We start from the raw sequence: 53,727 nt of genomic DNA, 5'->3' as shown, positions 1-53,727 counted from the left end.
TTTTCAAGACATAGAGGATGGCGTTCAACACTTGGCGAAGACCTAATTGCCGGGGTCTGCCTACCAGTGACTCAGGTAAATGCGGTTTTAAATACCGCCATGCCCCCTCACTCAAATTACTCGGGTATTGATACCTTATGGGCGAAAAGATGAATTTCCAAACAGCTTCTAAGAGGCGGGCGAACGATATGCACGGTAATCGGCAATTCCAGCATAGACCAAACTTGATCGGCGGTTTGCACGGGAGCATCAAGCCTTGTTGCCAACGCCAAACAAGCCCTGTCTCCCAACGACAGGCCGTATTGCCGGGTGGATTGCCAAAGTTGCGCCGCGATTTCGGCTTCTTCGGCAGTAAAAGGCAAAACTGTCAGCCCCAAGGCGGCCAAATCATCCCTCAGACCTTTCACATCGACATCCGCCGCCAGCGATTTTTGCATGACTTCCGCCCAGTTAACACTGGAGATGACGGCTTCCGGCAATACCGCATCAACCACATTGGCGCCGGGTTCGGATTGCAAAAAGCACAACAATGCCGAAGCATCGAGAACCGTTGTCATTCTTCCGCTTCCCGTTTGGCGGCTTCCCGCCGTTCGGCAAGCAATTCATCCGCCAAATGGGTAGTAGCAGGCAACTGGGCAAAGCGGCTTTTAAGCCGTTGCTTTATGGTTTCGGCTTTTTCCAGGATCAAGCGACCTTCTTCCATTCGGACGATAAGGTTATCCCCGGTCTCAAAACCTAGCGAACGCCTTAGCGGCGCAGGTATGACCAAGCGTCCTTGGGGACCTAGTTGAACTTCGGTTTGTATAGTTGTATTAGGCATGATATGAGTATTATGGCACGAATTAATATAATGTGACACTTTTTATTTTGAATTAAACCTTCCCTGTTAAGGAGGATACGATGGCAACTACAAGCGAAACCATAAAAATTGACCCAAAAATCGACTTTTTTAAATTCGATTTGCAAGCCGAGAAACAGAAAAAAGTGTTTGCGGTAATCTTTAGCAAGCATAACGGCAACTGGTCGGCCATTAAATCCGAACTAAGCGGCAAGGAAGGCTTTAATGATACGGTGATCAAAAAGCTGGAATTTACCCACAACCTTGCGGCGTGGAGTAATAACAATGCTGAATTAGTGTCACTTTTCCAGAAGGACGAGGATACGAATTCGTTACGCGATATTGCTATTTCGCTGGATAAAACTGCCTTCATTGATAAAATCAAGGCAACTGCGCATACGGGAACAGATGAAGAAAAACGGGCTTTCGCGCTTAACCTGCGCCGCGACCTTTTTAACATTGAGCCGACCGCGATGCTGGTCAATCTGGTCAAAGACCCTAAAGTACCGTTCCTGAATGATGCCACCGGTGCCAATATTGCTGCCGTCTTGACCAAGCAGCCTGAGTTCAATATCAAAACCACCTCCGTTTACGAACTCATCAAAAACGAAACAGCCTTCAAAGATATTTCTGCCGATGGGCAGGATGCCGTAAAAACCCAGTTAAAAATCTTGCAACGGATCGCCGCCGTCAGTCAGGATCCAGATGCCGTGCCGGTGCTGTTCAACGCCAAAGTGCAGTCAGCCATGCAAATATCCGCCCTGCCTAAAGCGCAGTTTATGGCCGCTTTTAGCGAAAGCGATCTGGACGAGGATACCATCGCGCAAATTCATCATAACGCCCAGCAAACCAAAGTCCGCAACGAACATTTCTTGATGTCGAGCAGAGAAGCCGCCCAGCCTACCGGCGTGGCAATGATCGATAAGAGCTTGAATTTAACAGGTCATCCGCAAGCAAAAATAATGAGGCCCGTGGGCAGCTCTGTGGTAGAACCGCTTTCTGTCGGCAAGTATCTCGATAAGAGTATAACCAAACATAATCTATCCTGGGATTTGCTGTTCGGCGACGCCGATTTCTGCGAGTGCGGCGAGTGCAATTCAGTTTACAGTCCGGCATCCTACTATGTGGAATTATTAAATTATCTGCGCAACAACAATCTCGATCCTGATCGTAAACCCGGCGATCCGTTAGCTAAGAAACTTGACCCCAAGGATATTTCCGGTACGCCTTTAGAAAAGCTGTTCAACCGCAGGCCGGATTTAGGATGCCTGGAACTCACTTGCCAGAATACCAATACGCTGATTCTTTATGTAGACCTGGTTAATGAGGTCATGGAAAACTATGTGGCGTTCAAGCGCCTCAAACCTTTCAATGTAGACGATGAAACCAGCAGCGAACTGTTAGCCGAGCCTCAGCATACCGAATATAAAGCCTATTGCATTTTAAAGAGCGAAGTCTATCCCTTCACCTTGCCTTACCATCAGCCGATTGACGCAGCCAGAAGTTATCTTAAGTTCCTGGATACCAGCCGTTATGAGTTGATCAACACCTTCAGGAAAAATAACGCAGGTGACGATGCCGAACTCACCAAGCTGAAAGACGAAGCCTTGGACAGAGCCGCCGATGCCGAATTTTTGGAAATCACCAAGGAAGAATATGTCATCTTAACCAAAGAATGCTTTGAAAGTATCGATTTGATGAGAAAGCTGAAGAATAACCCCGCGCTGACTCAACAAGAGTATTGGACAATCATCGACGGAAAACCGGTGCATGAATACTATGGCTATGATGACGAAGCCACAATGCTCAGCGACAACGGGTTGACGCTCATCAAAAAAGAGTTTCTGCGGCGTACCGGTATCGACTATTACAATTTGGTCAATCTGTTGCTTACTGAGACGATCAACCCTTGCATGCCTAAAGGAAGGGCAAAAACCATCATGGAAAGTCTACGGTTCAGCTACCGGTTTCTCCAGAACTACGCCAGGATTCATGGCGTCGATAAGATGGCGGAAGATTTGGTAAAAATGGAAAAATTTGCCGATCTTGTTCCTTTAATCAAAGAGCAAATCGAGTTATTAACCGGTAAAAAGGCATTGAGTTGTCCAAAAACCTGTGAATACCAAGTAGAGATTTGCGATAAAGACATCATTTGCTGGGCGAAATGCTATTTCGAAAAAATCCGCAAGATGATTGTGATCGAGAACGGAAGGGGGTGTGTTGATGGGAAAATTTTCCTTACACTTCGCGAATCAAACAATACTGTAGAAAATGCTGCCCGTGTAGTTGCCATTGTAAAAGAATGCAAAATTTATGGCCCAAATAACAAGGCACAGACTTTTGTGGACAAAAATTTAGTTGAAATCGCTAAGATTGATCAGCAGACTGGCAAAGTTACTTTTAATGATGCGAATGCACCAATTGACGTTAAAACGCTAGCCTCACTATTTTTCGTTGGCGAAAAAGGTGATAAAGGTATTTTCCTGGTCATCAATAACGAAGTCTATTTAGTTTTCACTGAACAAAAAGATAGTTGCAATCTCGATACCGCTCTATTGCAACATCTGGATGGTACGCCACTCACCGTACCTGAGTACGACAAAATTCATCGATTTCTCCGTTTGTGGCGGAAGCTTGGCTGGTCGATTGATGAGATTGATAAAGCGATCATCGGGTTAAGTGTCACCAAAGCTTCCCTTAATGGCAGTGTCAGCGAACCTGTCGAAATACTTTGTGATGCTAGCGCTTCTGATAATTGTGATGATGTGGGCAATGATTGCGGTGATTGTGTGTGCGACGAAGACATTTGCGTTGAGGTCTTCGATATCAATCCGAGACTCATACACCAGTTGGCGGCTGTCAAAAAACTCCTGGACTTAACCGGGCTTGATCTCATCAAACAGCTCTGCTTTTGGACGTCTATCAGCACTTCTGGTAAAAAATCGCTGTATCAACGCCTGCTCCTAACCCATAACATCCTGGGCATCCATAAAGTCTTCAAAGCAGATTCTAAGGGGAATTACCTGACAGGCGATGCCAAATTGCTTGAGCATTTACCAGCAGTGATGGCGGCGCTTAATCTTTCCGCTGATGATATCCAAGAGATTAAGCAAGACAGTGGCATGGACGATAAGTTATCGCTGGCTAATCTGTCGCTGTTGTACCGCTACCGGTTATTATCGAAAGTTTTAGGATTGCGGATACCTGCCTTTCTCAGCATATTGCCATTATTCGGCGATATTTTTAAAGATGCCGACACTTCGTTCGAATTTATGGAACGTTGGGCAAAAATGGAGGACGCAGGCTTTTCCTATCAATAACTTAATTACATTATTAGAAATTTCGATGATGAAAAGAAACCGTTCGCTCCTAGCCAAAAGACGGTTTTACTGTTGAGCAAGACCTTATATGACGGTTTAAACGCTATCGACGAGGCGCATAAAGATTTAGCGGCTGATCCTAAAATTTTGGATGCAGAAGCGAAAAAAATTAACATCCAAGAACAAGCCAGCAGCGACTTAGTACGGACTAAAGCCAGTTTGCTGTTTGATACGGGTATTGTCGAAAAAATGATCGGCGTATTGGAAGGGACGAATGTCTTTACGACCAATGCGCCTAAGAATTTGGACTTTACCATTCCCGATACCAAAACGCTTAAAACTAAACTGAAATATGACAAAGCCCTTGGCAGTATTCAGATTACAGGGGTTTTAACCGATTCAGAAATCAACGACTATAAAAATTTAAGTACAGAACTAGCATGGTCTGCGGCGCTTACCCGTATTCAAAAACAACAGTCAAAATTATTTAAAGAGATTTTGTCTGGAGTCTTCGCAGATGAAAAAACCAAAACTGCCGCCGAAAAAGCAGCTTTGGAAGTTATTATCAAATTTGGTGATATCACTCTGCCAATTGATAAAATCCCGGCAGGAGACCCCGACCCTAACGCTGCGCCCCAAAAACGTATCGCGTTTTTAGAAATTTTCTTACCTTATTTACGCCAGCAGTTAACGCATCGTTTTGTTATAGAAACCTTGGCTGCTTATGCGGAACTTGAGAGCAAAGTAACCGATGAGTTGGTCTCAAAAATACTAAAGCTGGGTACGCCAGCCGAACCGATTTATACCATTTTTGAAAAAATCAAAGACAGCGCAAAACCAACTGAAACGAATTGGAGCGGATATTTAATTCCTGCTGCCCACGCTAACTTTACTTTTATTATCAAAAACAGCGATGCCGCCCCTGTAATTAGCATTGATGGGGTAGCTTTACATTTTACCGTCCAGGAAGACCCTACCAATGAATGGTGGAGCGATACTGAAGAATTGCAGGCAGGCAAATTATATAAGCTAACGACGACGGGCGTAGAACTGAAAAATATTTTCTGGAAAACCCCCGCATCTGCGATTACTGCAATTCCTTCATCCGCCTTAATTCCTGATTTTGCTTCAAAGCAAGCTGAACCTGCCTTAATTGCCTTAAAAAAATCCGCCATGCTGGTATCGGGTTTTGAATTAAGCGCGGATGAAATTCGATTTTTAGATGAACACAAAGGAGAATTCGATGGACTCGATTTCAATGTACTGAAATCGATTGATAAATGGTTGCGCTTGGAAGCTTACGCACGGCTACGCAATTCATTACCGCAAGCGAAGATTAACATCTTGGATTTTTGGCATTGGGTGAATGACTCAACATCAGACGTTAGTAAGCTGAGCGATAAAATAGTTGAGCTAACGACCTGGAAGAAAGAGCGCATTGATAAATTAATCGCTGCTGATCATTTTAACATTGCAAAGTTAACTGATTACCGTAACGAAAAAAATCTGCTCAAGTTGCAAAAAGCCTTGAAAGTGGCCGATAAAATCGGTATGGACATCAACCTGCTTTTCGATTGGGCGATTCCTTCTTCCAATTTTAAAAAATGCCGGACAATTGCGGACAGCATAAAAAATGCCATTCGTGCTCGTTACAATCAAACCGATTGGGAACAAGTCGTCAAACCACTCAATGACCAACTCCGAAATCATCAACGCGATGCCTTGACGGCTTATTTATTGCAACAGCCGGAATTGATTGCCTGGAATGTCGTCGATGCCGAAGGCTTGTTTGAATATTTCCTGATTGATATACAAATGGATGCCTGCATGGAAACCTCGCGCATCAAGCAAGCACTTTCATCGGTGCAATTGTTTGTTCAGCGTTGTTTTCTTGGGTTGGAGGAAGAACATAACGGCATTACACCTGATGTATTGGACAGGTCGCGTTGGGAGTGGATGCAACGATATAGGGTGTGGGAAGCCAACCGTAAAGTCTTTTTGTATCCGGAAAACTGGATCGAAAGCAATCTGCGTGACGATAAAAGCCCTTTCTTCAAAGAGCTTGAAAGCGAACTTTTACAAAAAGACATCAATAAGTAAAATGTAACTGATGCGCTGAAATCTTATCTTTATAAAGTGGATGAAGTGGCGAATATGGAGGTTGTAGGGTTATACATAGACGGTACTAGGCCAACCACATCAACAGGTGGTATTCAATGGAGTAAGAATGCCAAGCTACATGTTTTTTCCCGCACCCGTAATGCTCCTTTCATTTTTTACTATCGCTATCTCGCCCTGGATGAAATGAATTGGTATCCCTGGGAAAAAATGCAGGTAGATATTCCAAGTTATGATGTGGAGAACGATAAAAAAGAAGTAATCAACAACGGTTGCTATTTGACGCCAGTTGCTTGGAATGGACGATTGCTTGTGTTTTTTCCACAAATCATGAAGAAAACAAAACCCAATGATTTATTAAATAATCAATCTATTGAAACTTCAGCAAAAAATAAACCTACGGAACTAAAACCAACTGAATACTACGAAATCAAAATGGCATGGAGTGAATAGAGGAATGGTAAATGGACGCAAAAGCAACTTTCAAATAATGTGCTAAATGCTGCCTTAACAGCTAATAGGAGAATAGACCAGTTTATCTTTATCCCAGAAACATCAAATACAAGCGTAACTATCCATATTGAAGACCAAGAAGACAATGATTTACATACTTTCCTAGGATTTACCTTTTCTGGCAGCTTTTTTAAAGATAATGATCAGGCCGCTAGTACGTACGATTTATCTTCAAGTGTAAAATCAGAATTTGATAATCTTGGAACTGGGGCAACTGTATTTCAAAAATTTTCAAAAAAAATACAATCATTGCAGTTAACTAGCAGCGGATGGGGTAATGATGATGCTGCTTTTACCGTAGAAAGTAATGAAGTTTCAATAAATTATTCAAATGCGAAGTTTAATTCACTGAGTTTTTATCATCCTTATACGCATGATCTGCTTGGCATAGTCAATTCAACTGGCGATTTGAAGAAGTTTTTTAAATACAACTTGGATACTACGAAGATTCCTGATGGGACTGCGACCGAAGACGCCTTTGGCCAATTTGACCCAGATAATGATAGTTCTACAGATAACAGTATTTATCATGAGCTCAAACGCCCCTATTCCCTTTACAATTGGGAACTGTTTTTTCATACCCCGATACTATTAGCCGACGCATTAAGCAAAGCGCAGCAATATGAGGAGGCGATGAAGTGGTTTCACTTTGTGTTCAACCCAATTGCAGACGGTACTGAAGATAACCGGTTTTGGCAATTCCGCCCATTTCAAAAAATTGATAGCAAAAAGATATTAGACAGCATCTTCAATAACCTTAAGCCAAATACAGCCGATAAAACCATTAACGAATGGAGAACCAAGCCGTTTATGCCCCATGTGGTAGCGCGCAGCAGGCCGGTCGCTTACATGAAGTGGGTGGTGATGAAATACATCGACAACCTTTTGGCTTGGGGAGATTACCTTTTCCGTCAAGATACGATTGAAACCATCAATCAAGCCACCCAGCTTTATGTGCTCGCCGGGCGTATTCTTGGGCCTCGTCCTATGATGATACCCAAACGAGGTAAAATCAAACCGCAAACTTATCTTGGCTTATTGGATAAATGGGACGCTTTTGGTAATGCGATGGTGGAGTTGGAATTAGCCGCGCCATTCAGTAATCAAACCTCTTTGCCTTTTGGCGTAGTCAATAATGAGATAGCTTTTGCCAATATCTTTGGCATAGCATCGTCTTTATATTTTTGCATTCCTAACAATCCCAAGCTAATGGCTTATTGGGATACCTTGGCGGATCGGTTATATAAAATCCGCCATTGTCTTAATATCGAAGGTGTTTTCCGCAAACTACCCTTATTCGAACCGCCAATTGATCCTGCTTTATTGGTTAAAGCCGCTGCGCAAGGATTAAGCATCGCCTCCGTATTGAATGACCTTAATACACCGATGCCGAATTATCGCTTTTATTACTTGCTGCAAAAAGCGCTGGAGTTGTGTAATGAATTGAAGTCATTAGGCGGTGCGATGCTTTCCGCAATCGAAAAAAAGGACAATGAAACCATTGCGCTAATCCGGGCGAAGCATGAAGGTGTGATGCAGAATCTGATGATGGAAATTAAGAAGAAACAACTGGAAGAAGCGCAAAAAAATATCGAAAGCTTGCAACAAAACCGTAAAACTCCAGAAGCAAGGATGAAATATTATTTAAAGCTAAGCGGTTTGGATGAAAGTTTAGTGCCAAATGATACAGCCGAATTTAACGGTTTACCTAATGAGATTGTGACAGTAGATGGAGAAAGCGGATTAAAGCTGATTCCGTTTGAAAAGGAAGATATGGATAAAGCAAGTGAAGCACAGGATTGGCAAAGGGGAATTGGTATTGTTGAAACCTTGGCGAGTATTCTTCATATGATTCCGGTTGCGAGTGCCGATGTAAAACCAATTGGTATTGGAGCGGGTGTAGCAATTCATGGGCAAATGTTTGGAAATGCTGCTCAAGCAGTAGCAAGAGGTCTTCAAGTCCACGCAAGTGATTTGTCTTTTGGTAGCTCAAATGCAGGCAAAAAAGGGGGCTTCACCCGCGCTTTACAAGAACGCGTATTCCAAGCAAATTCTGCCGGTTACGAGCTAAAACAAATCGACAAGCAAATTACTGCTCAGGAAATTCGCATTAATATTGCCAATCAGGAAATTACCAACCAACAAAAAGCGATAGACAACGCGACTGAAGTCGAAGAATTTTTAAAGAATAAATACACCAACGAAGAGCTATTCACCTGGATGCGCGGTACTTTAAAAACTTTGTACCACCAACTTTATAACTTGGCTTATGATCTGGCCAAAAAGGCAGAGAGAACTTATTGTTTTGAAAGAGGCTTAACCGGTGCTAATTTCATTCAGGCCGGTTATTTTGATGCTGGACGTGAAGGTTTGCTGGCCGGTGAACAGCTCTATGTCGGGCTAAAACAATTGGAAGCAGCATATCAAAACGAGCGTGGTTACGATTATGAAATCACCAAGCACTTATCGCTCTATCAGTTAGATCCTTTGGCGGTAATTCAGCTAAGAGAAACCGGCAAATGCGAGTTTGTGATACCCGAAGCGATCTTTGATCTGGATTACCCCGGGCATTACAAACGGCGGATTAAATCATTATCTCTATCAATACCTTGCGTTGTAGGGCCTTATACCGGCATCAACGCTACTTTGAATTTATTGGAAAATAAATTTCGAAATACAGCCATTGGCGGTAACGCTTATGAAGAGAATACTGAGGAAACAGACGAACGGTTTAGCACTTACATTATTCCGATTAAGGCAGTAGCTGTCAGCAGCGCTCAGAATGATAGCGGCATGTTTGAACTTAATTTTAAAGATAAACGTTATCTGCCTTTTGAAGGCGCTGGTGTTATCAGTAAATGGCACTTGGAGCTTCCATCCATCAGACAATACAATTATCAAACCATCTCTGATGCCATCATTCATTTAAAGTATACTGCTAATGAGGGGGGTGAAAGACTTAAATCGTTAGCAAATAAATCGATAACAAAACAATTAGAAAATATTTCCCAATCCCTCAACGAGACCGGCCTGCATATCGCCTTGAACATGAAACATGATCTACCGAATGAATGGCATATGCTGAAAAAGAATGGGGCTATTGATTTGAAAATTGATAAAACACGATTGCCTTATATGGTTCAAATCATCGATAAACCTGCGATTGAAGAAGTGATGTTTTTAGCTCAGGTTAAAGACGATCCTGGCTCATACACAATAAGCATCGATCAGTCTGCCATTGATTTGGCAAAGGTAAGCAGCGAAATAAATTTATGTCGCCGCAAAACTGAAGACATCAAGATTGATAAAACGTTTAATTTATCCATTGCCGCTGATCAAATAGAAAAGCTAGAGGAGCTAGTACTGGTTATCAAATATAAAGTGCCAAAACTTTAATCCGGCGATTTCAAGGTTGAAAGGCAATTAAAAATTAACGATATCAAAATGACAGTCGGCTATGTGCAAAATTACGTATTAAAGCTGGCTGTCCGAGAAGGGTCGAACGCAGTCTGCCGATGTCAGATGTCGTTGCTACGCAATATCAATAACAATCGTTCACAAATTTCAATCGTCGGCAATTCGTTTTATTTCGGCGATAACTGTTTGTGCGTAGATTTGATCGGACATACAACCGATTGCTTCAATTGCGGCTTCTACTGCACTCGCATCGTCATCAAAGCGTGATTTTCCTGAAAGCAATCTTTTAGCTTGCTCCATTAATATTTCAGCATGTTCTTTTGCTTCTTCAGTGCAAACATGTTTCATTGAATTAATGATCCCATCAGCAAGATTGGAAGCAATACGGTCAGCAGTCTGATAAGCTAATTGCTGGCGTATTTCAATGCGAAGGTTTTCTCGGGTTGCCGCACATAAAATACTTCGCACCCACGCGTCATCAACAGTCCCCCATAGCAGCGAAAGCAATTCTGAAATTAACTTGTCCGGCGCTGCATCAAAGCCTCTTATCATCTCTCTTGCAAGTTCATGCGCACACCATCGTCGCCATATTTTTCCTCGCTGTGACGTTAGCGATATGCAGTCAGAATGACGCCACTCTAAAAGGGAATTAAGACCAGTTTTAAAACCGGTTGTCGTCGATTGCACTGGATAAGGTAATGGCTCTTGAATATGCACATGCAATTTTTTCGCAGATTCCCTAACACTATTCACTTTTCCGGCAGTGACTATAGGCGGCTCTTTTGTTGTTGTGACCATTGAAAACACCTTTGCACAAGCAGCTCCAATGGTTCTTCTCGCTAAAAAACTACTATCCTGTTTTCCTATAAAAGATGTTGTCCATCTTCCAGAACAACAAAAGTCGTCCCATTTTTTCTTTTCTAATTTGCTTGTATTTTTATCTAAATATACCGACAGTAATTCGATGGTATTTTCATCAACGGTTTCATCTTTATTTTTGCTTTTCGCTATGTCCATCAATTTTTTTTCTTATTCAATATGAAAAAGTCAATCAGCTCGAAAAGAAAGTCCAGGTACTGCCATAGTATGTGGTAATCACTGCCTAGTAATGGCGCCAGTGTAAACCAGTTCTAACAAATGAAATATTAGGATTCCTAAGAGATATAAAGATAATAACACTATATGCGTTATATTAATAAAGCACATTTTGTTGACTTGTAGCTATTTGAATATGCTTATCCTACGGTCATGTATATTGTGACGTATTTAAGTTTTATAATTTTTGCTGCAACAAAGTCGATAAGTCATTGATGAGCTTTTAAATCATATAGCCCACTTTGGAAACGATTTAATCAAAAAATATAAATGGATTGATCACTTTTAATTGATTATCAAATACTTGTCCATGCTGCATATCCTCAGAAAATAGCGTATGGCAATCTGCGAGCAACGCAGAGGCAATAATCAGGCTATCCCAGTGCGACAGTGAATAACGCTTCGCCAAATCAATGGCTTTACGAATCGTTTGAGCATCAACCGCAACCACTTCGCATAAGTCCAGCAAGCTTCCCGCTATTTCATGAGCTTCTGATAATAAAAATCCATGTTTTCTGGTCAATACGCTGACTGTTTCATTGATAACTTGGGTACTTATTACCGGCGCGTCCTGAATAATTGCTATGGCGCGAGATGATTTATCCTGATCTTGCGATTCGGCATAGACAAACAGGTTTGTATCGGCAAAAACTCTAGCGGTCATAGCATTCTTCACGGTTGAATTTGCCAGCTTTGAAGCGACCACGATATTTCGCCAAAACAGCTAACGCATTTTCTCGGCGTGTACGCTCCTCTTCAGCTTGTTTGGCTTTTAAACCTTCTGCAAAATTTAGTACCTCAGCCGCGGTATTTTCGGGAAGAGTTTTGACGGTTTCATAAATGCGTTCTGCAATGTTCATTGAATTAACCTCTATTTTGCTTGAGTGGCAAGATTTCCGCCGCTGGTTTTAAGCCTGCCGCCGTCAGCATTGCGCCGGTAGCGCGTTCGACCGATGCACGAATAGGGTCTAAATCCAATCGGGCATAAATAGCAGTAGTGCTGGGCGATTTGTGGTTCAACGATTTACCAACGATTACCAATGATGCACCAGTTTTAGCCTGCCAGCTACCTAATGTTCGACGTAAGTCATGAATTCTTAAATCGGCAATTCCGGCTCTTTCCAGGACGCGTTTCCAGGCTTTTTTGGGTTCAACCAAATGCCCGGTAGCGCCAGTGCCGGGAAACACCCATATAGAATCACAGCTTTGCCTGGCGTTTAGTATTTCGATGACCTCCGGCGTGAGTGTCACCGTTTGGGGTTTGTTGTTCTTAGTGGTGGGTATACGCCATTCTGCGCGATCAAAGTGAATTTGCTTCCACTGCATTTCTTGGACATTGGAACGCCGCGCACCAGTCAGTAACGAAACAAGGAAATAGTCGCGCAAGGTGTCATTCGGTTCTTCGGCAAGTGACTTGAAGAATGCGGGTAATTCGTCGGACTGTAAAAAGCGGTCGCGTTTGGTCTCAGGAAACTTCTTGATACCGTGGGCCGGGTTCGCTCCTTTGAACAACTTACGCTCGGCGGCATATCCGAACAGACTAGAAGCCATTGCCATGACGCGGTTCGCTGTAGTGGGGTGCTCCTTGCCTATCTCGGTATGGAGCTTGCCAAAGTCAGTATCCTTAAAAATGGACAACTGACGATTACCCCATTTGGATAGATAAAGATCGAAATCATAGCGATAACTACGTTTAGTCTTTTCCGACAGATACGCACCACGCCGGTTACGCCGATGCTTCAGGAACTCGTCAAACAGTTCTTGCAGGGTGGTTTCTGTTTTTAGCGCCCGTACATCCGTGTTAGGGTTGATACCTTCAACTATCAGTGCATTAATTCGTGCTGCTTCTTTACGTGCCTGTTCAATCGACATATCAGGATAACGCCCCAAAGTAACACGCTCAGGATTACCAGCTTTGATACGTCGAAAAACGCAGAAAGTTTTTACCCCTGTGCTGGTGACGCGGATTTGAAGGCCATTAGTCTTTGCATCATGATAGGCTACGCGCTGACCACTAGCAGGCAAGGGTAAAGCGTCCAAAGCCCCTTTCGTGAAATTGATTTTGTTCTCCGCCATATCTAAGTCCTCTGAAGTTACGCAGCTGAATGGGGTTACACCGGGGTTACGAATTAGAGAAAATTTAGTAGTATTTAATGTAACCCTACTAAGGTTATAATAGGCTTGAGGGTGCGAATTGTAAAGGTTCGTTAAGGTTAATTAATCAGCAGGAAACACTAGGCCTCCAAATTTGTAATCAGCCGGTCGCGGGTTCGATTCCCATCACCAGCTCCAATAAAATCAAGGGAATCAATCATCTACATCGTTATCGATTCCCTTTTTATTTCTCTGTTTAAATCATTGCGTGACTTTTGCGTGTCCCATCCGCGCAGACCTTTTCCGCTGCCACTATCAAATTACTTAATTCCGCAGACGATTAATGCGTCGTAATCCGGCTCGATTTATAACCTAATAAATCCTGTCGGTCTTCAAATGTAAGACATTCACAGCCCCCAAACGCTTTCCGAAGATGTGCTTTAAGTCATGGACTCTGACTTGTGTCAGAGCTGCCCGTTTTCTGGCTTTCTGCCAGGCGGGGTTATTCATGAGCAGAGGGCTGTTTATATCGTTATCCCCATATGCTCGATATTTTACCCCAGCAAAGTGAGCGTCAAACCCAGCCGGGTAACGCTCCAGTAAACCACGAAGTTTTTAAAACGAGACCAGAGAATTGAATCAAGTTCTTTAAAAAGGCTACAAGCCGAACTTTAGACGTTCCCTCCGTGCCGGCAAGGGCTCTGTACTTTTTCCTCCCACCCCAGTCAAGCCGTATAAGTGACAAAATGGCATACGCCGGTTTTTATTTTGTTCTCCATCAGTTCTTATGCTATTCTTTTTTAAAAACCGATGGAGAACACTATGCTTGAATCCCTGACCCGCAAACAACACGAGCTGTTTCATTTCCTGCTGCAAAACCAGGATCGATTTACCCAGCCGCCCACCTTGGATGAGCTGTGTCTGGCACTGGGCCTTAAATCCCGCGGCTCGCTGCATGCCCATATTACTGCCCTGATTGCCGCTAACCTGCTCAAACCCTTGGCCGGCAAACAACGCGGCATCCAGTTGAGCGACCACGCGAAAACCCTGATCAACCATCAGGATGATCCCGGCCGTTTGCCTTATGTCGGCGTCATTGCCGCCGGCAAGCCTATTGAAGCCCTGGAAAACATCAGCTATATGGCAATTCCCGAGCCGCTCAAGACCGATAAGCCCTGCTATATTCTCTCCGTCAAAGGCGATTCCATGATCGAACAGGGCATCTTTGACGGCGACTGGGTCATTATCGAGCAGCGCGCCTATGCACGAAATGGCGAAATTGTCGTAGCCTTGGTTGAAAAGTCCGAAGCCACCTTGAAAGTCATCGAGCAATACCCGCACGAAACCTTGCTGATACCCGCTAATGCCAGCATGAAAGCCCTGCGCTATCGGCCTGAGCAAATAGAAATCCAGGGCGTGTTAGTCGGGCAAATGCGCAGTTATACCAAAAACCATTAGGAGCCTTATCATGAAACAGCCTGTTCATATGCACGATCAAATGACGAATAAAATTGACCTGATTATGCGCGGCGATAAACCGCCCCTGCTGGAGCGACTGGAAGAAGTGTCGGTAACGGTATTGCTGGTGCTGGTGTTTATTATTTCATCTCAAGTATAAGACGCCTTCCCCACGCCCTCGGCAACCTTAAGTCAAGACCGTCATGACTGTTTTTTTCCGCTATCGCGCGCCGCCTTTCAGTCAGGTGTTACGCCCGGCTCGCCAGCCCTGCCGTCTGGCGCTACCGCTGTTCAGCAGTAAAATAATGGCAGGCTTTGCCTCGCCTGCCGCCGATCATATTGAGGCGTCGCTGGATTTAAATGAACTGCTGGTACGGCGGCCTGCCGCTACCTTTTTTGTCAGGACGCAAGGCGACTCGATGCTCGGCGCCGGTATTCATCCCGATGATATTCTGGTCGTGGATCGCTCCCTGGAAGCGGTGCATGGAAAAATCATTATCTGCGCCCTCAATGGCGAGTTGACCGTCAAGCGCCTCAATCACATGCCCGGCAGGCTGGCCCTGACCGCTGAAAACCCGGCCTATGCCGATATCGTGATTGAGCCGGACATGGAGGTGGTGGTGTGGGGCGTGGTCACCAGCGTTATTCATTTTGTCTGATGAGCGCTGGGCCTCCTGCCTGCATCGGGCTGGTGGATTGCAATAATTTTTATGTCAGTTGCGAGCGCGTATTCCGGCCGGATTTATGGGCTAAACCGGTGGCTGTGCTCAGTAATAATGACGGCTGTATCGTGGCTCGCAGCCCGGAACTTAAAGCCTTGGGCGTTAAAATGGGGACGCCGGTCTTTCAGATAAAGGCGCTGATTCAACAACACCGCATTCAGGTATTGTCTTCCAACTACCCCTTATACGGGGATATATCAGCTCGCGTGATGGCCTTGTTAGGCGAGTTCTCGCCCAACCTCGAAGTGTATTCCATCGATGAAGCCTTTTTGGATTTAACCGGTATCTGTCCGAATGATCCCGTGGCCTACGGGCAACGCATCCGGCAAACGATTCAGCAGCAGACCGGCATTCCGGTCTGTGTGGGTCTGGGGCCGACGAAAACACTGGCGAAACTGGCCAACTTCGCTGCCAAAAAATGGCGCAAAACCGGCGGCGTCGTGGACTTAACCGATCCCGTGCGCCGGGACAAGCTGATGCGGATTGTGCCGGTCGGGGAAGTCTGGGGCATCGGCTCGCGCACTTCTGCCAAGCTCAACCAGCTCGGCATTCACAGCGTTTATGATCTGGCCTGTCAACCGGCCTCCAGAATCCAGGCGTTAGTGACTATTAACGCGGCGCGAACCGTTAGGGAGCTGAACGGCATCCCCTGTCTGGAGCTGGAAGAGATAGCCCCGGACAAACAACAGATTATCTGCTCGCGCAGCTTTACCCGTAAACTCGTTGACGTTCAGGAACTGGCCGAAGCCTTGGCGGCGTTTTGCAGCCGGGCCGCTGAAAAGCTCAGAAGTCAGGACTCTCTGGCCGGTACGATCACGGTCTTTATCCGCACCAGCCCGTTTAGCCAACCAGAGCCCTGTTATCAGCGCTCGGCCTCGATGCGCATGACGCCGACGAGCCAGGACACCCGGCGCCTCGTCCAGGCCGCTCACCGCTTGCTCGCGCCTATTTTTAAAGCCGGTTACCGCTACCAACAGGCCGGGGTGCAACTCAGCGATCTTCGTTCGGCTTCCCTGCCGGGCCAGCTGGACCTGTTTACCGTCTCCGGCCCCGAATCCCTTCACAGCGCGGCCTTAATGAAAACGCTGGACGCCATTAATCACCGCTTCCCTCACGCCCTTCAACTGGCCGCTACCGGTCTGGATCAACGCTGGCAGGTGAAAGTTGACAAGGTATCCAGTAAATATACGACGGATTGGGCAGAGCTGGTTCGGGTAACCTGCGGCTAAAGGCCGTAAACTCTATTCAGTAATATTATATAAAGTGGTATTTATACTTAGTAATGACTATAGAAATAAAGGAGAGAAGCGATGTGTGGACGATTTAATTTGATGGCCTTGGAACCCTCAATAAAACAGCATTTTAACGTGAGCGCGTAGTCGCCGCATCTTCCCCACGGCTGCGAATGATCATTTGGCTTCTATCCATACGAGAATGCCGGTAATAGTACCGCCCAGCGGCTATGCGGCATGGCTGGATAGTCAGTCATCCAAACCCGATATTCTAGCGTTCGATGCAGAGGGGTGTTACCGAAACCAGCAGCTGACTCCTATCAGCCAGCGGGTCAATAATCCCGCCCATGATGATAAGGCGTGTTTGTGGTGAGTTGAAAATCAACTGCATGACGCCTTTTCGTATTTTGGTGTCTGTGCCACAACGCCGAGTTTATGCTTAACCTTATAACCTCTGCTTTAATTAAGTGTTAAAGTACAAATTTGATCTTCTAATGTAATTTATATTGAAAAATAATAGGATAGTCATGTCTTTAACTTCAAAAGCAGTTGTTTTACTCAGTGGTGGGCTTGATTCTACAACGACCCTTGCAATTGCAAAGTCAGAGGGGTTTCAAGTTTATGCACTTTCATTTCGCTATGGACAGCGCCATCAGGTCGAACTTGACTACGCTAGCTATGTAGCTAAGGCGATGGGAATTACACAGCCTATTGTAGTTGATATTGATCTACGTCTTTTCGGTGGATCTGCCCTCAATACAGTCTGTTGACAATTAATAGGGGATAATTATGCCAACTGATTGAACAGGTGGGCTACTGGTAAGAAAAGTATGGCACGATGACCCGTGGAAAGGTATTGAACAGAGGGTGCCGGGCAACAAGAGCGACCGGGGCCAGACGGCAGCGGACAAGAGGCGGTTTGTGTAAGCCGTGCTGTGGAGAGCCAGGCCGGGTTCACCCTGGCGCGGCCTGCCCGACAAGTCGGGGGCTTGGAACAGCCCTTACAAAAGGTTAGCCCGCTGCCCGGATGCCGGAGTCTGGCAACGGCTAGCTGCTAAAGTTGTGCAAGGACGCTGATTTTGAAGAGATAGCCATTGACGGCACGATGGTGAGGCCCACCCATGACAAAGTGGTGCTTGACGGGTGGACAAACGCCTGATGTCATGCCAGCCATTGGCTTAGTGGATGGCATTCTGGCGGGTGCGCCAGGCGCCGACAAGGCCTGGGAGGCTGACAGTGTACTGGAGAAGCTCGAAGAAAGCCAGCCAAAGCCAAGTAGAGCAGGCGCCGCCTACCTTACAAAACTGCGCTTTTGCCGCCATTCTATAAATATGCCACGTTTTCACCTGAAACCAAACCGCGTATAAAAAAATTTAAAAGCCCCCTGGGGCAGGATGGATAAAACGTAACAGCTAAGGCCGCGGACATTCCGACAGCATGGACGAGACTCATAAAACGCTCTTGCGATTGGGGCCTGGAACTATCTGCCTTTGAGCCGGGAAACACAGTTGGGAACAATAGAAGCGTATAAACGTCTGGTTGACGCGGGGCTAACATCAAATGAGTATTTACGCCGGCGATATCACCGCTCAAAACCCGCTTTACGCTAAAAAAGCATCAAGAGGTGAGAGTAAAGCTCGCACTGTCCGTTTCACTTTTTGCAAAGCGTTTACAATCGGATAGATTTTAAAGTCGTTTAAAACTCTCATCCCGTCAACTTGAGTATTCTCGCGTTGGAATTTTTTATAATCTCACTAGGATTTAAGGCAACAGGAAGTTAAAAAAAACGCTCAGACACTTGTATTTGAACTGAACGGATTATCAACAACAACCGCTGCCAGGATTGCATTTATCCTGAGGCCGACCGCTTTTGCTTTCTGAAACGGAACGAATAGTCCCCGCCGGACTGCACCAGTGATTAGCTGATTTTTCTTCAGCGGGCACGATGCCGATAAAATCGTTCCCATAGGTTTCACTGGTCAGCAGTTTATAGCTGCGTTCACAAACCGCCATCCGTTTGCCGCGGTAATAAACATGGCCTTCGTCATCATAAACTTCAGAGTAAGGGCCTCGATAGATGACGGCATGGCCTTTATCCAGGCATGGTTCAGTCATCGGCTTGACCGCGATAATGGTTACCGAGCGGAATTCAATGCCTTCGACAACTTGCCAGGGTTGACTTTCCCATTTATCATAGCTGACGGCGATAAAACCTGCTTTGATAAAGGCTTGCAGAAATTCATGCTCCTGCAGGGCGCCGGAAATACAGCCGCTCCACAGATGCAAATCTTCTTTTAAATGTTCGGGTACAACTTCATCGCTGACAATATCCGAGATAGCCACGCGGCCGCCCGGCTTGACGACGCGGAAAATTTCCCGAATCAACTGTTCCTTGTCGCGGTCATGCACCAGATTCAGCACGCAATTGGAAACCACCAAATTCACACTGTTATCAGCGATCAAGGGCCGCTCCCTGCGTTGTTTTTCCTGCCAGGCGCGCAGAGCGATAAGGTCTTCGGCGCTTTTCACCGGGTTTTTCGCCAAATGTTGATCCATCGAAGCCAGATCCATCGCCAGATCCTGAATTTGCCCTTTAACGAACTCGACCCGGTTTGCACCGATTTTTTGCGCCATTTCGTCCTGGTATTTGCGGGCCAGCGTCAGCATATCATCATTCATGTCAACGCCGATAACCCTGCCCGACTCGCCCACTCGTTGCGCGGCCATATAGCAAATCTTGCCTGAACCCGAACCTAAATCCAGCACCACGTCGCCTTTTTTGACATAGCGCGACGGATCGCCGCAGCCGTAATCCTTTTCGATGATTTCCTGAGGCAGGGTAGCCAGCAACTCGCTATCGTAATCGACCGGACAGCATAGATTCGCCTGCCTGGATGCGGCGCCTTCTGAATAGCGCTCCAAAACACCTGTTTCAAGGCTCATTTCTCCTCCTTTTAAATTTGTAATTAACAAGATTTGGCGCCATCTTAAACTACCCCAAAAAAATTAGCCCAACGCGCCGCCGCAACTGCTGCCTTGTCCTGCCGTGCAGCCATAACAATGCTGGCGGACAGTGATCGGAGAACCGGTTAGGGAGCGGCCGGTTAAATCGCTTAAATGCATTTTACCGCTTGGGTTTGCGCCCAACGGCAGTTGCAGCATCTGGTTAAAGTCGCAATCATAGACAAGCCCTTGCCAATCGACGCTCAGGGTATTGCGGCACATGACGCCGGGCAAATTTTCCGGCCGGTAATGGTCCTTTAATAAGTGCAAATAGCCGTTAAATTGCCCTTTGCTGATCAGCATGCTGCCAAAGCGCTGTATCGGGAGATTGGTCATGGCATAGAGCCTGTTGAAGACGATTCCATAGCGCTCCTGCAAGTGTTCCTTATAGGCTTCTTCCAAGGCTTGCTGTTCCGGGGGCAGACTGGCGCCTTGCGGATTGAAAACCAGATTAAGCTGAAGCTCGCTGCCGGCTTCTCCGTAACCGAGGCCGTTTAACTTTTTCAGTGCCGACAGGCTGGCGCTAAACGTGCCCTTGCCGCGTTGTTTATCGACATTGTCTTCCAGATAACAAGGCAGGGAAGCCGTAATAACTGTCTTGTTAGCGGCAAGAAATTCAGCCAAATCCTCATAGCCGGGTTCCTCAAGAATAACCAGATTACAGCGATCAATAACGGTAACCTCCATTTTTCTGGCCCGCTCAACGAGGTATTTAAAATGCGGGTTCATTTCCGGCGCTCCGCCGGTTAAATCCAGCGTGTGAATAGCTTCTGACTGAACGAAGTCCAGAACCAGATCAACAGTGGCCTTATCCATTAGTTCGGTACGCTTGGGCCCGGCATTGACATGGCAATGCGTACAGCTCAGGTTGCACAAATAGCCCAGATTAACCTGCAATATTTCCAGCGCATTTCTGTTGATAGCCGGAAAATCCGTCTGTTTTTGTGCGAGATAGCGAAGGGCGTCATGCATAATGCCTATTTCATGCTGAAGTAAATGTCGCCGTAGTAGGCCGTGGCTTTACCGTGAGCATTATCAGTATCGGTCATGATAGCGATGGCGTCAATATAGCGGATGTCCATACCGAATTGCTGCTTCAGGTCGGTCAGAATATTGTGTTTTTCCGTATACCATGTACCTGTCTTATCCTTTGCTGCTTTCAGGGCGATCATCATTGCGTGATCTCCGGCAAAAGCATTAGGCCAGATTTTACCTTTAGGGGAGGTGCTTGCCCAGACATAATTGATAGCCCGGCTACGCCAGAAAGCCAAACCGCCGCTGACAATCACATAAACCCTGGCAGCATAGTCATCGCCGGATTTGGCCTGCTCATTGATATTGCCGAGCCGATTTTCTATGCGCCAGCTCCAGTTCAGGAACGGCGTCTTTTGTAAATCGATGCGCTGTTCCTTAAATAGGCCTGACGCACTATCGGCGCTTTCCGCCTTTAATACTGTGACGCCGGACAGGTTGGCCAGCTCATAGCCCGTCCTGTCTTTAAATTCCTTGCTCCCCCATTTATCAAGCGATCCTGCAGAAAAATCGCCTATTATCAGCTTCTCACTCGCTGCTTCAGCAGCGCTGGAATTGTTTGACCAGGTTAAAATCCAGCCAACATTCATCAGAACAAGCATTTTATAAACTGATATATGCATTGAGAGGTGGGCATTGATAATATTTCCATTTTTAAATCGCTGTGACTGGAGTGAAATATATACCGGCAAACCACAATATTTCCAGTTTAGAGGCCACTGATTCACTATTCATTAATAACTTTAGAAAAAACTTTACCGGATTTTTTCAAAAAATCTCGGCATCCTTTTATATACTCCTAAAATATAATCCTATTTTTCCTGGCTGTATCTGCAAGGCTTTCAATCTAGTCATCCTGTTCTATTTTTCTCCGGCTGAAGGCCATTTGCAGAATATTAATACATTGATGAGCGTACCTGTTTGCTTCTTTTGATTACTCACCTTATCCCTGCTCACCTTATAAATATGCCTTAATCAGAATCGACAGCCTCCTCTACAGATCTTTATAGAAAAAGGACTTATCCTGAGGCTGAAAACTTTGATAAAAGGGCATTTTCGCCAGTTTCCATTGGGCCTCGATCAAATTTTTGGCGTAATCTTTATCCAGCACACGCATGAGGTTCCCTTTGGCGTCCGGGTGCAGATCCCATAGTCCGCTGCGATGCCAATGCTTAGTCTCTTCCCAACCGTGCCTGTCCAGTACCGGATAAAGACAGATGCCTTGTATAACAATACCTTCGTGCCCGGCCGCTATAATTTCTTCGGTAATATCGGTAATCCATTCACCGCGGCCGGAGCCAACATGGCTTGTTTCTGCGATAATCAGCGGGCGGCCATGACCATAACGCTGATTGATTTCAGCCAGCATCTTGCTAAAAGGCCGGCGGCGCGGATCGTGTAAATGCCAAAACAAAGTCTTGTAAGTTTCGAGTTCCCACTGGTTGCTGTGATAATAGTTGACGCCAATAATATCAAGATACTTGGCCGCGCCTCCAAGCTCCGGTTCGATAGTGCCTGCCAGCATATCCCAAGCTTGAAATTGTGAAAGACGCATGACTTCTGCAGCCTCGGCAAGCTCAGGATGACCTTCGGGAGCAATGACATGAATAAGCGGGTCGACATGAAGAAAGCGTGCCCGTGGATCAACTTTCCATATGGCTTCCATGCCGGCAATCGCCGCACGTACGAGCTGACGTTTAAACTCCACGCTGCGATCGCGCAGATCAGGGCCATAAGGATACATTAATCCCATTTCGCAGGTGGCGTAAGCGAGAAAAGAAATCTCATTGATAAGCGTATATACAGGTTCCGTACTGCTGAACGGCGCGAGATATTCCGCTGCCGCGGCCGCATAACGGGCGAACCGCGTAACAAATTCGGAAGAAAAAATATCAATATCGAGCGGCCAGCCATAATGGCAAAGCGTCCACAGTATCTGTATGTCAAGCTCCTGCGCCGACTCAAGGGTCGGTTCCAGAAAACTGAAATCAAAATGATGTGGAACTCGCTCGGCCAGCCGCCAGCCTACGCTCTCCCGCACCGTACGGATGCCGAAAGGCTGCAAATGCAAATAATCATCGCGCACCCGCATCCTATGCTGGTTACTGACATTCATATCGAGCGGCAGTGCGGCGCTGTTGATATGATCTGCCCCCTCGAAGCCTCCCTGCCAAAGACTGTAGAATAGCCCGTTACTCGAATTCATAGCTTTACAACCTCATCCGAGCTATTTTCTTGTCGGCGGCTTATGCAGAATATATCAGGCGGCGCTGCTACTTTAAGCCCTGTTCCAATCGTGCGGAACTGTAACAGAGCAGCAGAAATTACCGAAGCTCCTGATGAAAAAAATAAAGTCATGCAGCAGCCCTGTCTATATTCAATACAATACATAATAATGCCTCCTCGAGGAGCTAAAAATCAGATCCTTGCGCGTCTGTTTATTTAACCGGTTTATTCCTGCTGGCAAAAAATTAAGCTGTATTACCGCTTAAGTCTGTTCGTTGCCGAACACATAATCCGAAGAGCACTGGCCTTTTCTGACTCGTCAGCGTCGGTAATGCCTCATACTCATCGCTGAAAATTCAAAATAGTGACTTTGGGAGCGCTGAGCCAAAGTATTTCCCAGCTATTTACCCCTAACTCCCAGCCTTTGCCATTGAAGATATCCATTCGGATAGTCCGATAACGGTTCAGATTACCTCAATCATAAAATTGCCAGAGTATTGCAAAAACTGCTTGAGTTCACTTTTTCGCGCCCCTATCCCCTTCTGATAAGGCCCTGGCTGAAAGTAGATAGGTTCCGTAATCAGAAAAAAGGGGTAGGTTACGCTCATATTCCACAACACGCCTGCTATTCCCCTAGATCCTTAGCGGTAAGGACCATGAAATGAACAAGGATATCTATCCGTATGGTATGAACATGAAAGGGGCTTGAAAAGCGGCTGAGTGAGAGGAATATTTTCTTCATAGTTTAAAAATGCTATTTATCCTCTTATTTTAAAACAGCTCCCTTAGTTGAATTAGAGTCGTTTAATTGCCTTAAACAGCTTTGGACTTTTTAAAAAGAAATTGTTATAGCCATAATAGCCGCAGCATGATAGAGTCAATTCATCCCAAAATTTATTTCCCGAGGACATCATGAAATCACCTGGTCTTGACTTCCTGAAATATATTATTGGCAGTAGTGCAATTACTATAAGCACCCTGTCTGCTTCAGCACAAGCAAATTTCCTGTATGAATACACAAGCAATGTTATTCCTGTTACTTCCCGCGCTAACGTTCCTAAACCAACTTCTGATGGAGGAAGTATCTGGTATGAGTTAGTTGAATCCCATGAGGTCGTCATCACTGCTCTTGTCAACTCTCCTGCACGGCTGACAAATGGCTCTGGATTAACGGATGATTTGATTTTTACCCTGACGCCACATCAAATTGATTATGGCTATTTTTTTTATAACTTCTTTCCCCAGCAGGATGGGCTAACGTATCCTTACCCTTTACCCCTATTTCCAGATTGCGAGTTTTGCCCCCATACAGATATTTCAGCAGTTTGGAATATTTTTGCCGTTGATGCCTTGGGCCTTCCTTCTGAGTGGGACATATCCATCAGTCAATGGGTCATGCAAAGAGGACGAGGGCATTTTGCCGAGATTGCCACTTCTACCAATCTGGATAGTTTCTCAGGCTACGATAACCTTCAAACCCCTTATGCTTCCTCTTATGAAGGTTCACTCGCCAATAACCCCGGCAGTTGGACAGTGACCCAAGTCCCAGAGCCTGAAAGCTGGGCTATGCTGTTGTCAGGGTTGGGAATTTTTGGGTTTGCAGGGCGCAAACGGCTACGTCAATAAATTCAGCAGCGTACAGGTTATCGGTGGTTTTGGGATCAAGCAATAAGGAAACATGCCTTAGGCAATGAAGCCAACAAGGGGGACAATATCTGCACTCCGCCCCGCCAGTTCCCACATGAAGGCAAGGAAGCTTTGTGTGCCCCATGAGTTCTATTGCCTTCAGGCCGAGGTCGGTAACCGGCCAGGCGATTGGATTAATGTATTTTTAAATAGTGGAAGTTAATAAACCTTTACTTGGCAATATTTAGCAATATAAGGGTTATTAATTAAATTATAACTTTTTGTCGATAACGACTGTCAGCTCATCCAGCTCTTCGGCAGAAAGATCAGCTTTCCTTAACCGGTAATTCGGTGCAATACTGATCAATAGCGTTACTAAAGTAGCGACATAAGGAACTACTTGTACTGATAATATGGCTATCCAAAGCCGCCCGCTTAAATTATCAAAATGATCCAGCGAATTCATTAACCAGATGCCTGTGCCTAGCAATATTAACAGCAGCAATTCCTGCCAGATGATCATTAAGCCAGCCAGTAAGGGACTTTGTTTTTCATATTTAGGCGTGCGCATAAAGGGCTTGCCCGTGGTAAACAAGCCTTGTATAGTCCCTTTGGCGACAGTATGCGTCAGCGATAATCCTGACAGCGCCGCACCCAGTGATTGCCAGAAAGAACACGGAACGCGTACCTGATAAAGCCATAAGCCGCGCAGGATTTTAAAAGTGAACAAGCCAATAGTCGGTAATAAAAATGCGTTGACAGGCAGTTCACTGTGTATTGGATCAGAAATGATTAAGGCCGTTAAGGCCAGGCTGGTCAGGGTAAATAACAAGGCCAATGCATCAGAAAACCAGGGCAGCCATCCTGCCAGAAAATAATAACGTTGCGCCGGTGTCAAAGGCGATTTTTTAGTCGGCAAGAAGCTGCGCCAATGTGCTTTGATAATTTGCATGGCTCCATAAACCCAGCGATAACGTTGGGTCATATAGCCGGACATCGTATCAGGCATCAACCCGCGGCCGAATGAATCCTTGACATAAACCGAATCATATCCCGCTTCATACAAACGCAAGCCCAGTTCACTGTCTTCACAAATACACCATTCGGCCCATTTACCCACTTCGAGTAAAGCTGATTTTCTGATCATGGTCATGGTGCCATGCTGAATAATGGCGTTGTATTCATTTCTTTGCATCATGCCGATGTTAAAAAATCCGGCGTACTCCCAATAGCAGAATGATTTAAAGAAACTCAGATGTAAATCGCGGTAATCCTGTGGCGATTGCACAAAACCGACATTTTCATTATCGAAATAAGGCACCAAGCACTTGAGCCAATCAGGAGAAAGCACATAATCGCTGTCAATGATAGCAATAATTTCCGCATCGCTGGCGGTTTGTTCAAGGGCGTGATTGATGGCGCCGGCTTTGAAACCGGGCCAGTTTTCCAGGTGGAAAAACCGGAACATGGGGCCAAGTCGTTCGCAGTCATCACGAACCGGCTCCCAGACGGCAGGATCCTTGGTATTGTTATCCATAACCAGAACTTCCAGATTGGGATAATCCACTTTCGCCAAGGCCTCAAGTGTCTTGCGCACCATGACCGGCGGTTCGTTATGAATAGGCAAATGCAGCGAGACTTTGGGATATTTAAAGTCAGCGGTAGGAGTCAGCGGTTTGAATGTTCTTGGGCTATTCTTATGCCATACTACTTCCACTATTTCCAGACTTTCAATTAATAATATAATACCTGCCAGTACTTGCATTAATATCAGGATAACCCAAAAAGCAATGGTAAATTTGGTTTGATATTGTTGGGCGCCAATCGATGCAGACCAGAAAATCGTTGATGCCGCAAGATTCGCAATCAGGCCGAAAAAGAGTATGCCGGGCAGTTTTAAACTTCTTCGGGTAAATAAAAATAAAGCCATCAATACCATGCTGCACACCGCAGCAGCAGTTGCCCAGTGTTTCCAGCCAGGCAGAGTCACAACGTCGTCATCCATAGGATATTTAGCCTGCCGATCGGCATTAAAAATACCCCAGTAAGCACCGGCTGATCCTTCTATGGACATTTTCCAGGGCTGATCAAAAGCTTCAACAATATAATAAGCAAGATGTTCCTGGGCAGCCCTGTTAAGAAATTCACGTAAAAACCTCGCCTGATTGGAAATAGATGCGGTGGCATGTTTGAAAGGTTGTCCATCCGAAGGCCAGCCTACTTCAGTAATAACAATTGGCTTTTTAGGATAGGCCTGTTGCAATTGATAATAACGCGAGAAAATATAATCAACGGCGTCCTCGGCGGCAATGCCTTCCCAAAAAGGCAGAATATGGACGCCAATGAAATCCACTTCATTGACGAGTTTGGGATGAGCAAGCCACATATCCCATGTTTCCGAAGTACTGACAGGCCGCCACGTGCGTTTTTTTACTTCGCGCAAGTATTCAATCAGCTGTTCTTCGGGAATATCCTTGCGCAGCATTACCTCATTGCCAACCATGAGCCTGACAATTTTCGGATTATTTTGCCGGCTGATCTGGATCAAGGCTTCGATTTCCTGTCGGTTCTTTTCCAGATCGCCGTCAATCCAGGCTCCGACGGTAATATTCAGGCCGTGTTTGGCGGCAAGCTCGGGGACCTTGTAGAGGCCTTTTAGCACACTGTAAGTGCGTATGGCATGAACTTTGTCAGAGAGCAGAATGATATCCTGTTCAATTTCAGCCTCGCTGGGAAATGAATTGTTTTTTTGTGTGTCATGCTTACGCATGGGGTTGAACGTAACCCCCATTGTGGTTTTGGTCCAGGGTTGTAATTGCAGGGGATTGTTAACATAGCTCCAAATGCTGAAATTAATAAACGCGAGCAGAGCCAGTGCAAGTACAATAACTATCTTTGTTTTCATTGAGGTATTTGGAAATTTGCGTTACAGCTAATAATACTCTATAAATTAAACAGGACGTATAACCTTGAGCTAACTAAATGAATTTATTAAAGAAGGATGATTAAACTTTTTTCACAGACTGTATTCCGACAAGAATTATTTAATCAGCTCAGGCTTTATACATTCTTAAATATTTAAACTGTTAAATTTAGACATTCAGATTAAAATCCAATTGTTACGAGGCAGTTAGACAGCCGCCTTATTAGCCCGCTTATAGGGAGTCCTTAAGGCTTGTCTTTCTTTACGTAAAGATCAGTAATCGTACCGGCAATCATTTCAGCCGCGAAACCTAACGTTTCTGACAATGTCGGATGCGGATGTATGGACAAGCCGATGTCTTCAGCATCGGCTCCCATTTCCAAAGCAACTACAGCCTCGGCAATTAATTCCCCGGCATTGGGACCGACTATACCCGCACCGAGAATTCTGCCTGTTCCTTTTTCACACAGTAATTTGGTCGCTCCTTCTTTACGTCCGATGCTTAATGACCGCCCGCTGGCAGCCCAGGGGAATGCGGCTTTATCATAGGCTATGCCTTGTTGTTTCGCCTGGTTTTCAGTGAGCCCCATCCACGCCACTTCAGGGTCGGTATAAGCAACCGAAGGGATGGTTAAAGCATCAAACGCAGTTTTTAATCCGGCCGCCACTTCAGCAGCCACTTTGCCTTCATGAGATGCTTTATGGGCGAGCATTGGATTGCCCACGATATCGCCAATAGCAAAGATATGGCTGACATTCGTGCGTTGCTGCTTATCAACAGGTATAAAACCTACTTCATCAACTTTAACTCCAGCACGTTCAGCATCGATAAACGGTCCATTTGGCCTGCGCCCTACGGCTACTAAAACCGCATCAAACAGTGCCGATTCCGGAGCATCCTTGCCTTCAAAAAAAACTTTCAGGCCCTGTTCATGCGGCTCAATGGAAGTGACACGGGTTTCCAGCCAGATGTTTTTATATTGTTTTTTAATGCGGCGGAACAAAGGTGTAATCAGATCCTGATCGCAGCCGGGAATAATTTGATTCATCAATTCAACGACGCTTATTTCCGAGCCGAAAGCATAGTAAACCGTTGCCATTTCCAGGCCGATGATGCCGCCGCCGACAATCAGCAGCTTCGGTGGAATTTGTTTTAATTCCAGCGCATCCGTTGAATCCAACAAGCGCGGATCATCATTAGGAAAAACCGGTATTTTGGCAGGATGCGATCCGGCAGCAATAATGGCCTGATCAAAGCGGATGGTTTTAATACCCGCATCTGTTTGCAAATCGATAGTATTAGGCGAGGTAAATTTACCTGTACCCTGAACCAGATTTACTTTGCGCTGCTTGACCAGACCGGAAAGACCTTGAGTTAAAGTGGCAGTAACACTTTCTTTCCAGGCCCGTATTTTATCAAAATCCAGCGCCGGTTTGCCGTAACTAAGGCCATGCTGCCCGAATTCTTCCGCTTCATGAATGATCTGCGCCATATGCAATAAGGCTTTGGAAGGAATACAGCCGACATTAAGGCAAACACCGCCCAGTACCGAATAGCGCTCGATTAAGGTTACCTTTTTGCCTAAATCGGCGGCCCGGAACGCCGCGCTGTAACCGCCGGGCCCGCCGCCCAATACTACAACTTCTGCATGCAGAACAGATTCACTGGTTTCTGAGTTAGGTTTCATATTATTCCTTTAGATTAAAGTAACAAACGACGAATATCGCTTAAATATTGCTTTATTGCCGCCATAAAACGCGCGCCCTCTGCACCATCTATCACCCGATGGTCGTAGGTCAGATCCAGAGGCAGCATCAAGCGCGGCACAAATTCACTGCCATTCCAGAGGGGCTGCATTTTCGCCCGGGTAACGCCCAGAATAGCCACTTCAGGCGCATTCACGATGGGAGTAAAGGCCGTGCCGCCGATACCGCCAAGGCTGGAAATTGTCAGGCAGCCGCCTTGCATGTCGGCGGGCATCAGTTTGCCTTGCCGGGCTTTTTCACTTTTTTCAGCTAATTCAGCTGCGATTTCATTGATGCCTTTAGTGTTAACATTGCGTAATACCGGCACGACCAAACCATTGGGCGTATCAACCGCTATACCGATATTGAAGTATTTTTTCATAATCAGCTTTTCGCCATCGCCGGCCAAAGAAGAATTAAAGCTCGGAAACTTTTGCATGGCGGCAATTAAGGCCTTGACGATAAATATCAGTCCGGTAATTTTTGTCTCATCCTTGGCTTTTTCGGCATTAAGCGCATTACGAAATTTTTCCATTTCGGTAATGTCCACTTCTTCATGATAAGTGACCATTGGCAAGTTCAGCCAGATTCGGCTCATATTCTGGCCGGTGAGGCGTTTAATCTTGCTGAGTTTTTGTTCCTCAATCTCGCCAAACTGGGAAAAATCCACTACAGGTATGGCTGGAATTCCGCCACCGCTTGGCGCCGTGCCTTCAGCCATAACCCGCTTGACAAAGTTTTTTACATCGTCTTTTAAAATACGACCCTTGCGGCCGCTGCCGGTGCTTATTTTGCTTATATCAACACCCAGTTCGCGGGCAAAAAGCCGTACAGCGGGGGTAGCGTGAGCTGTCCTGACAGGACCGGATGCTATCATGGCCGGCTCAGGCGCCGGCTTAATTGTTGAAGGCGCAGGTGCCGGTGCTTTATTGACCGAAGGTTCAGGCGGAGTTTCTGTCGGAGCCGCAGGCTGTGCGGCGGACTCTTCAGGTTTTGCAGCGCCGGCCTTTTCCGTACCTGCTTCGAGGCCTGGTTTCGCCTCTGCCAGCACCGTAGCAATCAGTGACCCTTCTGATACTTTATCGCCAGGTTTTATGAAAACTTCCTGCACCGCGCCTGCGGCGCTGGATGGCAAATCCATGCTGGCCTTGTCAGTTTCCAGTGTCGCTATGGTCTGCTCCAGAGCGATCACATCACCGGGATGAATCGCTACCTCAACTACATCGATATCAGTAATATTACCTACATCAGGAACTTTAATTTCAACTAAAGCAGTCATAATTTCATTCCTTCCGTCAGATTAACCAGGGAGCTTTTGCATCGGCAGAGAGGCCGTATTTTGCAATCGCCGCGTCCACTTTAGCCGGCTCAAATTTACCCAGATCTGCAAGACTTTTGAGAGCTGCCACAGTTACATGAAAGCGGTCAACTTCAAAAAACCGCCGCAAATTTTCGCGGGTATCCGAACGGCCGAAGCCGTCAGTCCCCAATACCGTATAAGGCGCAGAGATATAGGCTCGAATTTGTTCTGCGAAGGCGCGTATATAGTCGCTTGCAGCGATTACCGGGCCATCGGCGTTGGCAAGACAGTGAGCCACATGTGATTGTCTTGGTGATTCAGCAGGATGAAGCCGGTTCCAGCGCTCACACGCTTGTCCATCCCGGGCCAATTCAGTAAAGCTGGGGCAACTCCATAAGTCAGCTTCCACGCCCCAGTCATTCCGCAGTAATTCAGCGGCAAACTCGACTTCGCGGAAAATTGTTCCCGAGCCCAATAACTGTACCCGCGGCGCTTTCTTTTTAGAAGCCTGGCGAAAACAATACATACCTTTAAGTATATTCAGTTCCATGCCCTTTGGCATCGCAGGATGGGAATAATTTTCGTTCATTACGGTGATGTAATAGAAAATATCTTCCTGATCAACATACATACGCCGCAAGCCATCCTGAATAATAACCGCCAGTTCATAGGCGTAGGCGGGATCATAGGATACACAATTAGGCACGGTAGTTGCCATTATATGGCTGTGTCCGTCTTCATGCTGGAGCCCTTCACCATTCAGAGTGGTTCTTCCAGCCGTACCGCCCATGAGAAAGCCCCGCGTGCGTTGATCAGCAGCGGCCCAGACAAGATCGCCGACGCGCTGAAAACCAAACATGGAATAATAAATAAAAAACGGGATCATCGGCACATTATGAGTTGAGTATGAGGTTCCGGCCGCAATCCAGTCGCAGAGGCCGCCCGCCTCATTGATTCCCTCCTGCAGCACCTGCCCGTGCTTGTCTTCCTTATAAAAGGTCAGCTGATCGGCATCCTGAGGCGTGTACAATTGTCCAAGCTGCGACCAGATTCCCAGTTGCCTGAACATGCCCTCCATACCAAAGGTGCGTGATTCGTCCGGAACAATAGGCACAACCCGTTTGCCGATATTCTTGTCTTTGATCAGGATATTAAGCAAGCGCACGAATGCCATAGTGGTTGAAATCTCGCGCCCCTCGCCGCTGGCTTCCAGCAATGCCTTGAAATCGCTTAATACCGGCACATTGAGAGCGTAAGATTTAGCTCTTCTGGCGGGTAAATGGCCGCCCAGATCGGCCCGGCGCTGACGCATATAAGCCAGTTCTTTTGAGCCTTCTGCAAAAGTCAGATAGGGCAGCTCTTGAATTTGCTCATCGGTTATCGGCAGTTCATAGCGGTCACGAAAGTGAGTCAGCGAGCTTTCGCTCATTTTCTTCTGCTGGTGCGTAATATTCTGAGCTTGCCCCGATTCTCCCATGCCATACCCTTTAATGGTTTTAGCCAGAATCACCGTAGGCTGCCCTTTATGATTTACTGCCGCATGATAGGCTGCATACACTTTGGCGGGATCATGCCCGCCCCGGTTTAGTTCCCAGATATCGCGGTCCGACCAGTCCGAGACCATGGCTTTTAGCTCCGGCGTATTAAAGAAGTGTTCGCGCACATACGCACCGTCTTTAGCTTTAAAAGTCTGATAATCTCCGTCAACGCAAGCCATCATGCGGGCAGCCAGAAGCCCGTCTTTATCCCGGGCCAGCAAGGCGTCCCAGCGTTGCCCCCAAATCACTTTTATTACATTCCAGCCGGCGCCGCGAAACTCGCTTTCCAGTTCCTGTATGATCTTGCCGTTACCGCGCACGGGGCCGTCCAGCCGCTGCAAATTACAGTTAATAACAAAAATAAGATTGTCCAGCCGTTCCCGTCCGGCCAGACCGATGGCGCCGAGCGATTCGGGTTCATCGGTTTCACCGTCGCCGATAAAGCTCCATACCTTGCGTTCTGAGGTATCGGCCAAACCACGATCCTGCAAATAACGCATGAAACGCGCCTGATAAATGGACATAATCGGCCCTAATCCCATAGATACAGTCGGGAACTGCCAAAATTCCTGCATCAACCAGGGGTGCGGATAAGAACATAAACCATTGCCATTAACTTCCTGACGGAAGTTATCCAGTTGTTTCAGGGTCAATCGCCCCAGCAGGAAGGCGCGGGAATAATCGCCCGGTGTTGTATGGCCCTGACTAAAGATCAGATCGCCTTCATGCTGATCTGAGGCAGCATGCCAAAAATGGTTATAACCGACATCATGCAGGGTTGCAGCTGAGGCAAAACTGGCGATATGGCCGCCCACATTGGTATGTTTATTGGCTCTTAACACCATTATCATGGCGTTCCAGCGCACATAAGAACGGATTTTGAGCTCGATCGTGGGGTTCCCCGGAAACTGGGCCTGTTGGTCAACAGGAATGGTATTGAGATAGGCCGTATTGGCGCTAAAGGGAATGTCAAATCCTGAATGCCGGGTCACGGCTACCAACTGCTCAATCAGAAAATGCGCACGCTCGCTGCCGTCATTCTCTAACACGGCTTGCAGCGCTTCAATCCACTCCCTGGTTTCTGCCGGATCGATGTCATTCTGTCCGGTAATTTCTGAAATTAAATTATTATTCATGGGCGATCCTGTTAAGACGGGCTGGCATAGCTTCAATTTATTAATTTTAAAATACAATTCAGTAATTGTAGCCCGACATTTACGGGGGCTTTTAAGACGAGCCAAAAACCGCAATACCGAAAATAAGGCTGGAAGCGTTCTGATTGAGCTTCCTAGTATATACAAATCAAGGGCTCATTACACCGGTTTAAATAAACGTGCGTGCACCATGAAGGGCGGGATTAAATTCCTTAAAATCGATTTATTCCTGCTTTTGGCTAAAAATGACAGATTTCTGCTCTGTTAAGGTGAATTTCACTGCTATACATTAACCATTGTTTCTGCCGTAAAATCTGTTTTCCGATATAATTTATTTTAATTTAACTGAGGATATTAAAGCATCATGTCGGAAATCAACAAAGTGGTCCTGGCTTATTCGGGGGGACTTGATACGTCCGTTATTTTAAAATGGTTACAGGACGTTTACGCCTGTGAAGTTGTCACCTTTACCGCTGATTTAGGTCAGGGCGAAGAAGTCGAGCCGGCGCGCGCCAAGGCAAAATCCCTGGGCATTAAAGAAATCTATATTGATGATTTACGTGAAGAGTTTGCGCGCGATTTCGTTTTTCCGATGTTTCGCGCCAATACGGTTTATGAGGGCGAATACCTGCTCGGCACTTCAATCGCTCGTCCTTTAATCGCCAAGCGGCTCATTGAAATTGCCAACGAGACAGGCGCTGCGGCCATTGCGCATGGCGCTACCGGCAAGGGTAATGACCAGGTGCGTTTTGAATTGGGCGCTTATGCCTTGCGCCCCGATATCCGGATTATTGCGCCGTGGCGCGAGTGGGATTTAACCTCGCGGCAAACCCTGCTCGCTTATGCCGAGAAACACGGCATTCCGGTTGAAATGAAAAAAGGCAAAGCTTCGCCTTATTCGATGGATGCGAATTTGCTGCATATCTCTTATGAAGGCCGTATTCTGGAAGATCCCTGGGCAGAGCCTGAAGAAGACATGTGGCGCTGGACTGTTTCGCCTGAAGCTGCACCGGATCAGGCAAGCTATTTGGAACTGACTTACAGTCAAGGTGATATAGTTGCAATTAATGATGCGGCTTATACGCCCGCAGAAGTCCTGGAGAAATTAAATAAAATTGCCGGTGACAACGGTATCGGTCGCCTGGATATTGTTGAAAATCGCTATGTTGGCATGAAATCCCGGGGCTGCTATGAAACGCCTGCCGGTACGGTTATGCTGAAAGCCCATCGCGCCATTGAATCGTTGACATTGGACCGGGAAGTAGCGCATTTGAAAGATGAATTAATGCCGCGCTATGCGTCCTTGATTTATAACGGCTACTGGTGGAGTCCTGAGCGAAAAATGTTGCAGCACATGATTGATGCCTCCCAGGAAAACGTTAACGGCAAGGTCAGACTGAAGCTTTATAAAGGTAATGTAATAATTGTCGGACGTGCCTCTGATGCAGACAGTCTGTTTGATGCAAGTATTGCAACGTTTGAGGATGATGGCGGTTCCTACAACCAGAAAGATGCTGAGGGTTTTATTAAATTAAATGCCTTAAGAATGCGCATAGCCGCTGCCAAACAATTGCGAAAATAAGACCAATAAAACACAGGACAAATATCACTAAACTTGTATAATCAGCACGAATGCCAGTTAAAGTGAAATTTTAAAAATAATGCTATTTAGCCGGTCCGGTTGATTATCATGAGCGTCTGGCTATCGGGAAGTAGATAATGAGCGATATAAATAAAAACAATTCAAAGATTGTCGAAACTCAGGGGGGGTTGCAAAGAATACCTTCGAATCAGGGATTGATGAAAATAAACAAACTGTTACTGACCATAGTCTTTTCATTGATGACCCTGGTTTTTATACTGGGCTTTTTAATTTTCCCCAGTCATGACTTCGCGAATAATTATAAAAAAAGCCGGACTTCTGAAGCCTATGCTGCCGGCATGAATCCGGTACTATCTTCTGAAGTTAATAATTTAAAAGGCCAGTTTATCGGTTTGATCAGCGGCTCAATTGAAAGTAAATTAAGGATTCTTGAAGAGAGTATTCGATCAGGTGCTGTTAATAATTCTTTGGGAACTCTTGAAGATTTGAAAAATGAGGTTAAGGTTCTGCGTTCTTATTCAGAGCCTGCTAAAAATGAAACAGTAAACCCTGCGAATGAGCAGCTCATGCAGGAAATGTCGGAATTAAAAAATCTCATTTATGTAACCCTGGCTTCTTGCGGGCTAATGCTGGCTGCAATTGCCGGTATCTGGATAAAAAATAGCAATTTATTACCTTATAAAAAAGTCAAAACCGGTTATTTGGGCAAGCATTGAGATAAATTATCAGCCTTGCATTTTCAAGCATAAAAAAAGCCGCCTCAAAGGCGGCTTTTTTTATGCTTGCGGTGTACGTTTATTTATTGCTTATATATTTGTACAATGCATCAAGCGCCAATTCTTCGGTGTAACCCGCTTTTTGAACTGCTTTGTTCTTCATAATCTCATCAATTGCTTTGGGCATACCGCCTTTGCCTTCTCTGATAACTTGTTCGAATTTTGCCCTGTCCAGAGTGCCTGCTTTAATGTTAGCAGTTAACTGGGGATTTGAAGCGATATCGTGGCAAGTACCGCAACCGCGACCAAAAGCACGCTCATAAATTTTTTTACCGATTTCAGTCTGTTCGTCAGCTACTGCTGATACGCTTAAAGCGATTAAAACAATACCTGTTAATGTACCTAGTGTTTTTTTCATAGTGACCTCTCTTGGTGATTAAAAAAAACTGTGTTTATTTTTTATAGTAAATACAGTTTAATTAAAAATTAAACTTCCTAAGAATATTGAATTTAACCAAAAATTACAATTTTTTTATAGAAAAACGTTTTTATTTTATATAAATAACATTATTAATTATTTCTGTGAATATTGGCTGAATTAGGGGAGTTATTTCCTTTGTATAAAATATATTGCTAGAAATACAGTATCGATAGGCGTTTTTATTTCTGATCTTAATTTGATCCGGTTATTAAAAGGTTATTTTTGCTGATCCTTTTTAACTGTAAAAATTTATGGGCATCTTTGAAAATTTAGCCCTTTCTATGCTACAGATGGTGAGAAGTAAAGGCACTGAAACGAGATAATAACAACAAATCCCCTGAATAGAGAATGACCTATGAAGCGCCGCTAACCACGATTATTCAATGTCGAACAAAGAGCCGGGCAACTGACCCCACTGGGCGCTCTCCTCTAGTTGGATTGAAAGCCCGTATAGACTGGGAAGCGTTAAGCCCTGAGCTCAAACGTGTGCGTGAAAAAGAAAGAAAAAGGCAGGCGGGCGCCAAGCCGTTCGAGGAGGTGTTGATGTTCAGGAATTGGGCACTACAATAATTGCACTATTTATCGGATGAAGGCCGTATATCCCATCCGTGATCAGTTCAATTTCATGCGTTTTTCGGGTTTGCAGTTAGAAGATCAAGTGCCTGATTCGAAAGCGGTCTGGACGTTTCGTGACGCGATCAAGGGCACGAGCTTATGGCCTAGACGCAGTTCCTGAAGCTATGGACCAAGATTTTAGCAGGTTCCGCGGCGATGAGTATGCCATGCAATAAGCTCAAAATTACTGATAGCGCTTTCTGCTTTTGACGATTAAACACTTAACCGCTTTTTTGTTTTTGACTGCATCAATGCCGTCGGCAATTTGCTTTCTGGCTGCATCCGTTTCGATCTGGCCTGTTTCCGGGGTATAACCTTAAGCCAAGAGTTTTTTCTTTTCCTGCAAGCCGGTACTTAAGCCGGAATTATTTTGAGCCGTTGGGGTTGATTAAAAGAAATATGACTTTTTTATTGGCTAGCTTATCAGGTAAAGGTTTTGCATTTTTGCAGGGGTATTTAAAAGCATTTAGGTGGTAATTAAAAGCATTAGTGACTATCTCCTTTCAGTTAATGGCACTTACCCCACAACAGCTGATGTCAACGTACCCTATTGCACTTCACTGGACAATAAAAAAGCCGCTATCCCTTGTGGAATGCGGCTTTTGGGGACTTTGTTGAATCTGTTTGAATCGTTAATTGGTGGAGGCGGGGGGAATTGAACCCCCGTCCGCAAGTACTCCGCCATAAGGTCTACATGCTTATCCCGCTCTTTGATTTAGCTAATGACTACCCGTCGGGCCAAGAAAATCATCAGCGATTCCGTAAGGTTTTAGCGCATCCACACCGGACGGATTTCAGCGCGATCTTATGTAATATGACCTCTGAGCGTTCTTTCTACCCCGAGAGGTATAGGAACTCCACCCGCATAAGCACAGATGGTCAAAGGAATGGTGCTGTTTTTAAGCAGCTAAAGCCATTGAGTAGTTTTCGTCGTTTGCGAATACTTAAGTTTCAGTAGATTTTACGAGGTGTACTGTCCTCGGCATGCACTTAAGGTTTTGCTACCCACGTCGAAGCCATGTCGCCCCCTTAAGGTATATTTTACACGATAAGGCTATTTATTTCTATGAAAGTTCACACTCCTTTAAGAATTTTATAAAAAATGGCATGGCTAAGAGTGAATTCATTAGTTTAAATAAAGCCCCATTTGCAAGTATTTACTTATTTCCCTGTTATTTTTAATACATAACTAAATTGCGGTTTCTCGCGTTTGAGTAAGCTTAAATCTGTTATAATAATTTTTGAATCAAACAGGCAAACCCAGTGATGCCCACTCCCGCAGACCCTAGTCAACTCGCCATTAGCAAAACGCTCTAATAACTCCCAATCAATTAAAACTCAGTGAATTTAAAACATATCAGAAATTTTTCCATTATCGCGCATATCGATCATGGTAAATCGACGCTTGCTGACCGTTTTATTCAACTATGCGGCGGCCTGAGTGCAAGGGAAATGTCCGCGCAGGTGCTGGATTCCATGGATATTGAAAAAGAACGCGGCATTACCATTAAAGCACAAAGTGTTACGCTGGATTTTAAGGCTAAAGACGGTGAAACCTATCAGCTAAATTTCATCGATACGCCCGGACATGTTGATTTCTCTTATGAAGTATCCCGCTCATTAGCTGCCTGTGAAGGCGCACTGCTGGTCGTCGATGCAGCGCAGGGCGTGGAGGCGCAAAGTGTGGCAAACTGCTATACGGCAATAGAGCAAGGGCTGGAAGTGGTTCCGGTGCTGAATAAAATCGACTTGCCTTCCGCCGAGCCTGAACGCGTGCTCACTGAAATAGAAGATGTGATTGGCATTCCCGCTGATGAGGCGTTAATGATAAGCGCCAAAACCGGCCTGGGTGTAGCGGCTGTGCTGGAGCAATTGGTTATTAAAGTGCCGCCGCCTCAAGGCAATATTGCCGGGCCGCTGCAGGCGCTGATTATTGATTCCTGGTTTGACAGCTATCTGGGCGTGGTGTCGTTGGTCAGGATTGTTCATGGCAGCATTAGAAGAAAGCAGAAGATTACCATCATGTCGACCGGCAAATCGTTTATTGCCGAAACAGTGGGGGTATTTACTCCAAAGCGTCTGGAAAAAGAGCTTTTAAATACCGGCGAAGTCGGGTATGTCGTAGCCGGAATCAAGGATATTTTCGGCGCCCCGGTAGGCGATACCATTACCTGGACAGACAAGCCTGCAGCGGAACAGCTTAAAGGCTTCCAACGAGTGCAGCCGCGGGTTTTCGCCGGCTTGTATCCGGTCAGTTCCGATGATTATGAAGACTTGCGAAGTGCCCTGAACAAGTTAAATCTGAATGATGCGGCTTTGCAATTTGAGCCGGAAACCTCTCAAGCGCTGGGTTTTGGTTTCCGCTGCGGCTTTCTCGGCATGCTGCATATGGAGATTGTGCAGGAGCGGCTGGAAAGAGAATATGATGTTGATCTGATCACTACCGCCCCTACCGTAATCTACGAGGTCGTCACTCAAAATGATCAGATCCTGATGGTGGATAATCCCGCCAAACTGCCCGATATAGGCACCATCAAGGAAATAAGGGAACCTATAATCCGCGCCAATATTCTGGTTCCCCAGGAGTATCTGGGCGGCGTTATCACGCTTTGCATTGAAAAGCGCGGCGTGCAGAAAGACATGCAATATGTGGGCAGACAGGTATCTCTGCATTATGAATTACCGCTGAGCGAGGTGGTGCTGGATTTCTTTGATCGCCTGAAATCCGTGAGCCGGGGCTTTGCATCATTTGATTATGAATTCCTGCGCTTTCAGGAAGCGGCGCTGGTCAAACTGGACGTCCTGATAAATAACGAAAAGGTTGATGCCCTCTCTGTTATTGTGCATCGCGATCTGAGCCATAATCGCGGCCGTGATCTGGTCGAAAAAATGAAAGACCTGATTCCACGGCAGATGTATGAGGTTGCGATTCAGGCGGCGATTGGCTCCAGGATTATCGCAAGGTCTACCGTTAAAGCGATGAGAAAAAATGTAACCGCTAAATGTTATGGCGGCGATATCAGCCGTAAGAAAAAACTGCTGGAAAAGCAAAAAGCTGGCAAGAAACGCATGAAGCAGGTCGGTAATATCGAGATTCCTCAAGAAGCGTTTCTTGCCGTATTACAGCTCAACAAAGAATAACCTGGATTCTTTTTTACTCACACGATACTTATAAATTATGGACTTTGATTTTTCCTTTTTTCTGTTGCTTGCAACTGTAGTTACGGGGGCAATTTGGGGCGGCTATCTGCTCATCCACAAATCTGCTACTGATGGACTTGCTGAAGAAAAAGAACCTTTGCTGGTAGAGTATGCACATTCTTTTTTCCCTATTGTACTGATTGTGTTATTGCTGCGCTCATTTTTAGCGGAACCCTTTCGAATTCCTTCAGGGTCGATGATGCCGACTTTACTGATAGGCGACTTTATTCTGGTTAATAAATTTACCTATGGCATACGCCTGCCGGTAATCAATAAAAAAGTGTTTGAACTGAATGAGCCCAAGCGCGGCGATATAGTCGTTTTTCGCTATCCTAAAGATCCTTCGGTCGATTATATTAAACGGGTTATCGGCTTGCCGGGCGACAAAGTGGTTTATGAAAATAAAAAGCTTTATATCAATGACGTGCCTGTTAATCAGGTTTCATTAGGCCGCTATCAGGGTCTGGGCCAAGGTCAGGAAATGACCGGAGCAGAACATCTGGTGGAAGATTTAACGGGTATTGAACACAGCATTCTGATCAGGGATGGAATGCCCTCAGGCCAATTCGTGTATGTAGTGCCGGCAGGAAACTATTTTGTCATGGGCGACAATCGTGATAACAGCAACGATAGTCGCTATTGGGGGACGGTTCCTGAAGAAAATCTGGTCGGCAAGGCTTTTTTTATCTGGATGAGTTGGGACTGGGAACATAAAGGTATTGGCCTTGATCGGATTGGTACGGTGCTTAAATAAGCTACACTTTATGGACACTGCACTGAACTGTCCGGAGACAAAATGAACATATCGCCTGAGCGTCAACAGGGCTTAACCTTAATCTCAATCACTTTTATACTCGGCCTGATCGCCTTTTTTACCCTATTGGTTCTCAAGATAGCGCCGATTTATCTGGATCACAGCAAAGTAGCCAATGCGCTGGCTGCGCTTGAAAAATCCACGGATATTGAAACGAAAACCGAATACGAAGTCAGGGACAGTCTGAATAAGCGTTTCAACATAAATTACGTCTATGATGTCACTCAGGACGATATCAAAGTCACCAAACACGGCAATTATCTTAAAGTGGTCATTGAGTATGAAGTGGTTAAAAAAATTGTCGGCAATTTAAGTGTCCTGGTCGAATTTAAAGATTTTATCGAGGTTGGTCAGGAGTGATAAGAAATCCTGAGGTTTTATGCAAAAAGCTGGGATTGGCATTTAATAATCCTGAGCTTTTTACTATTGCCTTAACGCATCGAAGCGCAGGCGCAAATAATAATGAGCGTCTGGAATTTTTGGGTGATTCAATTTTAGGTTTTGTTATCGCCCAGAAACTGTATAAGTTATTCCCGAAGGCAGGTGAAGGCGTTTTAAGCCGGTTACGGGCCAGCCTCGTAAATGAAGAATCGCTGGCAGGCTTAGCCAGACAGCATCAATTGGGCGATTATTTACGGCTGGGTTTAGGGGAACTTAAAAGTGGTGGATGTCGTCGTGATTCCATTCTCTCCGATGCGCTGGAGGCTGTTATGGGGGCGCTATTCATTGATCAGGGCATAGCTGCTTGTCAGCAATGGATTGAGCATATATTTGCGGAAAAACTGCAAAGCTTGTCACTGGATAACTGGCAGAAAGACCCAAAAACCCAGTTACAGGAATTAATGCAATCCAAAAAACTGGATTTGCCGGATTATGTTTTACAGACTATGTCAGGGCTTGCGCATGAACAAACATTTAAAGTTAAATGCACAGTTCCTCTGACAAGTGAAACTTGTATTGGCGTAGGGGTTTCCAGAAAAAAAGCCGAACAGTCGGCGGCAGAGCAAATGCTTGAATTATTGAACAAGGACAGCAAATGAATTGCGGTTTTGTTGCCTTGATAGGACGTCCGAATGTGGGCAAATCCACATTGATGAATCATTTGCTAAAGCAGAAAATCAGCATTACCTCTCGTAAGCCGCAAACGACGCGGCATCGGATTCTGGGCATCAATACCACCGAAGCAGGACAGGCTGTCTATATGGATACGCCCGGCATGCATAAAAACGAGAAAAAAGCCCTGAACCGGTATTTAAACAGGACAGCAGAGACTACATTGCAGGGTGTTGATGTAATAGTCTGGTTAATAGATGGGCTATCCTGGCATGAGTATGATGAAGCTATCTTTAAAAAACTGGAGCAGGCAGGCTTGCCGGTTATTCTGGCGGTCAACAAAGTCGATAAGGTAAAGGACAAGGATGCCATTCTCAGGTTTTTTGCCGAAGCGCGGCATCGCTTTCCTTTTGAACATTTAATCCCCATTTCGGCCCTGAAAAAAACCAATCTCGAGCAACTTGAAAGTTTGATATTCGAGCTTTTGCCGGAGAGTGGACTGATCTATCCTGAAGATCAGATTACCGACCGGCCTGAGCGCTTTCTGGCGGCTGAAATTATCAGGGAAAAACTGACTCGGCGCCTGGGCGATGAGCTGCCTTATGAATTAACGGTCGAGATTGAACGCTATGAAGAAAAATTCGGCATCACTAAAATATACGCGATTATCTGGGTGGAGCGGCCTACTCAAAAAAATATCGTTATTGGCAAACAAGGGGAAATGCTGAAAAAAGTCGGTACTGATGCCCGGCATGATATAGAAAAGCTGATTGGCCAAAAAGTTTATTTGCAGCTTTGGGTTAAAGTTAAAAAAGGCTGGTCAGACAATGAGCGAGCCTTACAGAGTCTGGGCTTTAATGACTGATACGGCCGTTTATTTACAGCCTGCCTTTATTTTACAGCACCGGAAATACCGCGAAACCAGCCTGATTATCGATGTCCTAACGCGGGATTTTGGCAGGATTTCGCTGCTGGCAAAAGGTGTAAGAAAAGCAAAATCTAAAACAGCGGGACTATTACAGCCTTTCCTCCCTTTGGCCATTTCCTATATTGGCAAGGGAGAGTTAAAGACGCTGACTGATGTTGAAGTAATGCAGCCATTCCCTGAATTAAAAGGGCTAGGACTCTATTGCGGTTTTTATATTAACGAATTGATTGGGCTTTTTCTGCACAAATACGATCCTCACCCGGAAGTATTTGCTTATTACGAAGCATGTCTGTCCCGTCTATCCGATTCTTCAAAAATAGAGGCGGCCTTACGAATTTTTGAGCTTGACCTAATGGATAATATTGGCTACGGATTGCAATTAAAGCAGGCTGCCGGTAATAAAAAGCCGATAAATCCTTCCAAACACTATGCATTCAACATAGAGCAAGGGCCGATTGAAGATGAAAACGGCCTTTTTTCCGGAAAGACTTTACAGGCCATAAGCGCGCGGGATTTAACCGATGCTCACGTGCTGGCCGAAGCTAAAATACTGATGAGAGCAGCCATCGATACTCATTTACAGGGTAAACCGCTTAAAAGCCGGACAGTCATCCATAACATGGTAAAGCACACGAAAAATGAATAAAAAGCATATTTTACTGGGCGTCAATATAGATCATGTTGCCACCTTGAGACAGGCCAGAGGCACCCGTTATCCCGAGCCTGTACAGGCAGCGCTCATTGCCGAACAGGCCGGCGCCGATAGCATCACGGCGCACTTGCGCGAAGATCGCCGCCATATTCAGGATCGAGATATTTTTTTATTAAAAGAGATGATTCATACCCGCCTGAATATGGAAATGGCGGTAACCGATGAAATGATCGGCATAGCAACAGAAGTAAAACCTCAGGCCTGCTGCCTGGTGCCCGAAAAACGCGAAGAATTGACAACCGAAGGCGGCCTGGATGTGGCCGGGAATTTGCCCCGGTTGCAATGGGCCTGTGACAAGCTCTCTGCAGCGGGGGTTGAAGTGTCATTATTTATAGCGCCTGAACAGGCCCAGATTGATGCGGCTATAAAAGCGGGAGCGCCTGTTGTTGAATTCCACACCGGCCGTTATGCTGAGGTAAAAACACTGCAGCTTCAAGCTGAAGAACTGGAACGCATCCGGCAGGCGGCCCGTTACGCGCATAGTGCAGGCCTGCAGGTCAATGCAGGACATGGCTTGCATTTTTATAATGTTGAAGCAATATGTACAATATCTGAAATAGTCGAGCTTAATATCGGCCATTCGATCATCGCCCAAGCCCTGTTTTCAGGCTTGGCCCAAGCCGTGAAGGAGTTAAAGCAGCTTATGAGAAATGCAAGATTGCCGCAAAATTCGTACTGAAAAATCTGTGGAGCTGGAATTTTATCAATTCACTTCGCCAGGCGACCGTGAGACTAATCAGGATTATATGACTTATATCATTGACGACGCTTATGCTCTGTTCGTCGTGGCCGATGGTTTAGGCGGGCATCAAGCCGGAGAAAAAGCGTCATGGTTTTTTTGCCAAGGATTGCGGGATGTGGCGCCAACCTATAGCAAATGGATGGCCCATAATCCCGTCAAAACTTTTTCAGCCTGGATCGATGATGCTGTCGACGAAATGAGAAGATTATTTGCTGATGACAGATTAGCCATTAAAGCCCATACAACCTGTGCAGCTCTTTATATTGATGAACAATTTGTAGTAACTGCGCACTGCGGGGATTCGCGCATATACAGAATGAACCCACAGCAGATTTTATGGCGGACACGGGATCATTCGATTCCGCAGCAATTATTAAATGAAGGCCTGATTACGGAGCAGGATATAGCCCTGCATCCTGAACAAAATAAAGTAACGCGCAGCATTAATGTGCGAAAAAAGCATGAGCCGGAAATTAATCTGCACCCTGCTCTTGAAAAAGGCGAAACTTTTATTATCTGCAGCGACGGATTTTGGGCCTATGTCAAACAACGGGATCTGTTGCAATTATCGCAATTAAGCAGTGCTAAAACTGATTTGGATAAACTGGCGCGGTTACTGGTTTTACGTGCCCAGGGGAAAAGCGACAATATTACCGTCCAATGGATAAGATGCCATTAAATACTTAACCGTTATAGGCTGATTAGTGAGCAGCCAAGCCGTATTTCTGCATGCGGTATAACAGGGTATCCCTCGATAAACCCAGTAATTTAGCGGATTTGCTCCGGTTGCCTTTAGTTCGGCTTAGAGCCTGATGAATTAAATCGGCTTCCAGGGAATCAAGCCGGAGGCCCGTTTCCGGCAGGGTAAATTCTTTTTCATCAGAGATATGGCTGTAGCAGCAAAATTCATGGGGAAGATTTTCCGGTTCAATGATTCTTCCGGCAAATAGAATACTGAGTCTTTCGCATAAATTGCGCAGTTCACGAATATTGCCGGGCCACTTGTAGGTTTTTAGCGTCTTTAAAGCCTGACGGCTGAATTTAGGCGCAGTAATTGAATGCTTCTTCTCGAACATAGCCATAAAGTGTTTAATCAAATGTTCAATATCTTCCTTACGTTGCGATAAAGGCGGCAATTCCAGAGGCACGACATTTAACCGGAAGAACAGGTCGCGCCTGAATTCACCGGCAGCAATTTGGCTAATCAGGTCAGAGTTGGTGGCAGCAATAATGCGTACATCAACTTTATAGGGATGAATATTTCCAACGCCCAGGCACTCGCCAGAATCCAGAAATCGCAATAATTTTGCCTGGATTGAAACAGGTAATGAATTGATTTCATCAAGAAACAAAGTGCCGCCGTCCGCTGCCTGAAAAAGGCCCGGAGTGTTAGCATTCGCCCCGGTGAATGAACCCTTTTTATGGCCAAATAATTCCGATTCTATCAGGCTTTCAGGCAATGCAGCGCAATTAAGGGTTATAAATACTTTATTGGCTCGCAAACTTTCTTTTTGAATAGCTGTGGCGAGCACTTCTTTACCGGTGCCTGTTTCTCCCTTAATCAAAACAGTTACATCGGTAGCGGCAACCATTTTGGCGCTGCGAATCAGAGAATCCAATGCCGGAGATTGCCCCATGATCGAATTAAAACAATCCATATCTGCCTCGTTAATGATTACTTAAATGCGTAGTAAATGCCATGGGGTTAAGCCAGGGCAGCGCGGCTAATACAGCCAGGGCCAGCATAAAAAGACCAATGCCCTGTTTAAAGTGCTGCATTCTGGATAGCCTCGTTAATATGCCAGTCATTATACCGACTCCCATAACAGCCGGTAAAGTTCCCAAGCCGAAAGCCAGCATGGTCAGGGCGCTTGTGCTGATCGATCCTGCCGTTACTGCGAGGGTTAAAGCCGCATATACCAGGCCACAAGGCAGCCAGCCCCAAACCATGCCAAAAAAATAAGCGTGGGTACGGTTTTTTACAGGTATAAGCTTACGGCCGTAAGGTTCAATTATTTTCCAAAAGTAAATTCCGGCTTTTTCTATATAAGCGAAGCGGGGAAACCAGCCGGCGATATAAAGCCCGGCGCCAGCCATGATTGCGGCTGATAGTAATTGCAGTATTCTGTGACCCTGCATTTCTCCCAGAGGCAGGGTTATTAACGGTTCAATAATCCCGACTAAAGCCCCGGCCAGGGTGTAGCTGGTTATGCGCCCGAAGTTGTAATTAAATACAAACGGCAGTAGCCGGGCTTTGTTATTCCGTATTTCCGGACTGAGACTTAACGTTAGCGTGCCGATAATTGAACCGCACATGCCTATGCAATGCATGCTGCTGATCAGGCCCATCATAAAGGCGACTAAATACGAGGCAGTAAAGGAGGGATCAAGCACCATAAGTACCGGCCATTACCACAGCTAGGAAGCTACTGAAATTGCAAAAGAATTTGTTGCTGAATTTTTTCAGCCGTTTCTCTGCGGTTATCAGCGTCGCGGATAGGCCGGCCGACAACAATATAATCAGCCCCATTCTGGAAGGCCCTCTCCACGCTGACTATACGTTTCTGATCGTCATCTTCGCGATTATCAACCGGTCTGATGCCAGGGGTAATGACCAATAGGCGATGATCCAGTTCTGCTCTTAGCAGAGGGACTTCAAGTCCGGATGAAACAACGCCGTCACAGCCGATTTGCAAGGCTCTCCTGGCGCGGGATAAAACCAGATCCCTGACCTCGCATTTAAAGCCCAACTCATCAAGATCACCGCGATCCAGGCTGGTTAAGGCTGTAACGGCCAAAACTTTTAGCTCACCTTTTTCTTTAACTGCGGCCTCCATAATGGCATCATTGCCATGGATAGTTGCAAAATTAACGCCTTTACTGCTTAAGGCTTTAATGGCTCGGCCTACTGTGGCTGGCACATCAAAAAACTTCAAATCGACAAAAACTTTTTTATTACGGCGTTTTAACCATTCAATAAACTCGAAATATCCTCCTGACATGAACAGTTCCATGCCGACCTTATAAAAAATTACTGACTCATCGAGCTCTTCCACTAATGCCTGCGCTTTTGGGATGCTGCAAACGTCCAATGCCATAATTAGCCGCTCACGCACGAAAACGGGGTTGGTTGAGATAAAAGGCACAGTCATATTATGATTATAAAGGGGTTGTTTAATGTTTGACTTAAAATGAAAATCGGCTGCCGGTTCAGCGTATGGCATTGTAAACGCAGACTGTAGAACATAGCCATGATAACAGACCCAATGAAGATATTGAAAAAGCAGGCATGTACTTCAAAAGATAGGCTCCAGCCTCGTTGATCCGGATTTATTGGGCTCTAGTTAAATCCTGGGTTGGGCGGATCGATTCCCCTGCGAAGTATGAAGTATAAAGATAGCCAATTAAAAATACCAAAACCCAATAAATCCTAGCTTATCCTGCCGTGGCATTGTTTATATTTTTTTCCTGAGCCGCAGGGACAGGGATTGTTACGGCCAATTTTCTTTTCGTGCCTGATATAAGGCTGCTCTACCGCTGGCGCTTCAGAAGCAGGCTGAGATGACTCCTGTTCCTCCAGAGCTGGCGCCTGGGCATGCTCAAAATGCATTTCTTTAGAGGTCTTTCTTTGTTCATCTATGACCTCTACGTCTTGTTCCTGCCTGACTTGAACTTTAAACAGAATCCCTATCACTTCATATTTGATATGTTCGAGCAGATGCGTAAACATTTCGAAAGCTTCACGCTTGTATTCCTGTTTGGGATCTTTTTGCGCATAACCTCTAAAATGGATACCCTGTCGTAAATAATCCATTGCCGCCAGATGTTCTTTCCAGCTGTTATCCAGCACCTGCAACATCACCGACTTTTCAAAATGCTGTAATACCTCTTTAGTAAGCTGGCGTTCCTTATCTTTATGGTTCTGTTCCAGAATATCGATAACGCGTGTGCGGAGAGATTCTTCTTGCAGGGAATGATCTTCATCAAGCATTTTGGCCAACGGAATCTTGACATTAAACTCCTGGTGCAGATGTTCTTCCAGACCCTTAATATTCCATTGCTCGATCATGGTTTTGGGCGGAATATACTGGGTAATCAGATTGTTTACGACATCTCTACGGATTGCGGTAATAATATCGGAAATTTCTTTCGCCGCCATCAGCTCATTGCGCTGGGCATAGATTACTTTACGCTGGTCATTGGCGACGTCATCATAAGCAAGAATTTCTTTACGGATATCAAAGTTGCGGCCTTCGACCTTGCGCTGGGCATTTTCAATTGATCGGGTTACCCACGGATGTTCGATGGCCTCTCCATTTCCCATGCCCAGTTTTTGCATTAAGCCGGCGACCCGATCTGAGGCAAAAATTCGCATCAGGTCATCTTGCAAGGACAAGTAAAAACGTGTTGAGCCAGGGTCGCCCTGCCGCCCCGACCGGCCTCTTAACTGATTATCAATACGCCGTGATTCATGGCGCTCTGAGCCGATTACATGCAAACCGCCATTGGCAACCACCTGATTATGCCTGTCCAGCCAGGCCCCGCGTATTTTTTCCTTTTCCTCTTCACTGGCCTCCTCTCCCAAGGCAGCTAATTCGGCATCAAGATTACCGCCGAGCACGATATCGGTACCGCGTCCCGCCATGTTAGTGGCGATGGTTACTGCGCTAGGCATCCCTGCCTGCTGGATAATATGGGCCTCGCGCTCATGCTGCTTGGCGTTGAGCACTTCATGCCTGATATCCAGTTTTTTCAATAAAGCAGAAAGCCGCTCCGAATTTTCAATCGAGGTGGTGCCTACCAGAACGGGCTGGCCTCGCTGTACGCAGTCCTTTATATCCTCGGCAACGGCAGTGTATTTCTCATCTGCCGTAAGGTAAACCACATCACCGAAATCTTTACGGATCATGGGACGATGGGTAGGAATTACCACCACTTCAAGACCGTAAATCTTGTTAAGTTCAAAAGCTTCCGTATCAGCAGTCCCGGTCATTCCGGACAGTTTGTCATACAAGCGGAAATAGTTCTGGAAAGTAATTGAGGCCAGCGTCTGGTTTTCGTTCTGAATGGGAACATGCTCCTTGGCTTCAATGGCTTGATGCAGACCCTCCGACCAGCGGCGTCCCGGCATTACCCGGCCGGTGAATTCATCAACGATAATAACTTCGTTATTCGCGACGATATAGTCCACATCTTTTTTGAACAGTACGTGCCCGCGCAATGAAGCAGTGAGATAATGCATCAGGCGAATATTAGAGGCTTCATACAGACTGCTTCCTTCAGCCATCAAGCCATGCTCAACCATCAAGCGCTCAACCCGCTCATGGCCTTCTTCAGTTAAATACAACTGCCGAACCTTTTCATCAACCGTATAATCTCCCGGCTGACCTTCTTTTTCCTGTTTGGTCAGGAAGGGTATGATTTTATTAACTTTAGTATAAATTTCGGTATTTTCTTCAGTAGGCCCGGAGATAATCAGCGGCGTTCTGGCTTCGTCAATAAGAATGGAATCTACCTCATCAACAATGGCAAAGCTCAAATCCCGCTGAACCTTCTGCTCCAGACTAAACGCCATATTGTCGCGCAGATAATCAAAACCAAATTCGTTGTTCGTCCCGTAGGTAATGTCTGACGCATAAGCCACACGTCTTGCATCGCTTTCCATCTGGCTAATAATTACTCCGGTAGTCATGCCCAGGAAACTGTAAAGCCTGCCCATCCATTCAGAGTCGCGCTTGGCCAGGTAGTCATTAACGGTAACCACATGGACGCCCAAGCCAGGCAAGGCATTCAAATAAGCAGCCAATGTTGCCATCAGGGTTTTACCCTCGCCGGTTTTCATTTCAGCAATCTTGCCGTCATGAAGAATCATGCCGCCTATAAGCTGTACGTCAAAATGACGCATACCAAAAACTCTTGTAGAAGCTTCTCTGACTGTCGCAAAAGCCTCGGGGATCAGGTTATTCAGCTTTTCACCCTGAGCCAGACGCTCACGGAACTCCTGAGTTTTTGTTTTTAACACGTCATCCGATAATTTTTCGTACGCCGAAGCTAATGCGTTGATCTTTTTAACCAGCTTGCCCTTTTTCTTTATAAGCCTGTCGTTACGGCTTCCTACAACTAATCTAACCAGCTTGCCCAGCATGCTTTCTTCCGGTGTTGAATTAAGTAAATGATTGAATCAAAATGCATGATTATATACCGTCTCATGTATTAGTTACAGATAAACGTCCTTCTTTTGCGATATACATCTTTGGCTTTAATAAAGACTATTAAAATCCACACCCTTGGGATACCGCTGACGATCGCAGATTGTTAGCAGGAGTTTGTTTCGCGCAGAATTTGCTTTAAAAATGGAACGGTTAATTTGCGCTTTGCCACTAACGAGGCTCGATCCAGTTTTTCCAGTAAATCCCATAAAGAAGGCAGGTCCCTGTCAGAATGAGTAAGCAGGAAATTTCCAACTTGCGGGGAAATCTCAAAGCCCAGTTGATCGGCTTTGAAAATTAATGCAGCGATCCGGTCAGTATCGGCTAAAACCTGTATTTTTAACGATAACCCCCAATTAAGACGAGTTTTCAGATCGGCTAATTGAATGGCTATTTCAATGGCTGCAACCGACGATGACATAATAAGTTTGTGGCTGTAATCGCGATGCTGATTAAAAAAATTAAAAAACGCCTGCTCCCACTCAGGATTACCTGCTATTTTCTCAATATTGTCCAGACAAACCAGCTCATAATTATCTAGCCCGCTTAATATGATTGGATCAGGTAGCGCTGCCGAAAAATCGAAATAGAAAGACCTCTGGTTTTGACTTTGCGCGTCACGGCAACAGGCTTGTAATAAATGGCTTTTGCCCTGGCCGGATTTGCCCCAGAGAAAAATTTGCTGCTCGCCAACGCCCGCGATGCAGTTTTGTAAATGAGTGACTATTTCCTGATTGGTCCCAGGGAAAAAATTATTAAAAGTTTGATTTGCCCTGAATTCAAAGTGTAAGGGAAGTTGTTCGGCCATCGTCAACTACGTGTTTCTGCAAACAGCACATATAATGTTGAGCCCAGAAAAAGCATCAAGCTGAGCATGATTTCCAATAAAGCATATAGGCGTTCACTTGGATTAGCATAGGCTTCTACAGAACCGTGTAGAAAATAGATAAGGCTAATATAGGCAGCCCATGCACAACTCTTAGGCTTACAGTTTAGTAAACCTCGCATGGGCAATAATAACGGCGTGACCGTGATTAATAAAATCAATGCAACAGGGAATTTGGAAAGCGGCGTTAGAAGGGTGTTCCATAACATTAATAAGGCAAACAGCCCGAAAAAACCTGCCAAAGCAAGGTAATGATAATAGATTGGCTTTATTTTCATGAATTCTATTTCGAGCCTGCTTTTAAAAGGAGCGCGGTTTTGGCCAGGCGAGATCCCAAGGCCCGGCACAAGGTTTTTTCCTGATCAGTTAGTCCCATGTGCTGTGAAGATAAGTGACTGGGGCCGTAGGGCGTGCCGCCTGACATTGTTTCATGTAAAGCAGTTTCAGTATAGGGCAAACCTATTATCAGCATGCCGTGGTGCAAAAGGGGCAGTATCATCGACAGTAAAGTGCTTTCTTGGCCGCCGTGCATGCTGCCCGTCGACGTAAATACCCCGGCCGGCTTACCTGATAGTACGCCTGAAAACCAGATTTCAGTGGTTTTATCGATAAAATATTTTAGCGGGGCCGCCATATTGCCAAAATGTGTTGGACTGCCTAACGCCAGGCCATCACATTTTTTTAAATCTTCAATGGTTGCGTAAATTGCGCCTTGGGCAGGAATGCTCTCGGCAATCTTTTCGCACACCGTAGAAACATCTGGAACGGTTCTAAGTATGGCTTCAACGCCGGCAATTGATTCAACCCCTCTGGCGATATAATTCGCCATTTCGGCTGTTGAACCATTGCGGGAGAAATACAGGATCAGGATTTTCGTCATACGGCGATTTTGAGAATTAAACCAAAATTATAAAATATCAAGTATATTTTCTGGCGGCCGTCCAATCGCTGCTTTGCCGTTAGCAATAACAATGGGCCGTTCAATTAATATAGGATACTTTACCATACCTTTAATTAAAGTCTGCCGATCCAGGTTTTCATCGCTTAAACCGCTGGTTTTATAGGCGGATTCTGTCTTGCGAATTAAATCACGAGGCTCCATATCCAGTTTTTGGAGAATATCATCCAGTTCCTGTGCATCGAGTGGCGTTTTAAGATATTCAATAACTTCCGGCTCAATGCCTTGTGCTCTTAACAGCTGCAATGTTTGACGAGATTTGCTGCAACGGGGATTGTGATAAATTTTTACCTGCATAATTCACATTTTCCTAAGCACAGGTTGAATAAAATAAAGAAGTTATAATAGCATTTTTAATAAAATTTAAGCTTTGATAAATGGAAGAGTAGTGACAAGATCAATAATCACCGATCGAATTAAGCAATACTGGATATTAGCACGATTTGACCGGCCCATCGGCATCTTGATTTTATTGTGGCCTGCATTATGGGCGCTCTGGATTGCCAGCCAGGGCAAACCCGACTTACTGGTGTTAATTGTTATTTGTTTAGGAGTTGTATTGATGCGGGCCGCCGGTTGCGTGATCAATGATTATGCTGATCGTAACTTTGATCCCCATGTAGAGCGCACCAAACAACGCCCTATTGCAGCTGGCAAAGTTAAACCCCAGGAAGCTTTGATCTTATTTACTATATTGTGCCTGTGTGCTTTTGGCCTGGTACTGTTGTTAAATGTATACACTATTATCTTATCCTTCGTGGCTGCATTTTTAGCAGCCAGTTATCCTTTTATGAAACGCTATACTCATTTGCCGCAAGCTTATCTGGGCATTTCCTTTGGCTGGGCGGTGCTAATGGCTTTTTCCGCGCAGCTTAACCATATTCCGGCTGTGGCGTGGATTATGTATTTGGCCGTTATATTATGGGCATTGGTTTATGACACCATGTATGCCATGGTAGATAAAGACGATGATATGAAGATAGGTATTAAATCAACCGCTATACTTTTTGGCGACAAAGAGCGGGAAATCATGGGAGCACTCCAGGTCATTATACTTGGATTAATGATTATCGTCGGGCAAATGCAACAACTGAATTGGCCTTATTATGTCGGCATTCTAGTAGCGGCAGTATTATCCGGGTATCAGCAAAAGTTGATTTTTCACCGGGTAAAACAGCTTTGTTTTAAAGCTTTTTTAAATAACAACTGGTTTGGATTGGCCATATTTGCGGGCTTAGTAATGGCTTATCTGGTTCCATAATTTTCACATGCTGAATTTTTACACCAAGCTATCGGAATTTTTCTCATACATAGGTCAGATAATTACTAGTAGATCGTTCCATTAATAGATTTACAGATTAGTCTAAAATAGCCATGATACTTATCCACCTAATGACGGAGGTGATCATGGCGGGAAAGACGAAACGCGCAGCACTGATATTGACGGACCACCA

49 protein-coding genes and 1 other RNA gene are annotated in these 53,727 nt (G+C 45.5%); 26 read left to right on the top strand and 24 right to left on the bottom strand.

Going from position 1 to position 53,727, the window contains the following annotated elements:
- Positions 1-116: 116 nt before the first annotated feature.
- Positions 117-557, bottom strand: coding sequence for a type II toxin-antitoxin system VapC family toxin (locus tag HUX64_RS06640; RefSeq protein ID WP_174625451.1), 441 nt, complete (start codon positions 555-557; stop codon positions 117-119).
- On the bottom strand, positions 554-820 hold the full coding sequence (locus tag HUX64_RS06635; RefSeq protein WP_174625450.1) for an AbrB/MazE/SpoVT family DNA-binding domain-containing protein: 267 nt from the start codon (positions 818-820) through the stop codon (positions 554-556). The genes HUX64_RS06640 and HUX64_RS06635 overlap by 4 nt, the downstream gene beginning before the upstream one ends.
- 80 nt (positions 821-900) lie before the next feature.
- Between HUX64_RS06635 and HUX64_RS06630 the strand changes: the two genes are divergently transcribed.
- The 4 genes from HUX64_RS06630 (at position 901) to HUX64_RS06615 (ending at position 10,185) form a co-directional block, all read left to right on the top strand.
- Positions 901-4,158, top strand: coding sequence for a hypothetical protein (locus tag HUX64_RS06630; protein ID WP_174625449.1), 3,258 nt, complete (start codon positions 901-903; stop codon positions 4,156-4,158).
- 72 nt (positions 4,159-4,230) lie between these two features.
- Positions 4,231-6,258 carry a neuraminidase-like domain-containing protein gene (locus HUX64_RS06625; RefSeq protein WP_174625448.1) on the top strand — a complete coding sequence of 676 codons (2,028 nt, stop codon included), beginning with the start codon at positions 4,231-4,233 and terminating at the stop codon, positions 6,256-6,258.
- 36 nt (positions 6,259-6,294) lie between these two features.
- Complete coding sequence (locus HUX64_RS06620) at positions 6,295-6,729, top strand: neuraminidase-like domain-containing protein (RefSeq protein ID WP_174625447.1); 435 nt, start codon at positions 6,295-6,297, stop codon at positions 6,727-6,729.
- Between the two features lie 39 nt (positions 6,730-6,768).
- Complete coding sequence (locus tag HUX64_RS06615; protein WP_174625446.1) at positions 6,769-10,185, top strand: Tc toxin subunit A-related protein; 3,417 nt, start codon at positions 6,769-6,771, stop codon at positions 10,183-10,185.
- A 168-nt stretch (positions 10,186-10,353) separates the two neighbouring features.
- On the opposite strand, the gene HUX64_RS06610 is transcribed toward HUX64_RS06615, so the two are convergent.
- The 4 genes from HUX64_RS06610 to HUX64_RS06595 form a co-directional block, all read right to left on the bottom strand.
- A complete protein-coding gene (locus HUX64_RS06610) occupies positions 10,354-11,223 on the bottom strand; it encodes a hypothetical protein (protein WP_217426448.1) in 870 nt (289 codons plus the stop codon).
- Between the two features lie 331 nt (positions 11,224-11,554).
- The gene (locus tag HUX64_RS06605) at positions 11,555-11,965 is read right to left on the bottom strand and encodes a PIN domain-containing protein (RefSeq protein ID WP_174625444.1); all 411 of its coding nucleotides are present in this window, start codon (positions 11,963-11,965) and stop codon (positions 11,555-11,557) included.
- Positions 11,955-12,161 (bottom strand): DUF2281 domain-containing protein, encoded by a 207-nt coding sequence (locus tag HUX64_RS06600; RefSeq protein WP_174625443.1) that lies wholly within the window; start codon positions 12,159-12,161, stop codon positions 11,955-11,957. Before HUX64_RS06600 ends, HUX64_RS06605 begins: the two co-directional genes overlap by 11 nt.
- A gap of 4 nt (positions 12,162-12,165) precedes the next feature.
- Positions 12,166-13,377 (bottom strand): tyrosine-type recombinase/integrase, encoded by a 1,212-nt coding sequence (locus HUX64_RS06595; RefSeq protein ID WP_174625442.1) that lies wholly within the window; start codon positions 13,375-13,377, stop codon positions 12,166-12,168.
- A gap of 840 nt (positions 13,378-14,217) precedes the next feature.
- Here HUX64_RS06595 and lexA point away from each other — a divergent pair.
- From lexA to HUX64_RS06555, 8 genes are all read left to right on the top strand, one after another.
- Complete coding sequence (gene lexA, locus HUX64_RS06590; protein WP_174625441.1) at positions 14,218-14,853, top strand: transcriptional repressor LexA; 636 nt, start codon at positions 14,218-14,220, stop codon at positions 14,851-14,853.
- A gap of 10 nt (positions 14,854-14,863) precedes the next feature.
- Positions 14,864-15,013 carry a hypothetical protein gene (locus tag HUX64_RS06585; RefSeq protein ID WP_174625440.1) on the top strand — a complete coding sequence of 50 codons (150 nt, stop codon included), beginning with the start codon at positions 14,864-14,866 and terminating at the stop codon, positions 15,011-15,013.
- Positions 15,014-15,056: 43 nt separating this feature from the next.
- On the top strand, positions 15,057-15,512 hold the full coding sequence (locus tag HUX64_RS06580; RefSeq protein WP_174625439.1) for a LexA family protein: 456 nt from the start codon (positions 15,057-15,059) through the stop codon (positions 15,510-15,512).
- Positions 15,512-16,804 (top strand): Y-family DNA polymerase, encoded by a 1,293-nt coding sequence (locus tag HUX64_RS06575; RefSeq protein WP_174625438.1) that lies wholly within the window; start codon positions 15,512-15,514, stop codon positions 16,802-16,804. The genes HUX64_RS06580 and HUX64_RS06575 overlap by 1 nt, the downstream gene beginning before the upstream one ends.
- 157 nt (positions 16,805-16,961) lie before the next feature.
- Positions 16,962-17,180: an SOS response-associated peptidase family protein gene (locus HUX64_RS06570; RefSeq protein ID WP_281355257.1), complete on the top strand. Its 219-nt coding sequence runs from the start codon at positions 16,962-16,964 to the stop codon at positions 17,178-17,180.
- A gap of 154 nt (positions 17,181-17,334) precedes the next feature.
- Positions 17,335-17,577 carry a 7-cyano-7-deazaguanine synthase gene (locus HUX64_RS06565; RefSeq protein WP_174625436.1) on the top strand — a complete coding sequence of 81 codons (243 nt, stop codon included), beginning with the start codon at positions 17,335-17,337 and terminating at the stop codon, positions 17,575-17,577.
- A gap of 160 nt (positions 17,578-17,737) precedes the next feature.
- Entirely contained in the window at positions 17,738-17,884 is a 147-nt protein-coding gene (locus HUX64_RS20385; RefSeq protein WP_174625435.1) for a transposase, read from the top strand.
- Between the two features lie 44 nt (positions 17,885-17,928).
- Positions 17,929-18,174, top strand: a complete 246-nt coding sequence (locus HUX64_RS06555) for a hypothetical protein (protein WP_174625434.1) — start codon at positions 17,929-17,931, stop codon at positions 18,172-18,174.
- Between the two features lie 454 nt (positions 18,175-18,628).
- Here the strand turns inward: HUX64_RS06555 and HUX64_RS06550 are convergent, their stop codons facing one another.
- From HUX64_RS06550 to HUX64_RS06535, 4 genes are all read right to left on the bottom strand, one after another.
- Positions 18,629-19,750 (bottom strand): methyltransferase domain-containing protein, encoded by a 1,122-nt coding sequence (locus HUX64_RS06550; protein ID WP_174625433.1) that lies wholly within the window; start codon positions 19,748-19,750, stop codon positions 18,629-18,631.
- Between the two features lie 63 nt (positions 19,751-19,813).
- On the bottom strand, positions 19,814-20,782 hold the full coding sequence (arsS, locus tag HUX64_RS06545; RefSeq protein ID WP_174625432.1) for an arsenosugar biosynthesis radical SAM (seleno)protein ArsS: 969 nt from the start codon (positions 20,780-20,782) through the stop codon (positions 19,814-19,816).
- A 5-nt stretch (positions 20,783-20,787) separates the two neighbouring features.
- On the bottom strand, positions 20,788-21,465 hold the full coding sequence (locus tag HUX64_RS06540; RefSeq protein ID WP_174625431.1) for a DUF3047 domain-containing protein: 678 nt from the start codon (positions 21,463-21,465) through the stop codon (positions 20,788-20,790).
- Positions 21,466-21,836: 371 nt separating this feature from the next.
- Positions 21,837-23,048: a hypothetical protein gene (locus tag HUX64_RS06535; protein WP_174625430.1), complete on the bottom strand. Its 1,212-nt coding sequence runs from the start codon at positions 23,046-23,048 to the stop codon at positions 21,837-21,839.
- Between the two features lie 932 nt (positions 23,049-23,980).
- Between HUX64_RS06535 and HUX64_RS19170 the strand changes: the two genes are divergently transcribed.
- A complete protein-coding gene (locus HUX64_RS19170; RefSeq protein WP_217426447.1) occupies positions 23,981-24,694 on the top strand; it encodes a PEP-CTERM sorting domain-containing protein in 714 nt (237 codons plus the stop codon).
- Between the two features lie 271 nt (positions 24,695-24,965).
- On the opposite strand, the gene HUX64_RS06525 is transcribed toward HUX64_RS19170, so the two are convergent.
- From HUX64_RS06525 to aceE, 4 genes are all read right to left on the bottom strand, one after another.
- Positions 24,966-27,599, bottom strand: coding sequence for a glycosyltransferase (locus tag HUX64_RS06525; protein WP_174625429.1), 2,634 nt, complete (start codon positions 27,597-27,599; stop codon positions 24,966-24,968).
- A gap of 263 nt (positions 27,600-27,862) precedes the next feature.
- Positions 27,863-29,305, bottom strand: coding sequence for a dihydrolipoyl dehydrogenase (gene lpdA / locus HUX64_RS06520; RefSeq protein ID WP_174625428.1), 1,443 nt, complete (start codon positions 29,303-29,305; stop codon positions 27,863-27,865).
- Between the two features lie 14 nt (positions 29,306-29,319).
- Complete coding sequence (locus HUX64_RS06515; protein WP_174625427.1) at positions 29,320-30,642, bottom strand: 2-oxo acid dehydrogenase subunit E2; 1,323 nt, start codon at positions 30,640-30,642, stop codon at positions 29,320-29,322.
- 16 nt (positions 30,643-30,658) lie between these two features.
- Positions 30,659-33,337 carry a pyruvate dehydrogenase (acetyl-transferring), homodimeric type gene (aceE, locus tag HUX64_RS06510; protein WP_174625426.1) on the bottom strand — a complete coding sequence of 893 codons (2,679 nt, stop codon included), beginning with the start codon at positions 33,335-33,337 and terminating at the stop codon, positions 30,659-30,661.
- Positions 33,338-33,719: 382 nt separating this feature from the next.
- Between aceE and HUX64_RS06505 the strand changes: the two genes are divergently transcribed.
- Both HUX64_RS06505 and HUX64_RS06500 read left to right on the top strand, forming a co-directional pair.
- Positions 33,720-34,937 (top strand): argininosuccinate synthase, encoded by a 1,218-nt coding sequence (locus HUX64_RS06505; RefSeq protein WP_174625425.1) that lies wholly within the window; start codon positions 33,720-33,722, stop codon positions 34,935-34,937.
- Between the two features lie 137 nt (positions 34,938-35,074).
- A complete protein-coding gene (locus tag HUX64_RS06500) occupies positions 35,075-35,674 on the top strand; it encodes a hypothetical protein (protein WP_174625424.1) in 600 nt (199 codons plus the stop codon).
- Between the two features lie 79 nt (positions 35,675-35,753).
- On the opposite strand, the gene HUX64_RS06495 is transcribed toward HUX64_RS06500, so the two are convergent.
- Positions 35,754-36,092 (bottom strand): c-type cytochrome, encoded by a 339-nt coding sequence (locus HUX64_RS06495; RefSeq protein ID WP_174625423.1) that lies wholly within the window; start codon positions 36,090-36,092, stop codon positions 35,754-35,756.
- A gap of 411 nt (positions 36,093-36,503) precedes the next feature.
- Here HUX64_RS06495 and HUX64_RS06490 point away from each other — a divergent pair, with 411 nt between their 5' ends.
- Complete coding sequence (locus tag HUX64_RS06490; RefSeq protein ID WP_174625422.1) at positions 36,504-36,725, top strand: hypothetical protein; 222 nt, start codon at positions 36,504-36,506, stop codon at positions 36,723-36,725.
- Positions 36,726-36,741: 16 nt separating this feature from the next.
- Entirely contained in the window at positions 36,742-36,891 is a 150-nt protein-coding gene (locus HUX64_RS20380; RefSeq protein ID WP_174625421.1) for a transposase, read from the top strand.
- A 516-nt stretch (positions 36,892-37,407) separates the two neighbouring features.
- Here the strand turns inward: HUX64_RS20380 and ssrA are convergent.
- Positions 37,408-37,799: a transfer-messenger RNA gene (gene ssrA / locus HUX64_RS06480) on the bottom strand.
- A gap of 312 nt (positions 37,800-38,111) precedes the next feature.
- Here ssrA and lepA point away from each other — a divergent pair.
- Genes lepA through HUX64_RS06440 form a run of 8 tightly spaced genes read left to right on the top strand, consistent with a single transcriptional unit; the run spans position 38,112 to position 44,899 of the window.
- Complete coding sequence (gene lepA, locus HUX64_RS06475) at positions 38,112-39,911, top strand: translation elongation factor 4 (protein WP_174625420.1); 1,800 nt, start codon at positions 38,112-38,114, stop codon at positions 39,909-39,911.
- A gap of 37 nt (positions 39,912-39,948) precedes the next feature.
- On the top strand, positions 39,949-40,725 hold the full coding sequence (gene lepB / locus HUX64_RS06470) for a signal peptidase I (protein ID WP_174625419.1): 777 nt from the start codon (positions 39,949-39,951) through the stop codon (positions 40,723-40,725).
- A gap of 42 nt (positions 40,726-40,767) precedes the next feature.
- A complete protein-coding gene (locus HUX64_RS06465; RefSeq protein WP_174625418.1) occupies positions 40,768-41,145 on the top strand; it encodes a DUF4845 domain-containing protein in 378 nt (125 codons plus the stop codon).
- Complete coding sequence (rnc, locus tag HUX64_RS06460; protein WP_174625417.1) at positions 41,142-41,825, top strand: ribonuclease III; 684 nt, start codon at positions 41,142-41,144, stop codon at positions 41,823-41,825. The genes HUX64_RS06465 and rnc overlap by 4 nt, the downstream gene beginning before the upstream one ends.
- A complete protein-coding gene (era, locus tag HUX64_RS06455; protein ID WP_174625416.1) occupies positions 41,822-42,703 on the top strand; it encodes a GTPase Era in 882 nt (293 codons plus the stop codon). Before rnc ends, era begins: the two co-directional genes overlap by 4 nt.
- On the top strand, positions 42,666-43,412 hold the full coding sequence (gene recO / locus HUX64_RS06450; RefSeq protein WP_246246932.1) for a DNA repair protein RecO: 747 nt from the start codon (positions 42,666-42,668) through the stop codon (positions 43,410-43,412). The genes era and recO overlap by 38 nt, the downstream gene beginning before the upstream one ends.
- Entirely contained in the window at positions 43,405-44,157 is a 753-nt protein-coding gene (gene pdxJ, locus HUX64_RS06445) for a pyridoxine 5'-phosphate synthase (RefSeq protein ID WP_174625414.1), read from the top strand. Before recO ends, pdxJ begins: the two co-directional genes overlap by 8 nt.
- Positions 44,129-44,899 carry a PP2C family protein-serine/threonine phosphatase gene (locus HUX64_RS06440; RefSeq protein ID WP_246246931.1) on the top strand — a complete coding sequence of 257 codons (771 nt, stop codon included), beginning with the start codon at positions 44,129-44,131 and terminating at the stop codon, positions 44,897-44,899. The genes pdxJ and HUX64_RS06440 overlap by 29 nt, the downstream gene beginning before the upstream one ends.
- Before the next feature lie 22 nt (positions 44,900-44,921).
- Here HUX64_RS06440 and HUX64_RS06435 read toward each other — a convergent pair whose 3' ends face one another.
- The 8 genes from HUX64_RS06435 to arsC form a co-directional block, all read right to left on the bottom strand.
- Positions 44,922-45,878 (bottom strand): sigma-54 interaction domain-containing protein, encoded by a 957-nt coding sequence (locus HUX64_RS06435; RefSeq protein ID WP_174625413.1) that lies wholly within the window; start codon positions 45,876-45,878, stop codon positions 44,922-44,924.
- A gap of 10 nt (positions 45,879-45,888) precedes the next feature.
- The gene (locus HUX64_RS06430) at positions 45,889-46,617 is read right to left on the bottom strand and encodes a sulfite exporter TauE/SafE family protein (RefSeq protein WP_174625412.1); all 729 of its coding nucleotides are present in this window, start codon (positions 46,615-46,617) and stop codon (positions 45,889-45,891) included.
- 29 nt (positions 46,618-46,646) lie between these two features.
- Complete coding sequence (pyrF, locus tag HUX64_RS06425; RefSeq protein WP_425484247.1) at positions 46,647-47,372, bottom strand: orotidine-5'-phosphate decarboxylase; 726 nt, start codon at positions 47,370-47,372, stop codon at positions 46,647-46,649.
- 278 nt (positions 47,373-47,650) lie between these two features.
- Positions 47,651-50,365 carry a preprotein translocase subunit SecA gene (gene secA / locus HUX64_RS06420; RefSeq protein ID WP_174625411.1) on the bottom strand — a complete coding sequence of 905 codons (2,715 nt, stop codon included), beginning with the start codon at positions 50,363-50,365 and terminating at the stop codon, positions 47,651-47,653.
- 170 nt (positions 50,366-50,535) lie between these two features.
- A complete protein-coding gene (hda, locus tag HUX64_RS06415) occupies positions 50,536-51,237 on the bottom strand; it encodes a DnaA regulatory inactivator Hda (RefSeq protein WP_174625410.1) in 702 nt (233 codons plus the stop codon).
- Positions 51,238-51,239: 2 nt separating this feature from the next.
- Complete coding sequence (locus HUX64_RS06410) at positions 51,240-51,593, bottom strand: DUF2069 domain-containing protein (RefSeq protein WP_174625409.1); 354 nt, start codon at positions 51,591-51,593, stop codon at positions 51,240-51,242.
- A gap of 5 nt (positions 51,594-51,598) precedes the next feature.
- Positions 51,599-52,195 carry an NAD(P)H:quinone oxidoreductase gene (wrbA, locus tag HUX64_RS06405; RefSeq protein WP_174625408.1) on the bottom strand — a complete coding sequence of 199 codons (597 nt, stop codon included), beginning with the start codon at positions 52,193-52,195 and terminating at the stop codon, positions 51,599-51,601.
- Positions 52,196-52,222: 27 nt separating this feature from the next.
- Positions 52,223-52,570: an arsenate reductase (glutaredoxin) gene (gene arsC, locus HUX64_RS06400; protein ID WP_174625407.1), complete on the bottom strand. Its 348-nt coding sequence runs from the start codon at positions 52,568-52,570 to the stop codon at positions 52,223-52,225.
- A gap of 91 nt (positions 52,571-52,661) precedes the next feature.
- On the opposite strand from arsC, the gene ubiA reads away from it, so the two are divergent.
- Positions 52,662-53,534 (top strand): 4-hydroxybenzoate octaprenyltransferase, encoded by an 873-nt coding sequence (gene ubiA / locus HUX64_RS06395; protein WP_246246930.1) that lies wholly within the window; start codon positions 52,662-52,664, stop codon positions 53,532-53,534.
- Positions 53,535-53,727 lie beyond the last annotated feature (193 nt).

Origin of the sequence: Candidatus Methylobacter favarea (assembly GCF_902806695.1) — a bacterium.
GTDB classification, from domain to species: domain Bacteria; phylum Pseudomonadota; class Gammaproteobacteria; order Methylococcales; family Methylomonadaceae; genus Methylobacter_B; species Methylobacter_B favarea.
The sequence above is the reverse complement of the archived record's forward strand: the minus strand, read 5'-3'. Positions and strand labels throughout refer to the sequence as shown.

What these genes read in the sequence shown, in the direction of transcription:
- HUX64_RS06555 (WP_174625434.1), top strand. Translation starts at nt 17,929, where the DNA reads ATGACAAAGTGGTGCTTGACGGGTGGACAAACGCCTGATGTCATGCCA.
- lepB (WP_174625419.1), top strand. Translation starts at nt 39,949, where the DNA reads ATGGACTTTGATTTTTCCTTTTTTCTGTTGCTTGCAACTGTAGTTACG.
- HUX64_RS06605 (WP_174625444.1), bottom strand. Translation starts at nt 11,965, where the DNA reads ATGACCGCTAGAGTTTTTGCCGATACAAACCTGTTTGTCTATGCCGAA.
- HUX64_RS06595 (WP_174625442.1), bottom strand. Translation starts at nt 13,377, where the DNA reads ATGGCGGAGAACAAAATCAATTTCACGAAAGGGGCTTTGGACGCTTTA.
- arsC (WP_174625407.1), bottom strand. Translation starts at nt 52,570, where the DNA reads ATGCAGGTAAAAATTTATCACAATCCCCGTTGCAGCAAATCTCGTCAA.
- HUX64_RS06435 (WP_174625413.1), bottom strand. Translation starts at nt 45,878, where the DNA reads ATGGATTGTTTTAATTCGATCATGGGGCAATCTCCGGCATTGGATTCT.
- HUX64_RS06500 (WP_174625424.1), top strand. Translation starts at nt 35,075, where the DNA reads ATGAGCGATATAAATAAAAACAATTCAAAGATTGTCGAAACTCAGGGG.
- HUX64_RS20380 (WP_174625421.1), top strand. Translation starts at nt 36,742, where the DNA reads ATGAAGGCCGTATATCCCATCCGTGATCAGTTCAATTTCATGCGTTTT.
- lpdA (WP_174625428.1), bottom strand. Translation starts at nt 29,305, where the DNA reads ATGAAACCTAACTCAGAAACCAGTGAATCTGTTCTGCATGCAGAAGTT.
- HUX64_RS06440 (WP_246246931.1), top strand. Translation starts at nt 44,129, where the DNA reads ATGCAAGATTGCCGCAAAATTCGTACTGAAAAATCTGTGGAGCTGGAA.
- HUX64_RS06505 (WP_174625425.1), top strand. Translation starts at nt 33,720, where the DNA reads ATGTCGGAAATCAACAAAGTGGTCCTGGCTTATTCGGGGGGACTTGAT.
- HUX64_RS06610 (WP_217426448.1), bottom strand. Translation starts at nt 11,223, where the DNA reads ATGGACATAGCGAAAAGCAAAAATAAAGATGAAACCGTTGATGAAAAT.
- HUX64_RS06635 (WP_174625450.1), bottom strand. Translation starts at nt 820, where the DNA reads ATGCCTAATACAACTATACAAACCGAAGTTCAACTAGGTCCCCAAGGA.
- HUX64_RS06575 (WP_174625438.1), top strand. Translation starts at nt 15,512, where the DNA reads ATGAGCGCTGGGCCTCCTGCCTGCATCGGGCTGGTGGATTGCAATAAT.
- HUX64_RS06585 (WP_174625440.1), top strand. Translation starts at nt 14,864, where the DNA reads ATGAAACAGCCTGTTCATATGCACGATCAAATGACGAATAAAATTGAC.
- arsS (WP_174625432.1), bottom strand. Translation starts at nt 20,782, where the DNA reads ATGCATGACGCCCTTCGCTATCTCGCACAAAAACAGACGGATTTTCCG.
- HUX64_RS06495 (WP_174625423.1), bottom strand. Translation starts at nt 36,092, where the DNA reads ATGAAAAAAACACTAGGTACATTAACAGGTATTGTTTTAATCGCTTTA.
- HUX64_RS06410 (WP_174625409.1), bottom strand. Translation starts at nt 51,593, where the DNA reads ATGAAAATAAAGCCAATCTATTATCATTACCTTGCTTTGGCAGGTTTT.
- lexA (WP_174625441.1), top strand. Translation starts at nt 14,218, where the DNA reads ATGCTTGAATCCCTGACCCGCAAACAACACGAGCTGTTTCATTTCCTG.
- HUX64_RS06540 (WP_174625431.1), bottom strand. Translation starts at nt 21,465, where the DNA reads ATGCATATATCAGTTTATAAAATGCTTGTTCTGATGAATGTTGGCTGG.
- HUX64_RS06550 (WP_174625433.1), bottom strand. Translation starts at nt 19,750, where the DNA reads ATGAGCCTTGAAACAGGTGTTTTGGAGCGCTATTCAGAAGGCGCCGCA.
- HUX64_RS06640 (WP_174625451.1), bottom strand. Translation starts at nt 557, where the DNA reads ATGACAACGGTTCTCGATGCTTCGGCATTGTTGTGCTTTTTGCAATCC.
- wrbA (WP_174625408.1), bottom strand. Translation starts at nt 52,195, where the DNA reads ATGACGAAAATCCTGATCCTGTATTTCTCCCGCAATGGTTCAACAGCC.
- HUX64_RS06565 (WP_174625436.1), top strand. Translation starts at nt 17,335, where the DNA reads ATGTCTTTAACTTCAAAAGCAGTTGTTTTACTCAGTGGTGGGCTTGAT.
- HUX64_RS06465 (WP_174625418.1), top strand. Translation starts at nt 40,768, where the DNA reads ATGAACATATCGCCTGAGCGTCAACAGGGCTTAACCTTAATCTCAATC.
- HUX64_RS19170 (WP_217426447.1), top strand. Translation starts at nt 23,981, where the DNA reads ATGAAATCACCTGGTCTTGACTTCCTGAAATATATTATTGGCAGTAGT.
- era (WP_174625416.1), top strand. Translation starts at nt 41,822, where the DNA reads ATGAATTGCGGTTTTGTTGCCTTGATAGGACGTCCGAATGTGGGCAAA.
- HUX64_RS06490 (WP_174625422.1), top strand. Translation starts at nt 36,504, where the DNA reads ATGACCTATGAAGCGCCGCTAACCACGATTATTCAATGTCGAACAAAG.
- aceE (WP_174625426.1), bottom strand. Translation starts at nt 33,337, where the DNA reads ATGAATAATAATTTAATTTCAGAAATTACCGGACAGAATGACATCGAT.
- HUX64_RS06535 (WP_174625430.1), bottom strand. Translation starts at nt 23,048, where the DNA reads ATGAATTCGAGTAACGGGCTATTCTACAGTCTTTGGCAGGGAGGCTTC.
- pdxJ (WP_174625414.1), top strand. Translation starts at nt 43,405, where the DNA reads ATGAATAAAAAGCATATTTTACTGGGCGTCAATATAGATCATGTTGCC.
- HUX64_RS06515 (WP_174625427.1), bottom strand. Translation starts at nt 30,642, where the DNA reads ATGACTGCTTTAGTTGAAATTAAAGTTCCTGATGTAGGTAATATTACT.
- secA (WP_174625411.1), bottom strand. Translation starts at nt 50,365, where the DNA reads ATGCTGGGCAAGCTGGTTAGATTAGTTGTAGGAAGCCGTAACGACAGG.
- HUX64_RS06580 (WP_174625439.1), top strand. Translation starts at nt 15,057, where the DNA reads ATGACTGTTTTTTTCCGCTATCGCGCGCCGCCTTTCAGTCAGGTGTTA.
- HUX64_RS06600 (WP_174625443.1), bottom strand. Translation starts at nt 12,161, where the DNA reads ATGAACATTGCAGAACGCATTTATGAAACCGTCAAAACTCTTCCCGAA.
- HUX64_RS06525 (WP_174625429.1), bottom strand. Translation starts at nt 27,599, where the DNA reads ATGAAAACAAAGATAGTTATTGTACTTGCACTGGCTCTGCTCGCGTTT.
- HUX64_RS06630 (WP_174625449.1), top strand. Translation starts at nt 901, where the DNA reads ATGGCAACTACAAGCGAAACCATAAAAATTGACCCAAAAATCGACTTT.
- HUX64_RS06430 (WP_174625412.1), bottom strand. Translation starts at nt 46,617, where the DNA reads ATGGTGCTTGATCCCTCCTTTACTGCCTCGTATTTAGTCGCCTTTATG.
- recO (WP_246246932.1), top strand. Translation starts at nt 42,666, where the DNA reads ATGAGCGAGCCTTACAGAGTCTGGGCTTTAATGACTGATACGGCCGTT.
- hda (WP_174625410.1), bottom strand. Translation starts at nt 51,237, where the DNA reads ATGGCCGAACAACTTCCCTTACACTTTGAATTCAGGGCAAATCAAACT.
- pyrF (WP_425484247.1), bottom strand. Translation starts at nt 47,372, where the DNA reads ATGACTGTGCCTTTTATCTCAACCAACCCCGTTTTCGTGCGTGAGCGG.